At 61.7% G+C, this 54,768-nt stretch carries 57 protein-coding genes and 1 pseudogene (2 of these 58 only partly in view); 32 read left to right on the top strand and 26 right to left on the bottom strand.

Translation table 11 applies throughout. The features are described 5' to 3' along the window. The 3 genes in view from AC1DCM_RS08290 to AC1DCM_RS08280 are tightly spaced (at most 40 nt apart) and all read left to right on the top strand, a layout consistent with a single transcriptional unit that may run on beyond the window. On the top strand, nt 1-66 hold the final stretch of the coding sequence (locus AC1DCM_RS08290) for an aspartate aminotransferase family protein (protein ID WP_477517956.1). 1,188 nt of this gene lie to the left of the window's left edge; only the last 66 of its 1,254 coding nucleotides appear in the window; the start codon falls outside the window, past its left edge; it ends in the stop codon at nt 64-66. A gap of 26 nt (nt 67-92) precedes the next feature. Then, on the top strand, nt 93-1,547 hold the full coding sequence (locus AC1DCM_RS08285; protein WP_477517955.1) for an NAD-dependent succinate-semialdehyde dehydrogenase: 1,455 nt from the start codon (nt 93-95) through the stop codon (nt 1,545-1,547). Between the two features lie 40 nt (nt 1,548-1,587). Continuing rightward, on the top strand, nt 1,588-2,280 hold the full coding sequence (locus AC1DCM_RS08280; RefSeq protein WP_477517954.1) for a GntR family transcriptional regulator: 693 nt from the start codon (nt 1,588-1,590) through the stop codon (nt 2,278-2,280). Between the two features lie 58 nt (nt 2,281-2,338). Here the strand turns inward: AC1DCM_RS08280 and AC1DCM_RS08275 are convergent, their stop codons facing one another. Further along, nucleotides 2,339-2,695: a cupin domain-containing protein gene (locus AC1DCM_RS08275; RefSeq protein WP_442016371.1), complete on the bottom strand. Its 357-nt coding sequence runs from the start codon at nt 2,693-2,695 to the stop codon at nt 2,339-2,341. A gap of 165 nt (nt 2,696-2,860) precedes the next feature. Between AC1DCM_RS08275 and AC1DCM_RS08270 the strand changes: the two genes are divergently transcribed. Next, nucleotides 2,861-3,118, top strand: a complete 258-nt coding sequence (locus AC1DCM_RS08270) for a hypothetical protein (protein WP_477517953.1) — start codon at nt 2,861-2,863, stop codon at nt 3,116-3,118. Between the two features lie 134 nt (nt 3,119-3,252). Then, nucleotides 3,253-5,409 (top strand): amylo-alpha-1,6-glucosidase, encoded by a 2,157-nt coding sequence (locus tag AC1DCM_RS08265; RefSeq protein ID WP_477517952.1) that lies wholly within the window; start codon nt 3,253-3,255, stop codon nt 5,407-5,409. 4 nt (nt 5,410-5,413) lie between these two features. Here AC1DCM_RS08265 and AC1DCM_RS08260 read toward each other — a convergent pair whose 3' ends face one another. Further along, the gene (locus AC1DCM_RS08260; RefSeq protein ID WP_477517951.1) at nt 5,414-5,653 is read right to left on the bottom strand and encodes a hypothetical protein; all 240 of its coding nucleotides are present in this window, start codon (nt 5,651-5,653) and stop codon (nt 5,414-5,416) included. Between the two features lie 116 nt (nt 5,654-5,769). Between AC1DCM_RS08260 and AC1DCM_RS08255 the strand changes: the two genes are divergently transcribed. Further along, nucleotides 5,770-7,569, top strand: coding sequence for a thiamine pyrophosphate-requiring protein (locus tag AC1DCM_RS08255; RefSeq protein ID WP_477517950.1), 1,800 nt, complete (start codon nt 5,770-5,772; stop codon nt 7,567-7,569). 16 nt (nt 7,570-7,585) lie between these two features. Then, complete coding sequence (locus AC1DCM_RS08250) at nt 7,586-7,822, top strand: hypothetical protein (protein WP_477517949.1); 237 nt, start codon at nt 7,586-7,588, stop codon at nt 7,820-7,822. A gap of 6 nt (nt 7,823-7,828) precedes the next feature. Here the strand turns inward: AC1DCM_RS08250 and ilvD are convergent, their stop codons facing one another. Continuing rightward, nucleotides 7,829-9,691, bottom strand: a complete 1,863-nt coding sequence (gene ilvD, locus AC1DCM_RS08245; RefSeq protein ID WP_477517948.1) for a dihydroxy-acid dehydratase — start codon at nt 9,689-9,691, stop codon at nt 7,829-7,831. 86 nt (nt 9,692-9,777) lie between these two features. Between ilvD and AC1DCM_RS08240 the strand changes: the two genes are divergently transcribed. Next, nucleotides 9,778-10,611: a helix-turn-helix transcriptional regulator gene (locus tag AC1DCM_RS08240; protein ID WP_477517947.1), complete on the top strand. Its 834-nt coding sequence runs from the start codon at nt 9,778-9,780 to the stop codon at nt 10,609-10,611. A gap of 34 nt (nt 10,612-10,645) precedes the next feature. Here AC1DCM_RS08240 and AC1DCM_RS08235 read toward each other — a convergent pair. Next, nucleotides 10,646-11,578: pseudogene (locus AC1DCM_RS08235) on the bottom strand (cation diffusion facilitator family transporter). A 137-nt stretch (nt 11,579-11,715) separates the two neighbouring features. Between AC1DCM_RS08235 and AC1DCM_RS08230 the strand changes: the two are divergent. The 3 genes from AC1DCM_RS08230 to AC1DCM_RS08220 all read left to right on the top strand — a co-directional run bounded on the left by AC1DCM_RS08230 (nt 11,716) and on the right by AC1DCM_RS08220 (nt 14,046). After that, a complete protein-coding gene (locus AC1DCM_RS08230) occupies nt 11,716-12,423 on the top strand; it encodes a FadR/GntR family transcriptional regulator (protein ID WP_431120094.1) in 708 nt (235 codons plus the stop codon). A gap of 136 nt (nt 12,424-12,559) precedes the next feature. Then, entirely contained in the window at nt 12,560-13,003 is a 444-nt protein-coding gene (locus AC1DCM_RS08225) for a helix-turn-helix domain-containing protein (RefSeq protein WP_477517946.1), read from the top strand. A 140-nt stretch (nt 13,004-13,143) separates the two neighbouring features. Beyond that, nucleotides 13,144-14,046, top strand: coding sequence for an SGNH/GDSL hydrolase family protein (locus tag AC1DCM_RS08220; protein ID WP_477517945.1), 903 nt, complete (start codon nt 13,144-13,146; stop codon nt 14,044-14,046). On the opposite strand, the gene AC1DCM_RS08215 is transcribed toward AC1DCM_RS08220, so the two are convergent. Next, a complete protein-coding gene (locus AC1DCM_RS08215; protein WP_477517944.1) occupies nt 14,043-15,149 on the bottom strand; it encodes an EAL domain-containing protein in 1,107 nt (368 codons plus the stop codon). The two genes, AC1DCM_RS08220 and AC1DCM_RS08215, sit on opposite strands and share 4 nt — an antisense overlap. A 170-nt stretch (nt 15,150-15,319) precedes the next feature. Between AC1DCM_RS08215 and AC1DCM_RS08210 the strand changes: the two genes are divergently transcribed. The 3 genes from AC1DCM_RS08210 (at nt 15,320) to idi (ending at nt 18,246) form a co-directional block, all read left to right on the top strand. Then, nucleotides 15,320-16,135: a CPBP family intramembrane glutamic endopeptidase gene (locus AC1DCM_RS08210; RefSeq protein ID WP_477517943.1), complete on the top strand. Its 816-nt coding sequence runs from the start codon at nt 15,320-15,322 to the stop codon at nt 16,133-16,135. 133 nt (nt 16,136-16,268) lie between these two features. Beyond that, on the top strand, nt 16,269-17,519 hold the full coding sequence (locus tag AC1DCM_RS08205) for an Nramp family divalent metal transporter (RefSeq protein ID WP_477518014.1): 1,251 nt from the start codon (nt 16,269-16,271) through the stop codon (nt 17,517-17,519). Between the two features lie 127 nt (nt 17,520-17,646). Further along, complete coding sequence (gene idi, locus AC1DCM_RS08200; protein WP_477517942.1) at nt 17,647-18,246, top strand: isopentenyl-diphosphate Delta-isomerase; 600 nt, start codon at nt 17,647-17,649, stop codon at nt 18,244-18,246. 60 nt (nt 18,247-18,306) lie between these two features. Here the strand turns inward: idi and AC1DCM_RS08195 are convergent, their stop codons facing one another. Beyond that, nucleotides 18,307-18,849: a MarR family winged helix-turn-helix transcriptional regulator gene (locus tag AC1DCM_RS08195; protein WP_477517941.1), complete on the bottom strand. Its 543-nt coding sequence runs from the start codon at nt 18,847-18,849 to the stop codon at nt 18,307-18,309. Nucleotides 18,850-19,023: 174 nt separating this feature from the next. Here AC1DCM_RS08195 and AC1DCM_RS08190 point away from each other — a divergent pair, with 174 nt between their 5' ends. Next, a complete protein-coding gene (locus AC1DCM_RS08190; RefSeq protein WP_477517940.1) occupies nt 19,024-20,814 on the top strand; it encodes an HNH endonuclease in 1,791 nt (596 codons plus the stop codon). Nucleotides 20,815-20,855: 41 nt separating this feature from the next. Here the strand turns inward: AC1DCM_RS08190 and AC1DCM_RS08185 are convergent, their stop codons facing one another. Then, nucleotides 20,856-21,191, bottom strand: coding sequence for a hypothetical protein (locus tag AC1DCM_RS08185; protein ID WP_477517939.1), 336 nt, complete (start codon nt 21,189-21,191; stop codon nt 20,856-20,858). 197 nt (nt 21,192-21,388) lie between these two features. Between AC1DCM_RS08185 and AC1DCM_RS08180 the strand changes: the two genes are divergently transcribed. After that, nucleotides 21,389-21,775 carry a hypothetical protein gene (locus AC1DCM_RS08180; protein ID WP_477517938.1) on the top strand — a complete coding sequence of 129 codons (387 nt, stop codon included), beginning with the start codon at nt 21,389-21,391 and terminating at the stop codon, nt 21,773-21,775. Next, nucleotides 21,775-21,975, top strand: coding sequence for a YegP family protein (locus tag AC1DCM_RS08175; RefSeq protein ID WP_442002885.1), 201 nt, complete (start codon nt 21,775-21,777; stop codon nt 21,973-21,975). Before AC1DCM_RS08180 ends, AC1DCM_RS08175 begins: the two co-directional genes overlap by 1 nt. Before the next feature lie 89 nt (nt 21,976-22,064). Here AC1DCM_RS08175 and AC1DCM_RS08170 read toward each other — a convergent pair whose 3' ends face one another. From AC1DCM_RS08170 to AC1DCM_RS08155, 4 genes are all read right to left on the bottom strand, one after another. After that, nucleotides 22,065-24,428 carry a glycoside hydrolase family 65 protein gene (locus tag AC1DCM_RS08170; protein WP_477517937.1) on the bottom strand — a complete coding sequence of 788 codons (2,364 nt, stop codon included), beginning with the start codon at nt 24,426-24,428 and terminating at the stop codon, nt 22,065-22,067. 29 nt (nt 24,429-24,457) lie between these two features. After that, nucleotides 24,458-25,189, bottom strand: coding sequence for an HAD family hydrolase (locus AC1DCM_RS08165; protein ID WP_477517936.1), 732 nt, complete (start codon nt 25,187-25,189; stop codon nt 24,458-24,460). An 8-nt stretch (nt 25,190-25,197) separates the two neighbouring features. Next, a complete protein-coding gene (locus tag AC1DCM_RS08160; RefSeq protein ID WP_477517935.1) occupies nt 25,198-26,199 on the bottom strand; it encodes a LacI family DNA-binding transcriptional regulator in 1,002 nt (333 codons plus the stop codon). Between the two features lie 261 nt (nt 26,200-26,460). After that, on the bottom strand, nt 26,461-27,084 hold the full coding sequence (locus AC1DCM_RS08155) for an alpha/beta hydrolase (protein WP_477517934.1): 624 nt from the start codon (nt 27,082-27,084) through the stop codon (nt 26,461-26,463). Nucleotides 27,085-27,109: 25 nt separating this feature from the next. Between AC1DCM_RS08155 and AC1DCM_RS08150 the strand changes: the two genes are divergently transcribed. Then, the gene (locus tag AC1DCM_RS08150) at nt 27,110-27,559 is read left to right on the top strand and encodes a helix-turn-helix transcriptional regulator (RefSeq protein ID WP_442002890.1); all 450 of its coding nucleotides are present in this window, start codon (nt 27,110-27,112) and stop codon (nt 27,557-27,559) included. 10 nt (nt 27,560-27,569) lie between these two features. Further along, nucleotides 27,570-27,971, top strand: coding sequence for a VOC family protein (locus tag AC1DCM_RS08145; protein WP_216922497.1), 402 nt, complete (start codon nt 27,570-27,572; stop codon nt 27,969-27,971). 81 nt (nt 27,972-28,052) lie between these two features. Here AC1DCM_RS08145 and AC1DCM_RS08140 read toward each other — a convergent pair whose 3' ends face one another. From AC1DCM_RS08140 to AC1DCM_RS08130, 3 genes are all read right to left on the bottom strand, one after another. After that, entirely contained in the window at nt 28,053-29,198 is a 1,146-nt protein-coding gene (locus AC1DCM_RS08140; protein ID WP_477517933.1) for a glutamate--cysteine ligase 2, read from the bottom strand. 38 nt (nt 29,199-29,236) lie between these two features. Further along, on the bottom strand, nt 29,237-29,695 hold the full coding sequence (locus AC1DCM_RS08135; protein ID WP_477517932.1) for a hypothetical protein: 459 nt from the start codon (nt 29,693-29,695) through the stop codon (nt 29,237-29,239). Between the two features lie 289 nt (nt 29,696-29,984). After that, the gene (locus tag AC1DCM_RS08130) at nt 29,985-30,779 is read right to left on the bottom strand and encodes a GAF and ANTAR domain-containing protein (RefSeq protein WP_477517931.1); all 795 of its coding nucleotides are present in this window, start codon (nt 30,777-30,779) and stop codon (nt 29,985-29,987) included. Nucleotides 30,780-31,049: 270 nt separating this feature from the next. On the opposite strand from AC1DCM_RS08130, the gene AC1DCM_RS08125 reads away from it, so the two are divergent. From AC1DCM_RS08125 to AC1DCM_RS08095, 7 genes are all read left to right on the top strand, one after another. Further along, entirely contained in the window at nt 31,050-31,382 is a 333-nt protein-coding gene (locus AC1DCM_RS08125) for a hypothetical protein (protein WP_477517930.1), read from the top strand. Between the two features lie 69 nt (nt 31,383-31,451). Further along, nucleotides 31,452-31,652: a hypothetical protein gene (locus AC1DCM_RS08120; protein WP_477517929.1), complete on the top strand. Its 201-nt coding sequence runs from the start codon at nt 31,452-31,454 to the stop codon at nt 31,650-31,652. A 486-nt stretch (nt 31,653-32,138) separates the two neighbouring features. Beyond that, nucleotides 32,139-32,930, top strand: a complete 792-nt coding sequence (locus AC1DCM_RS08115; protein WP_223935427.1) for a DeoR/GlpR family DNA-binding transcription regulator — start codon at nt 32,139-32,141, stop codon at nt 32,928-32,930. Beyond that, nucleotides 32,927-33,913 (top strand): 1-phosphofructokinase family hexose kinase, encoded by a 987-nt coding sequence (locus AC1DCM_RS08110; protein WP_477517928.1) that lies wholly within the window; start codon nt 32,927-32,929, stop codon nt 33,911-33,913. Before AC1DCM_RS08115 ends, AC1DCM_RS08110 begins: the two co-directional genes overlap by 4 nt. A gap of 2 nt (nt 33,914-33,915) precedes the next feature. Further along, on the top strand, nt 33,916-35,955 hold the full coding sequence (locus tag AC1DCM_RS08105) for a PTS fructose transporter subunit IIABC (protein ID WP_477517927.1): 2,040 nt from the start codon (nt 33,916-33,918) through the stop codon (nt 35,953-35,955). 57 nt (nt 35,956-36,012) lie between these two features. Continuing rightward, nucleotides 36,013-37,725: a phosphoenolpyruvate--protein phosphotransferase gene (gene ptsP / locus AC1DCM_RS08100; protein ID WP_477517926.1), complete on the top strand. Its 1,713-nt coding sequence runs from the start codon at nt 36,013-36,015 to the stop codon at nt 37,723-37,725. Nucleotides 37,726-37,760: 35 nt separating this feature from the next. Beyond that, complete coding sequence (locus tag AC1DCM_RS08095; RefSeq protein ID WP_477517925.1) at nt 37,761-38,039, top strand: HPr family phosphocarrier protein; 279 nt, start codon at nt 37,761-37,763, stop codon at nt 38,037-38,039. A 95-nt stretch (nt 38,040-38,134) separates the two neighbouring features. On the opposite strand, the gene AC1DCM_RS08090 is transcribed toward AC1DCM_RS08095, so the two are convergent. The 8 genes from AC1DCM_RS08090 to AC1DCM_RS08055 form a co-directional block, all read right to left on the bottom strand. Next, on the bottom strand, nt 38,135-39,238 hold the full coding sequence (locus AC1DCM_RS08090; protein ID WP_477517924.1) for a membrane dipeptidase: 1,104 nt from the start codon (nt 39,236-39,238) through the stop codon (nt 38,135-38,137). Next, nucleotides 39,219-40,181 carry an ABC transporter substrate-binding protein gene (locus AC1DCM_RS08085; RefSeq protein WP_442016335.1) on the bottom strand — a complete coding sequence of 321 codons (963 nt, stop codon included), beginning with the start codon at nt 40,179-40,181 and terminating at the stop codon, nt 39,219-39,221. Before AC1DCM_RS08085 ends, AC1DCM_RS08090 begins: the two co-directional genes overlap by 20 nt. Further along, complete coding sequence (locus AC1DCM_RS08080) at nt 40,174-41,616, bottom strand: MFS transporter (protein WP_477517922.1); 1,443 nt, start codon at nt 41,614-41,616, stop codon at nt 40,174-40,176. Before AC1DCM_RS08080 ends, AC1DCM_RS08085 begins: the two co-directional genes overlap by 8 nt. 189 nt (nt 41,617-41,805) lie before the next feature. Next, nucleotides 41,806-42,546 (bottom strand): SDR family NAD(P)-dependent oxidoreductase, encoded by a 741-nt coding sequence (locus tag AC1DCM_RS08075; RefSeq protein WP_477517921.1) that lies wholly within the window; start codon nt 42,544-42,546, stop codon nt 41,806-41,808. Further along, nucleotides 42,543-43,628 (bottom strand): NAD/NADP octopine/nopaline dehydrogenase family protein, encoded by a 1,086-nt coding sequence (locus AC1DCM_RS08070; protein ID WP_477517920.1) that lies wholly within the window; start codon nt 43,626-43,628, stop codon nt 42,543-42,545. Before AC1DCM_RS08070 ends, AC1DCM_RS08075 begins: the two co-directional genes overlap by 4 nt. Continuing rightward, entirely contained in the window at nt 43,625-45,046 is a 1,422-nt protein-coding gene (locus tag AC1DCM_RS08065; RefSeq protein WP_477517919.1) for a dihydroorotase, read from the bottom strand. The genes AC1DCM_RS08070 and AC1DCM_RS08065 overlap by 4 nt, the downstream gene beginning before the upstream one ends. Next, nucleotides 45,046-46,500 (bottom strand): aldehyde dehydrogenase family protein, encoded by a 1,455-nt coding sequence (locus tag AC1DCM_RS08060; protein ID WP_477517918.1) that lies wholly within the window; start codon nt 46,498-46,500, stop codon nt 45,046-45,048. Before AC1DCM_RS08060 ends, AC1DCM_RS08065 begins: the two co-directional genes overlap by 1 nt. Then, nucleotides 46,497-47,459, bottom strand: coding sequence for a polysaccharide deacetylase family protein (locus AC1DCM_RS08055; protein WP_477517917.1), 963 nt, complete (start codon nt 47,457-47,459; stop codon nt 46,497-46,499). The genes AC1DCM_RS08060 and AC1DCM_RS08055 overlap by 4 nt, the downstream gene beginning before the upstream one ends. 182 nt (nt 47,460-47,641) lie before the next feature. Between AC1DCM_RS08055 and AC1DCM_RS08050 the strand changes: the two genes are divergently transcribed. Next, nucleotides 47,642-48,412, top strand: a complete 771-nt coding sequence (locus AC1DCM_RS08050) for a FadR/GntR family transcriptional regulator (protein ID WP_477517916.1) — start codon at nt 47,642-47,644, stop codon at nt 48,410-48,412. Here the strand turns inward: AC1DCM_RS08050 and AC1DCM_RS08045 are convergent. Both AC1DCM_RS08045 and AC1DCM_RS08040 read right to left on the bottom strand, forming a co-directional pair. Beyond that, nucleotides 48,409-49,365, bottom strand: a complete 957-nt coding sequence (locus AC1DCM_RS08045; RefSeq protein WP_477517915.1) for a DNA topoisomerase IB — start codon at nt 49,363-49,365, stop codon at nt 48,409-48,411. The two genes, AC1DCM_RS08050 and AC1DCM_RS08045, sit on opposite strands and share 4 nt — an antisense overlap. 34 nt (nt 49,366-49,399) lie before the next feature. Further along, nucleotides 49,400-49,879, bottom strand: a complete 480-nt coding sequence (locus AC1DCM_RS08040) for a Dps family protein (RefSeq protein ID WP_477517914.1) — start codon at nt 49,877-49,879, stop codon at nt 49,400-49,402. 303 nt (nt 49,880-50,182) lie between these two features. On the opposite strand from AC1DCM_RS08040, the gene AC1DCM_RS08035 reads away from it, so the two are divergent. Beyond that, complete coding sequence (locus tag AC1DCM_RS08035; RefSeq protein ID WP_223935420.1) at nt 50,183-50,353, top strand: hypothetical protein; 171 nt, start codon at nt 50,183-50,185, stop codon at nt 50,351-50,353. A 173-nt stretch (nt 50,354-50,526) separates the two neighbouring features. On the opposite strand, the gene AC1DCM_RS08030 is transcribed toward AC1DCM_RS08035, so the two are convergent. Then, a complete protein-coding gene (locus AC1DCM_RS08030) occupies nt 50,527-50,793 on the bottom strand; it encodes a hypothetical protein (protein ID WP_477517913.1) in 267 nt (88 codons plus the stop codon). Nucleotides 50,794-50,909: 116 nt separating this feature from the next. Here AC1DCM_RS08030 and AC1DCM_RS08025 point away from each other — a divergent pair, with 116 nt between their 5' ends. After that, nucleotides 50,910-51,428 (top strand): DUF6328 family protein, encoded by a 519-nt coding sequence (locus AC1DCM_RS08025; RefSeq protein WP_442002902.1) that lies wholly within the window; start codon nt 50,910-50,912, stop codon nt 51,426-51,428. A gap of 50 nt (nt 51,429-51,478) precedes the next feature. After that, complete coding sequence (locus tag AC1DCM_RS08020; RefSeq protein ID WP_224094779.1) at nt 51,479-51,745, top strand: DUF7218 family protein; 267 nt, start codon at nt 51,479-51,481, stop codon at nt 51,743-51,745. Between the two features lie 11 nt (nt 51,746-51,756). Here the strand turns inward: AC1DCM_RS08020 and AC1DCM_RS08015 are convergent, their stop codons facing one another. Continuing rightward, a complete protein-coding gene (locus AC1DCM_RS08015; RefSeq protein WP_477517912.1) occupies nt 51,757-52,449 on the bottom strand; it encodes a FadR/GntR family transcriptional regulator in 693 nt (230 codons plus the stop codon). Nucleotides 52,450-52,756: 307 nt separating this feature from the next. Between AC1DCM_RS08015 and AC1DCM_RS08010 the strand changes: the two genes are divergently transcribed. Further along, a complete protein-coding gene (locus tag AC1DCM_RS08010; RefSeq protein WP_477517911.1) occupies nt 52,757-53,911 on the top strand; it encodes an aminotransferase class V-fold PLP-dependent enzyme in 1,155 nt (384 codons plus the stop codon). Nucleotides 53,912-53,991: 80 nt separating this feature from the next. After that, nucleotides 53,992-54,768 carry the 5' portion of an ABC transporter substrate-binding protein gene (locus AC1DCM_RS08005; protein ID WP_477517910.1) on the top strand. The gene runs 519 nt beyond the window's last position, so the window shows 777 of its 1,296 coding nt (coding positions 1-777); it begins with the start codon at nt 53,992-53,994; the stop codon falls past the right edge of the window.

Genomic DNA, 54,768 nt, shown 5'->3' with positions numbered 1-54,768 from the left:
AGCAGCGATGAAATTCAGCAAGGCCTGTCCAAGTTCACCCAGGCGCTCAAGACGGCCACCTCCTAGTCCCCCTGATCACTGAAAGAGCGACCATGACTACCTCCTTTGATCCCACCACCATCCCCACGGACCTGTTCATCGACGGAACGTGGCAGAAGGCCGCCAGTGGTGCCACCTTCGCAGTTGAGAACCCTGCCACGAACGAAGTGATTGCCAACGTTGCCGACGGCGGTCCCGAGGACGCCGCGCTGGCCATCGAGGCGGCGGGTCGCGCGCAGGCGGAGTGGAGCAAATCCACTCCGCGTCAGCGTGCCGACATCCTTCGACGCGCTTTTGAACTGGTCATCGCCAACACGGACCGCCTCGCAGCAATCATGACGGCAGAGATGGGCAAGCCACTCGCAGAAGCGCGGGGTGAGGTGGCCTACGGCGCCGAAATGCTTCGCTGGTTCTCGGAAGAGGCCGTCCGCATTGGCGGTGACAACGCCACCTCCGTGGATGGCAACACGCGGATCATGATCACCAAAGAACCCGTGGGGCCCTCCGTCCTGGTGACTCCGTGGAACTTCCCGCTAGCCATGGGTGCCCGCAAGATCGCTCCGGCAGTGGCTGCCGGCTGCACCATGGTGTTCAAACCTGCTGAGCTGACACCGTTGACGTCGCTGGCCTTGGTGGCCCTGTTCAAGGAGGCTGGCCTTCCCGACGGCGTGCTGAATGTTGTGACAACGTCAACCGCCTCCACGGTGGTTCGGACCTGGACCGACAGTGGCATCGCCCGCAAGATCAGCTTCACCGGTTCAACCGAAGTGGGCAAGGTTCTGCTGAAGCAGGCTGCCGACAACGTGATGCGCTCCTCCATGGAACTCGGCGGCAACGCACCGTTCATCGTCCTGGCCGATGCAGACATCGAAAAGGCCGTTGACGGAGCCATGAAGGCCAAGATGCGGAACATGGGAGAGGCCTGCACCGCAGCAAACCGCTTCTTCGTCCACCGTTCGGTGGTAGAGGAATTTGGCGAGAAGTTCTCCAAAAAGATGTCAGAATTGCAGGTAGGCAACGGCGCTGTGGCTGGCACCGACGTCGGGCCCCTCATCGAGCGGAAGGGCCTGGAAAAGGTCGAAAGCCTCGTTGCAGATGCGGTCTCCAAGGGAGCACGTGTGCTGACCGGCGGAAGCCGTCCGGAAGGTCCCGGCTACTTCTACACCCCCACGGTCCTGGTGGACGTGTCCACGGACGCCGCACTGATGAACACGGAAATCTTCGGCCCGGTCGCTGCGATCACCTCGTTCGACAGTGAGGACGAAGTTCTCCGCCTGGCCAACGATACTGAGTGGGGCCTGGTGGGGTACGTGTTCACAGAGAGCATGGACAAGGCCCTGCGGTTCTCCGCGGAACTGGAAGTTGGAATGGTCGGCCTGAACACCGGCCTGGTTTCCAACCCCGCGGCACCGTTCGGCGGCGTCAAACAATCCGGACTCGGACGCGAGGGCGGAAAAATTGGAATCGAAGAGTTCCTGGAGTACAAGTACACCGCTATAGCGGTCTAATAGTTTCAAAATTGCCGAAGCATGGAATGAGGGGATGTCAATGGCGGCACCGGAGGGAATGTTCGTATTGGAAGGCCGGCCCACGGCACAGCTGATCGCTGATCAGCTACGTGAGCTCATTGTCCAAGGGGCCTTCAGTCCTGGGCAGCAGGTCAATGAATCTGCCTTGGCCAGCCAGCTGAGCACCTCGCGGGGTCCGCTCCGCGAGGCTCTCCAGCGACTGTGCCAGGAGGGGATACTGGTGAGCAAGCGCAACCGCGGCGTCTTCGTGCTGGAACTTTCCACGCAGGATGTCAAGGAGATCTACGCTGTCCGCGAAGCCGTTGAGTTGGCTTCAGCCAACACCCTTCTGGACTCGGACGCAGAGCAGGTGGCGGACACCTGCCGGGAGCTCAAGGGCATCATCCGGAACATGGCCAAGCAGGTTGCGGCCTCGGACTGGCAGGCCATTGCGCGCCTCGACATGCAATTCCATACGGCCTTTGTTTCAGGCACTGGAAACACGCGGCTCATACGGATTTATGAGACCCTCGCTGCCGAATCCAGGATGTGTATTTTGAGCCTGGAAGTGGCATACCCCCGCATTGATGCACTTGTGCAGGAGCACCAGCAGCTCCTGGACCTCCTCGAGGCCCGGGACCGCGATGGACTCCAGCAGGCCATCAAACGCCACATGCAGAAGGCCGTGGAGGACCTTACTTCCAGCCCGGAGGCAACGGGAATTACTGCTTAAGAAAGTCTTCATTCAGGAAGGGCCCGGTTCAATTGAACCGGGCCCTTCCTTGTTTGAGTTAGTTTGTGGGAACGTCCGTGACAACCCACATCTTCCGCAGCGTCTCGTGGATGGTCCAGGTGCCCGTCCATCCTGCCGGAGTAACGAACAACGTTCCGGGACCGATGTCGAAGCTGGTTCCGTCTTCTTCAGTGATGGTCGCCTTGCCACTAAGGATCTGGCAGATCTCGTCATAACCCGGACGGGTGCTCTTGAACACGCCCGGCGTGACCTCCCAGATGCCCGTCTTGTGGTTGTCGCGGGCCCACAAACGGAACGAGACCTCAGTCTGGCCCGGTGTGCTGGTGGTTGCTTTGGGGATGTGCTCCCCCGGGTCCTGCGTTGTTGCGTCGCTCATGACAGTGGCCTTGATCATGGATTCTCCTTCTGGGGCTGCGCCCTTTTGAACGTGCCTGCCGTCTTTGGAAAGCACAGTTTCCATCCTAGCAATTGTCAACAATCGACGATAGGCTTGAAGGAGAAAATATTCACCGGACGCCCTGCCACCGATGCCAGCCCCGTCACCAAGGAGAACTTCCCCATGAAACTCATCTGGAAAAACAGCCTGGAAAGTACTCCTGCCGCATGCAGCGCGCAAAGCCGGAGGGTATCGCTCTGGAACTCCCTGGAAGCGGGAGATGTAGTTTCCCTCAGCCTGCGCGGCTTTGAATACCACAGGGGCACTGTGGACGATCGGACGGCGGATGGACAAACGATCTGGGTGATAGACCGTATCGGCGAAAGGCGGCTTTTCCACATCGATGATGACTACGATCTACTGGTCGCGTCCCAAGGCTGACGGTCCGGACCAACAGCTACCAACGCTCTAGCCCCGGCAGGCCAGCAAGAGTACCGTCGAGGTGACGATGTAGCAGGACAGCCGGGAGCCCGGAACAGGGACTGGCCGTCCTTGGTTCTTAGAGGAGCCATGCAGTGGCTGGATGGAATGCAGATACAGCAGCCGGACCCCTCGGCGCCGGGACTGTCACCTTGGTGGAAGGCACGTCCTTCTGCATCTCCCTGCCCAATGGGGACATCCATCCGGACCATCCCCACGGTATGTTTTTCCAGGACACCCGGGTCCTGTCCGATTGGGTCCTCACCATCAACGGCCAGTCGCTGGAGCCACTGACCGCCCAGACAAAAGAGCCCTACAGGGCAGCCTTTGCCGGCCGCGTCACACGGTCCGACGGGTATGCGGATACGCCGCTGATCGTGGAGCGCTTACGGGAAGTAGGCGTGGGAATGGTGGAGCACGTCACGGTCCGCAACCATTCGATGGAACCCGTGGAATGTTTGGTCGAATTCGCAGTCGGCTCGGACTTCGCCGACGTTTTCGAAGTCAAGGAAGCACGGGTCCAGAGGCAGTGGGAGGAGTCCCGCGAGTACCACCACAACACACTGACCATCCGCTCCCGGTGGCAGGATGTCCGGAAGTCCGTCGTCGTAAGTTCCGATGTTGCCGAAGCAACCCGCGAGGGCCTCAGGTACCGGACCACCATTCCTCCACGCGGGCACTGGAGCACCGTGGTCACCATTGCTCCCGGAGCCGAGGGAGGGGCGCCTGCGGCGCCTGTGGTGCGTCCTGCCGTCGGCGAGCTGTCCCGCAGCGATCAGCGCCGCCAGGAATGGGTAGCCAAAATTCCCGTGCTGCACATGGGCAACCACTCCATCGAGAGGACGCTGCGGCGCAGCTATGACGATCTCGGCGCCCTCCGCATTGAAGACCCCACTCACCCGGACAGAGTGGTTGTGGCTGCCGGAGCGCCATGGTTCATGACGCTGTTTGGCCGTGACTCCCTGTGGGCCTCGGAGATGGCCATGCCCGTTGATCCGTCACTCGCCCTGGGCACGCTGCAAACTCTCGCTGACCGGCAAGGCAAGGTGGTGGATCCCATCAGCGAGGAAGAGCCCGGGAAGATCCTGCACGAAGTCAGGCTGGACGTCTCCAGCGGACTGTCGCTCGGCGGCAAATCCGTTTACTACGGCAGCATCGATGCCACTCCGCTGTTCGTGGTGTTGCTGGGTTCGGTCAGCCGGTGGGGGTTCGCCAAGGACACCATAGCGGCCTTGCTCCCCAACGCGGACAGGGCCCTGGACTGGATCCGGGACTATGGCGACAGGGACGGCGATGGATTCGTCGAGTATCAGAGGCTCAATGACCTCGGACTGATCAACCAGGGCTGGAAGGACTCGTGGGACGGCATCAATTTTGCGGACGGGCGCCTCGCGGAGCCGCCTATCGCCCTCTGCGAGGTTCAGGCGTACGTCTATGACGCGTACATGGCACGGGCGTGGATAGCGCACGACGCCGGTGACGCACCTTTGGCGCGGGAACTCGCCGACCGCGCGGCGGAGTTAAAGGTCCGGTTCAACGAGCAGTTCTGGATGCCGGACCGCGGCTATTACGCGATCGCTTTGGACGGCAAGAAACGGCAGGTTGACGCATGCGCCTCGAATATGGGCCACTGCCTGTGGGTGGGGCTGGTGGACGAGGATAAGGCACCACTCGTGGCCGAACGACTGATGTCTCCGGAGATGTTCAGTGGCTGGGGCGTGCGCACCCTCGGAACCGACATGGGCGCCTACAATCCGGCCAGTTACCACAACGGTTCCGTGTGGCCGCACGATAATGCCGTTATCGCGGCAGGGCTGATGCGCTACGGATTCGTGGAGGAGGCCCAACGAATTTCGACGGCCTTGCTCGAAGCGGCCGACTACTCCGAAGGGCGGCTCCCGGAGCTGTTCTGTGGCTTCAGCAGGGAGCAATACAGCGAGCCCGTTCCGTACCCCACGGCGTGCTCGCCGCAAGCGTGGGCGGCCACCTCACCCATCCAACTGATCACCAGCCTGATGAGGTACGACGCCCATGTGTCGCGTGGCGGGTTCTGGATGGATCCCCAACTGCCAGCGTCCTACGGCGACTTGCATATCACCAACGCGCCCATGGGTGGCGGCCGGGTAACGATCGATATCGCCGATTCCGTTCCCACGGTGCAGGGGCTTCCGGAAGGGATGGTCTTCCATAGAGGACACCGGCCCTGGTTGACCGAACTTGTGCAGCAGGCCGGCCTCCGGAAGGAGGGCTGATTGGCTATGAGGTTGCCATCAAGTTGGCGGCAGGGCGGGCCGCTTGGGTCCCAGCTGCCGCTTCGCGCATGATCCAGAGAGCTGGCGTGCCGTGCAGGGCAGGCATCACCTCGCCCTTGGTAATGAGCCGTGCGTCCGTCGGGTCTCCCGCGACAGACCACCATCCGGTCTTGGGGCAATGGTGCCCCGTGCGCGATGTTTCAACGAGCTCTGGAGCCAGGGTAGCGGGGCGTCGCTTCTTCATGGGAGGTCCTTCACGCAAGGGGCTTCAGCGGATGCTTGGCCCGGGTTTCAGGTGATGAACCAAGCGTAGCAATTGTCAACAATTGACGATAGTACCTAGCGAGAGGAATTTCAGACATGGCCGAGCGAACAGTTTCGGATCTCATCGTGGAACGCCTTCAAGCGTGGGGCGTGGACAGGGTCTTCGGCTACAGCGGCGACGGCATCAACGGTTTCATGGGCGCCCTCCGCAGAGCACAGGATGCCGTGGAATTCGTGCAGGCAAGGCACGAAGAAGCGGCCGCCTTCATGGCCGTGGGGCACGGCAAGTACACCGGCGGCGTCGGGGTGGTGACATCGACGCAAGGTCCTGGCGCAATCCACCTGCTCAACGGACTCTACGACGCCAAGATGGACGGCGTTCCAGTGGTGGCGATCATTGGCCAGCAAAGCACCACAGTCCTGGGCTCGGCCTACATGCAGGAAATCGACCTGCTAACCGTCTTTAAGGACGTTGCGGCACAATTTGCACAGCTTGCCAGCTCCCCGGAACAGGTTCCCATGCTCCTGGACCGCGCCTTCCGTACAGCGCTGGAGACCAAGTCCCCGTGCGTCGTGATCATCCCCCACGACATTCAATCCGCCCAGGCTCCCGAACTCGAACATGAGCACGGAATAGTTGTCACCGCCCCGGTATGGCACCCCGCACGGGTGATGCCCCGGGGGGAAGACCTGGACGCCGCCGTCGAGATCCTTTCCAAAGGTGAGCGGGTAGCCTTCCTGGTGGGCCAGGGAGCCCGCGGTGCCCGGACCGAGGTCCAAGCGCTGGCCGAAAAGCTGCAGGCCGGCATCACCACCAGCCTGCTGGGGAAGCCGTACGTCGACGAATCGCTCCCCTTCGCTGCCGGCACCATGGGCCACCTCGGCACTACTGCGAGTTCCTATCTCCTGAACAACTGCGACACGCTGCTGATTATCGGCTCGAACGATCCCTGGACGGAGTTCTACCCGAAACCTGGAACTGCCAAAGCTGTCCAGATCGACATTGATGGGCGGAAGATCGGCAACCGCTACCCGGTGGAGGTCGGGTTGGTGGGCGACGCCGCAGAGACACTGGACCAGCTCACCCAGCGGCTCGGTCAGCAGCCCAACCAGGCGGAAAGCGCACGCGCCCAGTGGCGGTCCGACGTCGAAACCCAGGTCCGCGCCTGGCGTCACCTTTCTGAGGAACGCGCCAACATACTTGCAGATCCCGTGAACCCGGAACTCGTGGTCCGCGAACTCAATGGCAGGCTTCCGGACAACGCACAGTTGAGTATCGACGTCGGCAGTTGCGTTTACTGGTACGCCCGCCAGCTGACCCTTCCGCCGGGAGTCCCGGCCCACCTGAGCGGCACGCTCGCCAGCATGGGCTGTGCAATTCCCTACGGTCTGGCTGCCAAACTTGCCTACCCGGACCGGCCTCTGGTGGCACTTGCCGGCGATGGCGGGATGCAGATGCTGGGTATCGCCGAGCTGATCACCGTGGCGCACCGTTGGCGCAGCTGGGCGGATCCCCGGTTCGTGGTGTGCGTTTTCAACAACCGCGACCTTGCTGAGGTCTCCTGGGAGCAACGCGAAAATGAGGCCGAACCGCGGTTCAATGCCAGCCAGGAGATCCCGGACTTTCCTTATGCCGCCTATGCGGAACTGCTGGGTCTGGCCGGAATCCGCGTGGAGGACCCGGCCAAGCTCGGCGACGCGTGGCATTACGCTTTCTCGCTGGACCGTCCTGCAGTCCTGGAGGTCCTGACAGATCCGGACATCCCGTTGCTTCCGCCCTTCCCTGCCGGGGAAAAGAAGTTGGAAGGGATGAGGTCCGCGCTCGCAGAAGAAGGCGCCGATGGCGAGCGGGCTCGGAAGCTATTGGACAGTTATGCGGAGATGGAGTCCCAATGAACATGGAGCAGTTTCAATGAGCATGCAGCAGTGGTGGACGCACTTGAATCCCACAACCCGTGAATGGTTGATAGACAACAACGGCGCCGCCGTGCCCCCGGAAATCGTTGCCGAGATCGCAGGGGCCGGCGGACCACAACCAGCTGATTCGTGGTGGGTCGCGGACGAGGAAAGTCCGGGACTGCAGATGCCTGACTTTGCCGTCGATTGGATCGAAGCAATCGCCAACGAAGAAGCGCCCGAACAGTCCTGACTGACCCTAGAGGTTCTCCACCAACGACACGTCGCGCACGGCGCCCTTGTCCGCCGACAGCGCCATGGCGGCGTAGGCACGAAGCGCGGGAGACACGTGGCGTTCGCGATCCTTCGGCTTGTAACCGCCATTGACTTCAAGCTTTTCGCGGCGTTCGGCGAGAATCTCGTCCGGCACCTGCAACTGGAGGGAGCGCTGCGTGATGTCGATGCTGATAAGGTCACCGTCCTCCACCAGGGCGATGGCGCCGCCGGAGGCAGCCTCCGGGGAGATGTGCCCGATCGACAGTCCGGACGTGCCGCCGGAGAAGCGACCGTCCGTGATCAGGGCGCACTTCTTGCCCAGGCCGCGGCCCTTGAGGAACGAGGTGGGGTAGAGCATTTCCTGCATTCCCGGTCCGCCTCGGGGGCCTTCGTAGCGGATGACCACCACGTCGCCTTCCTTGATGGTCTTGTTCAGGATCTTTTCCACAGCTTCGTCCTGTGACTCGCACACAACTGCCGGGCCTTCGAAGGTCCAGATGGACTCGTCCACGCCTGCGGTCTTCACCACGGCGCCGTCCACTGCTACGTTGCCGCGCAGTACAGCCAGACCGCCGTCCTTGGAGAAAGCGTGCTCCACCGAACGGATACAGCCACCCTCTGCGTCGGTATCCAGGGAGGTCCACTGGTTCGACTGCGAGAACGCGGTGGAGGAACGCACGCCACCGGGAGCTGCATGCCACAACGCCTGCGCCTCTTCCGTGGCCTTGCCCCCGCGGATGTCCCAGTCGTCCAGCCAGCCATCCAGGTCGTTGGAGTGCACGGAGTGGACGTTCTTGTGCAGGAGGCCACCGCGGTTCAGCTCACCCAGCAGCGCGGGGATGCCGCCGGCGCGGTGCACATCTTCCATGTAATAGGTCTTGTCTCCGGCGACGTTCGGGGCCACCTTGGCCAGGCAGGGCACCTGGCGGGACTTGGCGTCCATCTCTTCCAGGCCGTAGTCCACGCCCGCCTCCTGGGCCGCGGCCAGCAAGTGCAGGATCGTGTTGGTGGAGCCACCCATGGAGATGTCCAGGGCCATGGCGTTGTCAAAAGCCTCGGCAGTGGCGATGGAGCGCGGCAACACGGAGTCGTCGTCGCCGTCGTAATAGCGCTTGACGAGCTCGACGACGGTGGCACCGGCCTTCTCGTACAGCGCCTTGCGGGCGGTGTGGGTCGCGAGCACGGAGCCGTTGCCCGGCAGTGCCAGGCCGATGGCCTCGGCAAGGCAGTTCATGGAGTTGGCCGTAAACATGCCAGAGCACGAACCACAGGTGGGGCAAGCGTTCTCTTCGATGAGGTTGATGTCTTCATCTGAGATGGATTCGTCCACGGCGTCGGCAATCGCGTTCACCAGGTCCAGGGACCGCACGGAGCCGTCGGTCAGGGTCACGCGGCCGGCCTCCATGGGACCGCCGGAGACGAACACTACCGGGATGTTCAAGCGCAGCGCGGCCATGAGCATGCCCGGGGTGATCTTGTCGCAGTTGGAGATGCAGACCAGGGCGTCGGCACAGTGGGCGTTGACCATGTACTCAACGGAGTCGGCGATCAGGTCGCGGGAAGGCAGGGAGTAGAGCATGCCGGAGTGGCCCATGGCGATGCCGTCGTCCACGGCGATGGTGTTGAATTCGCGCGGCACCGCACCGGCGGCGAGGATCGCGTCGGAGACGATCCGGCCCACGGGAGCAAGGTGGGTGTGGCCGGGAACGAACTCGGTGAAACTGTTGGCGACGGCGATGATCGGCTTACCGATGTCCGTGTTGGCGACGCCGGAGGCGCGGAGCAGTGCGCGGGCGCCCGCCATGTTGCGGCCGTGGGTAACTGTTCTGGAGCGAAGTGCAGGCATAAGTACCATCCTGCTGTTGTTCTACAGCGGGTGGAAGACGGTGCTGCTACTAGTAGTGAAAGTACCAGAGTAATAGTGTTGAGTTCGTGAAAGATGAGAGGCGCAAGGAACTGGGACTCTTCCTCAGGACCCGCCGCACCCAAGCCCTGCGTTCTGACTATGGACTCCCTCCCGTGGGGCGGAGCCGCGAGCGCGGCCTCCGTCGTGAAGAGATCGCATTCCTGTCGGGCGTCAGCGTCACTTGGTACACCTGGCTTGAGCAAGGCCGGGATATCAGCCCTTCCCGGCAGGTGCTCGAGGCCGTAGCCCGCACGCTGCATCTGTCCGACACCGGACTCAGCTACGTTCTGTCATTGGGCGGCTATTCGTCCGCCCCTCCTGCCGGTCCAGTCGCGGCCGATGCACCCGCCCATGTGCAGCGGCTTTTGGATGCCCTGGATCCCAACCCTTCCTACGCGCTTTCCCCGGACTGGGGCATCGCCGGCTGGAACCGCGCTTACGAGGCCCTGTATCCCAACATCGGAACCTTCGACGCCGGCGACAGGAACCTTTTGTGGTTGGTCTTCACTGACCCCTATATCCGCGACCTGCTCCCCGATTGGGACGTCACCAGCAAGCGGTTCCTTGCCGAGTTCCGGGCAGAGACGGGGCAACGCTTGGGCGATCCCGATGTTGAGTTCCAAGTTGAACGGCTCAAGCAAGCCAGCCGGGAGTTCCAGGAAAGCTGGGACCGCTACGACATCCTGGGCTTCGAGTCCCGGGAACGGCTCTTCCATCACCCTGCGGTGGGCGTGCTGCAGCTGGAGCACCACCAGGTCTCGCCGTCGGACAGGCCCGACCTCCACATCGTGGTCTACACACCGGCGCCCGGGAGCGACGCAGGCGAACAGATGCAGCGGCTGATGGGGAGCGGCGAGTAGCTAGCGCCCTGGCCCGCTTAAGTCACCGGCCAGCTTAAGTCACTACCCAGGCAGTTTCATCCGGAGTAGCCAGCGTCAGCACGGCTTCCTCCACCGTTTCATGGTCCTCCAGCTCACGCTCGATTCGACGCAAAGCAACTGCCACCTGGTGCTCCGGGTGGTCACCCTGAAGGTCGACGGCGGCCACGACGTACAGTTTGCGGGGGCCGACGAACTCCACATGGAGGTAGGTGAGGCGGGCAATATCCCTGTGTTCGAGCACGCGGCGGGCGATGGAACGTTCAATGTCCGGCGTTACACCTTGGCCCACCAGGAAGCGTCGGTTGCGATCGATCAGCACAACGGCAACAACGGCAAGCAGAACACCCACGATGATCGAGCCTGCGGCGTCCAGCACGGCCGAACCAGTGACCTGGTGCAGGAACACACCGGCAAACGCAACCACCAGGCCGATCAGTGCAGCAGCATCCTCTGCGAACACGGCCCGCAAAGTGGGATCAGAGCTGATAAGGACCTGCTTCAGGGTGTTCCGCTCCAGTTGTTGGGCCATCTTCCTGGTCTGGCGGAAGGCCTGGACAAAGGCCACGGCCAGCACCACTTATGCCACCAGGAAGTCCGAAGCGGGCTCCGGCGTGATGATCTGCTGGATGCCGTGCATTATGGACACCACTGCACCAGCGGTGAACAGCCCGAAAGCGGCAAACATGGACCAGACATATGCTTCCCGGCCATAACCCATCGGATGGCTGTCGTCCCGAGGGCGCCGGGAGCGCCGTTCCGCCACGAAGAGGAATACCTGGTTGCCGGTGTCCGCCCAGGAATGTGCGGCTTCGGCAGTCATGGAAGCAGATCCGGTGATGACGGCAGCCACCGATTTGGCCGCCGCAACGAGGGCGTTCGCCGCAAAGGCAATGGCAACGGTCAGCAGTGTGGAACCGGGCTTATCGCGCTTCTCGGATGCCGCCATGGAGATACCGTACCCAACTCGAGGTCCGTCAGGCAGCAATTCAGGCCCGTCGGGCAGCACCTCGGGCCCGCCGGGCAGCGCAACTCCCCACGTAACAACTTGCCCCACTCTGTGAGCCATGCCATATTCATTGCATGATCAGCCTGTTGGACAGCTGGACTGCTGGACAAACCAAAGTCGTAAGGGTCGGTGCCGCCGAGGCAGTGCTTGCCACCCTGAGGGCTGCCATTGAAGACGGCAGCCTCCCAGTAGGTTCGCGCCTGGATTCGGAAGCCACGTTGGCGCAGCAGTTCGGCGTCAGCAGGACCATGGTGCGCGAGGCCCTGAAGTCTTCAAATGCCTTGGGCCTGACCGTAACCCGGACGGGCAAGGGCACTTTCGTCATCGCCGACAAAGTTGGCCAGGACCTGAAACTGGGCAAGTACTCGGCACGCGAACTCCTGCAGGCCCGGCCTCACATTGAAGTGCCGGCCGCCAGTTTGGCAGCGGAACACCGCAGCCAGCAGGATGTCGAATCCCTCCGGGAAATCCTGCTGGCAATGGATAAAGAAGACGATCTGGAACAGTGGGTCATCCTCAATTCCGAGTTCCACGCAATCATCGCCCGCAGCAGTGGCAATGGCGTCTTCGCATCGATGCTTTCCGACATCGACGAGGCCATGGCCAACCAGTCCAGCACCTTGAACCAGGTAGTGGACCGAAGGAAGGAATCCGGACTTGAGCACGCGGCCATTTTTGAAGCCATCGAAAATGGCTCGGCCGAGGATGCCGGGATCGCCATGATGCGGCACCTTCATGGCGTAGAAGGATCGCTAGGGGCTGTCCTACCGGTTTCGGCGCCCTGAAGCCCTGGATCGAACGAGACAACCCACCACACCATTCGGACGGATTCAACGAGGAATCCGCACCGCCTCATTGCGCCCAACTGGGTGCCTGACCATAGGAAATGATGACTAAAAAGTCGACCGCTTGGACACGGCCATGACAACGACTTCCATCAAAGCTCCCACCCGAACCCAACTCACCAGAAGCCAAATCCTCAACTACCTTGCTCGCAATGGCGCAAGCAAAGTATCAGACATCACCCACGGCGTCACGGCCTGCAAAGATACCGTCAAGGCCCGCCTCTCCGAACTGGAGGAAGAGGGGTCCATCCGGGCCAACGTTCCTGCCGATATCCGCGGGAGAACCACGCCTTACTACTCACTCACCACGGCCGGCCTTCCGGCGGAGACGCCAAAAACAGTCATCACGGTGCACATCAAACACGCTGCTGACGGTCGCTTGACGCTGGCATTCGACGACTACCCGGGGCTCACCGCCACAGCCCGGAGCTTCATCGATATACCGGCCGCTGCCCGCAACTCGGCCTCGCGTTACACCGGCCACCCCGAGGACAGCTTCGCAGTCCACATCCGCTTCTGAACAACGACGGCGGTACGCACCCTCCGCGAGGTACGCGCGTTGGGTGCGTACCGCCGTCGTACGTCACTTCCAGTGCCGTTCCGCCCTACTTGACACGTCAACCCATGGCAATGCGCCGTGGGAGAGCGCAATATGGGGGAATGAACGCCTCCAGCGCCGATGGTCCGGCGCAGGGTGGCCCTGTCACCTTCGGGACCCGCCTGCACCCGTGGAGCCGCTACGTGGCGCTGGGTGATTCCTTCACCGAAGGGGTTGGCGATCCGGAGCCCGGCAGCCCCGGTGGACTAAGGGGCTGGGCTGACAGGGTTGCGGAGGAACTAAGCGTCGGACATGAGGACTTCGCCTATGCCAACCTCGCAGTGCGGGGACTGCTGCTCCACCAGATCCTGGAAGAGCAAGTGGCCCCGGCCCTTGAACTGCAACCGGATCTCATAACGCTCAACGCCGGTGGAAACGACCTACTGTTCCATAGGAGCGATCCCGACAAACTCGCCCTCGAACTTGATTCCGGCGTGAAGGTCCTGGCGGCCACCGGCGCAACAATCCTGCTGTTCGCGGGTCCCGACTGGGGTGCAACCCCGGTGCTCGGGCATGCCCGTGGCAAAGTAGCCATCTTCAACGAAAACATGCGCATCATCGCCGCCCGCCACGACGCGGTGATCGCCGATCTCTGGGCGCTGCGCCAGCTCACCAACCCGCAAATGTGGGATCCGGACCGGCTGCATTTCTCCCCGCTGGGCCAGCACACCATCGCCATGATGGTGCTCGAGACGCTCAATGTCCCGCACACCTTGGAGCCGATGATTCCTAAGGCCCTGCCTCCACGCACGTGGCGGGAGGCGAGGGCGGATGACATCGTCTGGGCTCGGGAACACCTGGTTCCCTGGGTTCTTCAACGTCTCACGCAACGGCTGGCCGACGACAATCGGCACCCCAAGCGGCCGGATCCCGGTCCTGTTTTTGGCGCCGGGATGCCGCCGGGGACGTACGTGGGAACGGATCCGGACAATGTGCCCAGTGAAGGCGAATCCCTGAGCAACTAGCCCGTCGGCTGGGCCTCGGCTTGCGCGCGAATGCTCCAAGCGGACCAGTCCAAGGGGTGAACCGAGGGGCGTCCGAGCAGATATCCCTGGGCGGCAGTCACTTTTAACGCCGTAACTTCCTTGAGTTCCGCGGGAGTTTCGATGCCCTCCGCAACCACCGCAGCTCCAACTTCCCGGGCGAGCTCGACCACTGCCCTGGCCCGGATCCGTTGCCCCTCGCTGCCTTCGATGCCTTCAATGAGATGGCGATCGAGTTTGATGATGTCGGGGCTCAGCTCGCTCAGCAGGTCCATGGAAACGAAACCTGCTCCGGAGGCGCTGACAGCAACGCGCAAGCCGAGCGAGCGCAACTGGCCGAGTCCGTCGTCGCGCGCTTGGCCTTCCAAGGCTTCCAAGCTGCCGGTTAGTTCAACGATGATCCGGTCCGGGGCCAGCGACGCTGCAGCAAGCAGGTTCCGGACTCTCGGGTCACGGGACGTCGCCGGAGTAAGGTTCAAGGCGACATACATGTCGTTGGGGACGTCTTTTGCAGCAGTCAGCGCGCAATGAAGGGCTGCGATCTCCAATTCAGTCCCCAAGCCGGCTTCCGCGGCCTCGCGGAACCAGACATCCGCTCCGGCGCCGTCCTCACCGACAAACCGGGTCAACGCTTCGACGCCCACCACGTTTCCGTCAGGCAGCGCGTGGACCGGCTGGAATGCCGTCAACAAAAGCTTGTCCGCGAGTATTGCCTGGATGTCTTCCCGGACCTCCTGGCTTACGGGAACAGTCACCGTGCGCGCTGCGTCAGAGGACTCAAGGTGGACACTGGAGACTTCCTGCCGAACCGGAACCGCCGGCTCTGCGGCCGAAGCCTTCCGGGTTTCCAGCAGATGCTCCAGCAAAGCGCCCTCGGGATCATCCGGACGAGCCTCGATGAGCTGGCGAAGTTTGTTCCTGGCGCCTTCGCTCTCGAGATCAGAATCAGCGAGGATGGCATCGATGATGTCCGTCACCTGTTCACGCATGGTCATGCCCTGGGCAAAGCTGGACGCCTTGACGTCCTCCGCTGATGGGTGGTCAGCACTGCCGCCCGGTGGAAAAGAGCCCGCTTCTTGAGCCATTGAATATTCCTTTATGAGTATCCCCCGCTGGCTAAGCCAGACATGACCTGACCCGGAAAAGCATGGGCCCTGCCACGAATCTTACAGAGAATTTCCGCGTTCCAGTTAGGGGCCTGAGGCAGTATAGGAAAACCGTGTCCTGCGGCAGCCAGCACTGGGATGCTTGAGGTGTGATGTCGACTTCCACGGAATCCCGGACCGCGCTCACTTGGAAGCTTTTGCCGGCAGCGATGCTCTCCGTGTCCGGCGTGCCGCTTTTCGCCTTGGAAAACGATTTTCTTGGTTACGCACTCCTTGCGGCCAGCATTGTCACCGCTGCGTTTATCGACCACGGCTTGATGCGGCACCTCGCGTTGGTAGCTGCCGGAATGGTCACGATCAGCCTGGTACCCCTGAATGCGGATCTGAGCATCGAACACATGGCACTCATGGGTGGCGCCTTGGCTTTGGCCGTGTTGGCTCCGTGGCTTGTATCCCGGTACCTGTACAACGAAAAGACGATCAAATTTCCAGTCAACACGGGCCGTGCATGGCCGCTCGCCGCGAAGCTATACCTGGTGGGCGTTGCAGGGCTTGGATACTTCATCCTGCCGGCCTACCTGATTCGGACAGGCGTCTACCACAATTGGCCGGCCGCCTCCGATCCCACCATCTTCTGGCGCCTCTTCCTCGGAGTGAACTCGGTGGGCATTTGGGACGAACTGTTCTTCATCTGCACCACGTTCACGCTGTTGCGCCAGTACTTCCCCGACTGGCTGGCCAACCTCCTGCAAGCCGTGGTTTTCTCGTCCTTTCTTTGGGAGATCGGCTACCAGGCCTGGGGTCCCCTGCTCACCTTCCCCTTCGCACTGCTACAGGGCTACACATTCAAGCTGACGAAGTCCTTCACATATGTGGTGTCAGTTCATCTGCTCTTCGATTTCGTCCTGTTCCTGGCTTTGGTCCATGCGCACAACCGTGATTGGTTGCCCATCTTCCTGTATTGAGCGATGTGCCTGAGGCCGCTCCTTGGGCCATGACGTGGAGCGGCTGGAACGGACTACCTAAAAACTACTTTTCGGTATGCCTAACTTTCGGTTATCCTCGTAACAGGATTCCGCAATGAAGAGGATGAAGACGATGGCCACCCCCACCCTGCAAAGACGACCCACACCCGCAAAGGTATGGTCGCGGCTACTCCTGCTTGGCCCTGCATTCGTGGCGGCGATCGCGTACGTGGACCCCGGCAACGTGGCCGCAAACCTGACAGCGGGAGCAAATTACGGGTATTTGCTGGTGTGGGTGCTGGTTGCAGCCAACGCCATGGCAGTCCTCGTGCAGTACCAATCAGCGAAGCTCGGTCTGGCAACCGGCCTGAGCCTTCCCGAGATCCTCGGCAAGCGGCTTGGAACCAAGGGCCGGCGCCTTTACTGGGCGCAGGCCGAGATCGTTGCCGGCGCCACGGACATGGCCGAGGTGATTGGGGGTGCGGTTGCGCTCAATCTCTTGTTCGGGCTGCCACTCCTGGCCGGCGGCCTGATCGTTGGCGTCGCGTCAATGATGCTGTTGGCACTGCAGTCCCGCCGCGGCCAGCGCTCCTTCGAGTACGCGATCCTGGTATTGCTGGGCATCATTGCCGTCGGGTTTGTCTCCGGCTTGTTCGTCAATCCTCCGGATGCCGGAAGCGCATTGGGCGGTTTGCTTCCCCGCTTTGAGGGTACGGATACAGTCCTGTTGGCAGCAAGCATGCTCGGCGCCACCGTGATGCCGCACGCGATTTATCTGCACTCGGCTTTGGCCAGAGACCGGCACGGATTCTCCGAAAACCCGGCTGTGCGGACGCGGCTGATTCGCGCAACCCGCTTTGACGTTGTGGGCGCCCTCTTGCTTGCCGGTGTGGTGAACATTTCGATGCTCCTGCTGGCTGCCTCCAGCCTCAGGGGCATTGAGGGAACGGATACGATTGCCGGTGCCCACACGGCCGTGACATCGGCACTTGGCCCCGCAATCGGCATCATCTTCGCGATTGGCTTGCTCGCCTCCGGCCTCGCGTCAACATCGGTAGGCTGCTATGCCGGCGCAACCATCATGGGCGGCCTGCTCAAGGTGCGCATCCCGTTGCTGACCCGCCGCGTGATTACCCTTATTCCGGCATTGATCGTCCTGGGAGCAGGTGTTGAGCCCACACTGGCGCTGGTGCTAAGCCAGGTCCTGCTGAGCTTTGGAATTCCCTTCGCGCTGATCCCACTCATAAGACTCACTGGTAAGCGCGAGGTTATGGGCATCCACGCGGACTCCAAGCCGTTGAAGATAGCAGGCTGGACGAGTGCAAGTTTGATTGTTGGGCTCAACATAGTGCTGATTACGCTTACTATCAGCGGGCATTCCTAAGGCGCTAACCCGCCCCGCCCATTCTGCATATGTTACATCTAACTGCATACATGTTAGCCTTCTAGCTAGCTTATCTAGCAACACTCGAGTGGATCTTAACGTTCGAGGGGTCTGAGGAAGGCGGAGAATGAACGCGACAGAAATGGTCGTCCTTCTCGACGACTCCGGCAGGCCCATCGGCGAAACCCCAAAGGAAGCACTCCACACCCAAGAAACGCCACTGCATCTTGCATTTTCCTGCTACTTGCTCAATGACCTCGGCGAGCTCCTCCTCACACGCCGCTCCCCCGAAAAGCAGACATGGCCAGGTGTGTGGACCAACAGCTTCTGCGGGCATCCGGCTCCCGGCGAGGACCCCAAGGATGCTGTTCTCCGTCGCGCGCACTACGAGCTCGGAGTAGACGTGGGGCGGCTCGAACTAGTCCTCCCCAGCTTCCGTTATCGCGCCGTGGACCCTTCGGGCATCGTCGAGAACGAGCTTTGCCCCGTCTATACGGCCCGGGCCCTGGGACCGCTCAGGCCAAATCCACTCGAAGTGGCTGACTACGCATGGATGTCTGCGGGACTTCTCGCAGAAGCCTTGGAGAGGACTCCTGCTGTCTTCAGCCCATGGCTGGCACTGCAATTTCCGCAGCTCGTCGAAGGTCAAGCGCTGAAGCTTGGGCCACAAGCATTCACGGATACGACGGCGGCACGCACCAACACTGAATGGCGCCGTTTTATCTAACTCAACTACGGATCTGGATTCCTGGTCACGCTGATACTGATCCTGCAGTGGAGCCCCACGTCATGAGGGGGTAGGTCCCGGGTTCCTCGAGTGTTCGTCAGTTGGATCTTCGTCAATCGTGTCCAAGGCTTCGCGCATGTTCAGGAGGAAGTCCATCACCACTCGCGCTTCTACTGGGCTGAGAGCGCTGGCTACGTTCAAAATGCGGCGATGCATTCCACCAAGCGTGTGCCGGACTTCCTGATCGGAACCGGCAGTCGGCCGCAGAATCAAGGCCCGACGATCCGTAGGATGCGGTTCGCGCCGGATGTGGCCGGAGTCCACCAAACGATCGATCAGCGTGGTCATGGACGCTGACGTTATGCCCAAGCGATCGCCCAGATCCTTGGGTTTCATCACCTTGCCCGCCGCTTCGGCTTCGAAAAGGTACCGCAAGGCCAAGAGGTCCTTTTCGCCCATACCCATGGCAGAGCGGGTCCTTCGACGCATGGCCTGTTCCGAGACACGATAATCCCGGAGGGCATTCAGGACATCAACGGCAAGGGCTATCTCCCCGGGGTCCTTGCCGTACCAGTAGCCCTTGGCGTGGCCGTTTGTGTCCATTCCGTGATCCTTCGATAAGCGTGAAGCTTGTTTCCCTAGCATCTGATCCTAATTCACGGTAGTTGGTGAACGCAGGGAAGCCTGCTTTGCACGCCCTCGCCCGACATTCAAGGGTTTTCCACATAGGCACATTGACCCGCCGATAATGTCTGCGGCTGCTGGAAGAGTAGGGGTATGGAGCGGAACCGAGAGAGCCAAGCAGCTATGTCGGTTTCCGCCGTGCCGGGCTCCGTTGCTGTGACCCCTGGCTCCAGGGACTCGGGCTCCGGTGGCTTTGACGTTGAGGATTTGCTTGTCCGGGTGGGCGCTTTCCGCGTTGCCGCGGCCAGCAATGAGTTGATTGATCAGATTCGTGGCCTGGAGGACGTGAAGTCCGCGATCGCGGCTTTGCAGGCGCGGGCCGCGGTGGCGTTTGACCTGGCGCAGCGCCGCGAACAAGCCTCTGCCGGTGTCTCCTCCTCGGAGCGTGGTCAGGGTGTGAGTGCGCAGATCGCACTGGCCCGGTGCGAATCACCGAACAAAGGGTCCCGGCTCCTCGGACTGGCCAAGGCACTGGTCTCGGAAATGCCGCGCACCATGGCCGCCCTGGAAACCGGACACCTGAACGAATGGCGAGCCACTCTGTTGGTGAAGGAAACAGCCTGCCTGTCGGTCGAAGACCGGGCAGCGGTCGATGAGGAACTCGCCCCCGACACCGGAACCTTCGACGGCGTCGGAGACAAAACCATCATCGCCGCCGCGAAAGCCGCAGCCTACCGGCGGGACCCCCGTTCCGTGACCCAACGAGCCGCACACGCAGCGTCCGAACGGCACGTCAGCCTCCGCCCTGCCCCGGACACCATGACCATCCTCACCGCACTGCTCCCCGTCGCCCAAGGCGTCGCCGCCTACGCCGCCCTCAGCCGTCATGCTGACTCGGCCCGCTCCGGCGGGGACACCCGTAACCGGGGCCAGGTCATGGCCGACACCCTGACCGAACGCCTCACCGGCACCCCAGACGGGATCAGCGGTGTTGATGTGCAACTCGTCATGACCGACCGCACCCTCTTCCAAGGCGACAGCGAACCAGCACGGCTCCAGGGCTACGGAATCGTCCCCGCCGAATGGGCCAGAACCCTCGTCGGCGGAGGCAGCAACCAGATCAACAACGATCCAGGGAATGGCGAGGCGGACGGAGAGTCGCGAATCAATGGTCAGACCGGCACCAGCGGCGAGGCCGGGGTTGTGGGAAAGGCCGGGACCGACAACCAAGCGAAATCCGGGCAGGCCAACTCGGGTACGAAACGCACGGACCGCGAGGACCTTAGGGTCTTGCTTCGCCGTCTATACACAGCACCAGCCAGTGGTGAATTGCTGGCCATGGACTCCAAAGCCCGACTCTTCCCACCCGGGATGCGGCGCTTCATCAAAACCAGGGACGACACCTGCCGTACGCCTTACTGCGACGCGCCCATCCGCCACATCGACCACGTGCTTCCGTGGCACCAAGGCGGCAAAACGAGCCTCGCCAACGGCGCGGGGCTCTGCGAAGCCTGCAACCACACCAAAGAAAACCCCCACTGGAACGTGAAAACAATCCCTGGCGGGCGACATGAACTGGAAGTCAGCACTCCCACCGGACACATATACCAATCCAAAGCCCCACGCCTACCGGGCCACGATCGCTCTCCAGCAACTGCACCGTCACCTTCTTCACTGGCACCGTCTTCGCCGTCACCTTCTTCACTGGCAGCGTCTTCGCCGTCACCTTCTTCACTGGCAGCGTCTTCACCGTCACCTTCTTCACTGGCAGCGTCTTCACCGTCACCTTCTTCACTGGCAGCGTCTTCACCGGAGCCGTCATCACCGTTGCATCCAGAGGCGCCAGCAACAGCGTCATGGTCACCAGATTCGACTGTTACGCACTTTTCCATGGCTGGGATGCTGCTGGAGAACGTCTTGCTGCACCGCACCAGCTGGAACTGACACCAGCCTGATCCCGGCAGGGGGACTGCGCAGAACAAGGACTACGCCGAACAAGCTGCCTTCAATGCCTGGACCGACTCAGCCGGGACGTCGTCGCCGGCCTCAGCGATCTGGTTCAGCGGAGTCGTGATTTCGGCGGGAACACCGGCGGTACGGGCAGCAGTGACCAGCCCACTGAGTACCTGCTTGTCCTCAACGCTCACCAATCCGTCCTGGACTACGGCGCAAATCTGTTTGTTGACTTCCTCGGCAGCAGCAGTGGCCACCTTCGAGGCCGCTTCGCTGGCAGCATTCCCGGCGGCTTCCTCCACAGAGGCGCAGCCAGCCAGAAGGAGAAAGAGGGGGACGACGGACAACGTTGCGAGGCTGCGATTCATGAGTCCCAGCTTAACAATCCCCACTGAGAGGCTTGGAGTTCCGCGATCCGGTACACCCAACTTCCAGAGCTGCTGCTGGTTGATCAGCCTGGCACTAATGCAGATGACGTAATGATTGACATGACATAACTCACATTCTGTAAGCTTGATTGAAAGTCACGCAGCCGGCTTCCCTCGTACTATTTCGGGAGGTCCGCATGGCCCCCAATTCCCTCAAATCCGAGATCCTCCTCGCACATGGAGCCGCGTCTTCCGCGGCTGCTGTCGCTCGAAGAAGAGCAGCAGGTCACCATGTCGCGCCAAACAAACCCGACGCCCTACTCGGGGCGATAGCCGTACGGCAGCTGTTCCATCGCTGGCCTTTGGTTCCTTCCCGCGAACTCGAACGCATCCGCCACGTCCTCATCCATTGCGATCAGTTGGGCTCGGCTGATACCCATCATTTGTCCGAGCCTGCCCAAGCGCTTCTGGAGCTCATCAACAGCGAGTTGGATCGGCGTCGTTCATCTGGTCATCAGAATGTGACCGACACGCAGGCGGCCGGTGCAGGTACGGCACAGGCAATGCAGCGGGGCGCCGCTTAATGGCGGGGCATTTCGAAGTCTTTGATGCCACTGGCGGCGACTGCAGGGTACGCCTCGTCGATGATGACGGGATCGAACTCGCGCTCACCGTCACTTACCGGGATAAAGGCGCAGCAGCAAAGGCTATTTACACGCTGAGGGAAATCGCAGCGAGCGGCCTCATTGAGGACCACACATCAACTTTTCCCTCGCCTAACTGAGACGCAGCCCATCTGAAAAGCATGGGCGGTTGTTCCCACGGCCGGGAACAACCGCCAATGCTGCAAGCAGCCCAAAGAGTTGTGCCGGTTTAGGCCCGAACGATCGGCAATCCTGCCGTCGGGAAGACGCTGGGAAAGATCGACGGCGGCGGCACGGGTACCGTATCCAACGGCACCGTGATGGTGTCCGCGCTGACGGTGACGTCGTGATCCCGAACCCGAATCAGCAGAGGCTCATCGCTGTAACCCGAACCTGTAACGAGCGCCAGCGCGATGGATCCCTGAACGAGTTCCACAGACAGCAAACGACCACGAACCTTGAGCCGGAAGGAGAGGCCTTCCCACTCCACGGGCAGCCGCGGATCGAAGCGCAGGACCTCGCCCTGATCACGCATTCCGGCAAAACCGCAGACCAACGAGCTCCAAATTCCGCCGGTGGAGGCGATGTGGACGCCGTCGATCGTGTTGCCGTGTGAGTTGTCCAGGTCAATGAACAACGCTTCGGTGAAATGCTTCAGCGCGACGTCGCCATACCCAACTTCCGCAGCCATGATGCCCTGCACGCAGGCGGACAGGGTGGAGTCGCCGGTGGTGATGGGATCGTAGAAGTCGAAGGCACGCTGTTTTTCCTCGGCAGAGAAATCCTGCCACTGGAGGAACATGGCCAGCACGGTGTCGGCCTGCTTAAGGACCTGGTGCCGATAGATCACCAAGGGGTGGAAGTTCAGCAACAGCGGGTACTTGGACTTGGGCGTGTTCCAATCCCAGGGCTCCAAAGTCATGAAGTCGTTGTCCTGGCTGAAGACTTCCAGGTGGGGATCGTAGGGCAGGGACATGCGCTCGGCAGCTTGGCGCCACACCAAGCGTTCGGTGTCAGCGATGCCTTCGTGTTCCAACGCAGCCGCGGCACGGAGGTTAAACCGGGCCATGACGTTGGTGTAGAGGTTGTCGTTGACCACGGCGGTGTATTCATCCGGCCCGGTGACGCCGTGGATGTGGAAGAGTCCGTCCTTGCCGAAGAAGCCCAGGGAGACCCACATCCGCGCCGTCTCAATGAGCAGGTCGGCACCAATGTCGGGACGGAAGCTGGCGTCGCCGCTGGCCCACTCGTAGCGGTTGGCAGCAAACGCGATGGCAGCTGCGATGTGGAACTGGGCTGTTCCGGCCGCGTAGTAGGCACTCGCTTCCAGCCCATTGATGGTCCGCCACGGGAAAAGAGCTCCGTCCACACTGAGTTCCTTGGCGCGGACACGCGCATCCGGAAGCATGGCGTGCCGTGATTCGAGCACTTTCCGGGCACCGTCAGGATTGGTGTACGTCAGATACGGGAGGAGGTAGACCTCTTGGTCCCAGAAGTAGTGGCCCTCATACCCGGAACCACTGACCCCCTTGGCCGGAATGCCGGCGACACCGGCGCGGGCTGTTGCCTGCGCGAGCTGGAAGAGGGCCCACCGCACGGCTTGCTGGAGTTCGGGCTGGCCGCCGATGGCAACATCCGCGGTGGTCCAGTACTGGCTGTAGTGGGCCTGGCTCTGCGCGAGGATTTCGGAGAACGGCACCAGATTGGCCTCGGCGTCCGCTGCCAGGCTCTCGCCGCCGTCTTCATCATCCGTCAGTGCGCGCCCGGCCACGACGTAGCTGACCGTCTTCTCCAGACGGAATGCTTCGCCGCTGTTGATGGCCAGGACATAGCGCACGGATGACTCGTCCTCCGCCACCACGGTCTCGAAGGGTTGGCCTTCGGCGGAGATCCAGTGATCCACCGCCATCGCAATGCGCTGGCGGGATTCCGAGGTCTCCCACGCCAGGCGCAGGGAGCCATCGGCGCCCTGGAGGTGCAGCGGCAGCAGCACACGGCCGGCGTGCCGACCGGATCGCCTGGGGTCATGGACCGAGTGGTCCTCCACAGGCTGGTCCTGGCGGTTTACGACGCCGGAAACAATGTCAGCGGACACGTCGCGGTCAGCGCTCACGGACAGTTCCAGGCCAAGACATCCGCGCGAATCGAACCCGACGGCTCGCCGCTCAACAGTGGTGACCGTAGCACCGGAGCGGCAAGCCCATGTGGTGGTTTCCTCGTAGACGCCTGTGGAGAAGTCCACACTCCGGTGGTAGTCCAGCACCGTGGATTCGGCCAGGCTCAGGGCCTCGCCATCGATAGATACCGTGAAATTATTGGCGTCCGGGACGTACACAATCCGCTGGCCGGTGCGCGCAAAGCCGTACGCATTCTCGGCGTGCTTGATGTCCCAGATCTCGTGGAAGCCGTTGATGAATGTGCCGGGAAGTTCGCCGTCGCCACGCGTGGAATGGGCGCCGCGGACGCCAAGGTGGCCGTTGCCGAGGGCGAACAGCGTTTCCAGCGTTCCCTCGTCACCGGGGACGTGGATACTTTCCACGAGCTTCCAAGGCTCGCAGGGAAAGCGCAGCCGATCAGAGCTGATGAGTGCCATGGGCTAAAGAGGTCCTTCGAAAAGTAGGGTCAGAGAAGATCGTTGAGGTCGTCGACCACCAGCGTGGCGCCGGCGTCGAGCAGTGTTTGGCGGCCAGCGCCGCGGTCCACGCCGATGACGGCCTGGAAGTTGCCGGCACTGCCGGCCTGCACGCCGGAGACGGCGTCTTCCACCACGATGCATTCCTGGGTGGGGACGTCCAGCAGGGACGCCGCGTAAGTGAACGTGGCCGGATCCGGCTTGCCGGGAAGTCCGGCGGCGGCGGCTACCTGACCGTCGACGACCACCGTGAAGTGGTGGTCAAGTCCGGCTGCCTTCAGTACCGCGGGGGCGTTGCGTGAGGAGGACACGACGGCGACCTTGAGTCCCAGCTCAAGCGCGGCGTTGATGAACTTGACCGAGCCGGGGAAAGGCTCGACGCCGCGGGTGTCCACGATCTCGTTGAAGATTGCGTTCTTGCGGTTTCCCAGGCCCTGGACGGTTTCATTCGCGGGGGCGTCATCCAGGGGTCCTTCCGGCAGCGTGATGCCGCGCGAGGTCAGGAAGTCCCGGACGCCGTCGAAGCGTGGCTTGCCGTCGATGTGATCGAAGTAGTCGCTTTCCTGGTAGCCCTGCGGGTTGCCGGCATCGGCGAGGTAGGAGTCGAACAGCTCCTGCCAGGCCTGCTCGTGCACCACGGCAGTGGGCGTCAGCACGCCGTCGAGGTCGAACAAGAGCGCCGAAGCGCCAGTCCAGGCATTACGAAGATCAGTCATGTGCATGGTTCCGTTCAGCGCTTGTGGCGCGTGGTTTTGCGTTCGATGAGCTTGGTATCGAGCAGATGAGTGGAGGGTGGGTTGGGGGGATCTGTATTCAAAAGTCGTTCGCACAGCAGGTTCGCCGCGAAAGCACCTTGGTCGGCAACGGGTTGCGCCACAGTGCTCAGTCCAAGGAACCAGCTCATGGGATGGTCATCGATTCCGATCACGGACATGTTTTTGGGCACGGACAGCCCATACTCCCGCAACGCCATCAGGGCACCGAACGCTGCTTCATCACAATGGGCGAATACTGCAGTGGGCCGTGCGCCGCGGGTGATGAGTTCGGTCATTGCCCGGCGGCCGTCGTCGATGCTTGGCCCAGCAGCCACCACAAGGTCCGGGTGGACGGTGAGGTGGTGTTCATCCAGTGCACGCCTGAAGCCGTGGAACCGCGGGGTCTCAGTAGCAACGGAGTGTTCATTGCTCGAGAGAACGGCCAAGTCCCAATGGCCCAGCCCCAGCAGGTGTTGGGTGGCCTGCCAAGCTGCGTGCTCGTCATCGATACCAACATTGTCCCACGGAACATTCCGCATGCCCACGCTGGCGACTGGCAGCCCGGAAGCTTGCAACGCTTCCACTTCGGCGGGGTCAAGGTCAACATTGAGCAGCAGCAGCCCGTCCACCCTTTGCGCCAACCGTTCAAGATCGCCGAAGACCTGCTTGCGGACGCTGGTCTTGTTGCGAAGGCTGATCAGGACGGTGTCGTAACCGCTGTCGCCGAAGACTTCTTCTGCTGCTTCCACGGCCTGCGCGAAGAACCAGGCTGTGGCGGTGGGGGCGATGATGGCCACGGAACCCGTGCTGCCACCGGCCAGTCTTGATGCTGCTGCCGAGGCTTTGTAGCCCAGCTTGTTTGCGGCTTCCGCCACTTGCCGCTGGGCCTTTTCGGAAACGTTGGGGAGATTCCTCAGAGCCCTGGACACCGTACAAATGGACAATCCGGAGAGGACTGCAACGTCCTGGATTGTCACCCTGTGAGTCCTAACCATGCAACACGGCCTCAACCCTTTCCATACTCGATGACACGTTGGGGGAACGGCACCGCGCGCGGGAGAACTCCCACATTTACGGCGGCCGCAAGCCAAAAGTGTAAGCGCTTACAATTTTGTCATTCAATAGTGTGTGGCCGAATGCGAATTTGTGACGGGAATCTCACGGAAAGATTGATTCTGACGGGCGGATGCCGTCTAATCCGGCAGCTGTTCCAGTGCCTCAGCGCCCGTTCAAGACCGTCAGCGCCCGTTCAACACGTAGTACCGAAGGAACGCGCTGACATCCACAAGCTCCGGCGGCTCGATCCTGTGCCCCATTCCCGGGTAGGTACGCGTCGTCAGGGCTACGTTCGCTTCCAGCCACTCTTCCGTGTGGGCAATGGCGTCTTCGTTGATCACCGGATCCGCCTTGTCCCTGCCCCAAAAGAAGGGTGGAGGCGAATCAAAGGATTCGCTGAGCGCCAGGAGGTCGTTGTCCAGGACAAAACCGGACAAACCAACCGTTGCTTTGAACGCGTGGGGCCGTAGCCGCAGGAGCGTGCTGGCCATGGCCATTCCCTGCGAGTAACCGAGCAGGCTGACGCTGCTGTGGTTCTCTTTCACGGTGTTGATCCAGTTGAAAACGGAGTTGGTGGAGGTGATGACATCGGCGAAGTCGTTCGTCAGGAAGTAGTCCAGGAGGAACCAGCCGTAGTGGTCGCCGATTTCCTTGGGGCCGCGAAGCGCCGCACAGGTGAATTCCGCAGGGAGATACGGAAACAGGTCAACCATGCGCTGCTCGCTGGTGCCGTAGCCGTGCATCATCACCAGCAACGGGGTGCCCGCGCGCTGGTTTTCGGGCTTCGACCAGACCACTGAATCCATGGGACGAGCCTAGTAGACTGGCCCCATGACTCCGCAGGAACTGGCCAACCTGGCCCATCTGCGGCGCGCCCGCGATTTCATCGATCGCGAGTACGCGCGGCCCTTGGATGTGCCCACCATGGCAGCCGGCGCCCTTATGTCCCCTGCGCATTTCTCCCGCCAGTTCAAGGCCGCATACGGTGAATCGCCCTACAACTACCTCATGACCCGGCGCATCGAACGGGCCATGGCCTTGCTGCGGGCGGGTACCAGCGTTACTGATGCTTGCATGGAGGTGGGCTGTACATCCCTGGGTTCTTTCAGTTCACGTTTCACGGAGATCGTCGGCGTGACGCCCAGCGAATACCGCTCACGCGAGCACCATGCGGTGAAGGCGATGCCCACCTGCATCGCGAAGCAGCAAACACGGCCGGAAAGAAACGGCAATAAGAACCTGAGCAGGATTGAAGAAGCGCCCGCCTCACAGCTGCAATAGCGTGTGAGACATGAACATTTCATTGAAGTACGCACACGTCACTGTTAACGATGTCGATGAGTCGCTCGCCTTCTACCGCGACGCCCTCGGCCTGGAAGTCCGGAACGACGTCGGCTCGGACGGCCAGCGTTGGGTTACCCTCGGCAGCGATGCCCAGCCGGACCTCGAACTCGTCCTGTCCCCTCCACACGCCGGCCGCTCGCAGGCTGATGGCGACGCCATCCAGGAACTGCTCACCAAGGGCGTCATGCCCATGCTCGTTTTCAACACGGACGATCTCGATGCCACGTTTGAAAAGCTGCGCGCCTCAGGTGCCGAAGTCCTCCAGGAGCCGATTGTTCAGCCCTGGGGTCCCCGCGACTGCGCCTTCCGCGATCCGTCCGGCAACATGATCCGCATCAACCAAGGCTAACGCCCAAGCACGACGACGGTAGGTCACGGGCGCACTTACCGGCCTGCCGCCGTCGTGCTTTCCGCAATACGCAGTCCAGAGTTAGTGGCTCAACAGTCCAGCGCTTGAGCGTTCGCCGTACTCGTGCGTGGATGCGATAGCAGCAGAAACCACATCGGAGAGCCGAAGCCGCCGGTTGTAAGCCTGGCGCTGAAGACGTTCGCCCGTGCCACGGCGCAGGATCTTCGCAACACCGGCCCGTGCGAGTGCCAGGTCCCCGGACTTAGTCAGCGCCCCGCGGACGTGCCGCAACAAGGCCCCTGCCACATCAGCAGCAGGATAGGGCCTGTGATCCATCGGGTGAATCAGTTGATCATTGATGCCAAAGCGGCTGGACCGCCAGTTGGCCATCCGCAACAGGCTGGTCAAAGCGTCCGACGGCGGCTCCCCCTTCCGCCATTGTGTCGCCGCAGTCTCCACCAAAGCCCGCGCAATCACCGCGATGGTGAGGGCGTCTTCGGCGTACAGGCAGACGTCGGAGATGCGGAGTTCAACGGTGGGATGCCCTCTGGATAGACGCGCATCGAAGTAGATCATGCCCTCGTCCAAGGGGACCCCTGTGCCCAGCAGGTTCGCGAGAACCGCCCGGTAGCCTTCTGACGAGCCGAAGACATCCATGGGCCCGGCAGTGGGCCATCTGTTCCAAATTTGGGTCCGGTAACTGGCAAAGCCTGTGTCGGAGCCCATCCAAAACGGGGAGTTCGCACTCAAAGCAAGGAGGACCGGGAGCCATTGGCGCATCCTGTCCAGGACGCCCACGCCTTCATCCGGCGATTCAATGGCCACGTGGACGTGGAATCCGCAAGTGAGCTGCTCGCGCGAAATAAGGCCGAATTCTGTTCCCATGGTCGCATAGCGTTGATTACCCAAGGTGGGCGTCGCGTGGAATTCCGGGGGCGTGGCCAAGGCGGCCACCCTGGCCCCCAACGTCCGTGCAGCCGAATCGGCCAAAGCCCGCCCAAGGCGGATCTCGTCGCGAAGCTCCGCTGCCGTCCGGCAAGGCCGGGAATTCACCTCAATCTGTTCCTGTTTGAACTCCGATTTGAGGGAATCACCGGCTTCCGGATAGCTTGCCGTGTTCATGTGGGGTTGGGCGGCTATGTCAAGGATGCCCGCGGCAAGCGGAAGCGGCATCCCGTCAACGGGATCTGCGATCAGCAACTCTTCCTCGACGCCAAACGTACGCATAGCTACCCTCCCCGCAGTAATGAAATTAGAGGCCGCGGTTATCCGACGTGGCGCGGAACCTCCATCTGGAAGCCGCAGCGGCAATGGAGCACCTGCGTTTGCAGGTAGACCTCGAACAGGCTCGGGCCGTCCAGGTCGTCAGTGCTCCGGGGTGGCTCGATGATGCTCTCTGAGGGGCGTCCCAGCGTCATGGGCTCGCCACAATGCGTGCAGCTGAACCACAGGCCGGATGCGGACGTGGACAGGAATTCGGTTTGGATCTCCGGTACTAGTTCGGCCAAGGGCACGGGGTGGGCGTAAAACGTATCGCACTCACTGCAGGTATAGCTGACTTCAACGATTTCGGACTGGTTCGGTTCTGCTTCTACGACGGTTTCAACAAAAATGTACGAATCAGTATCGCAAACTGTGCACCATGGCCGTGTGGCGGTGTCAAAAGTTGCGGGTTTCGCCCCAACCATGGGTTTAGGGGCGGGAATAGGGGATCCAAGCGTCATTGCCATTCTCCTTTATGCACGTATCCACCGCGAGGTGGGTTCCGACAACATATTGAATCGCGTCGGGAGAAGCTGATTGCTCCTCGAGGAGGCCTGCATGGATGCACGCGGCGAGCCGGCCGATTGTGGCCACGGCTTAAGGTGCAGTTCTTGTACCATCTTGGATGGCTTCAGGTCATGAGTCTCCAAGGGCTATCTGCTTAACCCACCTATGAATGTAGTTCATTAGTGGCGGGCGTCACAAGTGCGCAAGGTCTGTCATACGTGCGAAGGGCCCGGCGCCAGTCTCCTAGGGCTCAAAGTGGGCCACGGGAGCTTCGTCTGCCACAGCCTTGACGAGCTGCTCAGCCACATCCCTGAGTTTTTGGTTGCGACCGTTGGAAGCCTTGGTGAGGATCCTGAAGGCCTCATCCTGGCTACAGCGGTTTTGGCCCATGATGATGCCGCAGGCCAGATCAATCACTGTTCTGGACTGCATTGCTGCCTGAAGGTCATCAGCATGCTGCTGCTTGATGCCAATCCTCACGGCCAACCTCAGTGAGCGCTCCGCCTGGCTGGCATACAACTCACAATTCCGGATTGTCTCGTCGTCGTAGACATGGGCTTTCGGGGCGAAGAAGTTCAGGGCTGCCGTTGCACCCTCATCCAATTCCAGCGGGACGCAAAGGGCCGAAAGGTGCCCACGTTCTGCGATGACGGTGCAGTACTCAGACCATCTTTCCTCGGAGGAAGTATCGGGGACATGCACTGTGGCGTGGCTGCGCATGGCTTCCAGGCACGGGCCATCCCCGTAAGCTTGCTGAACTTCATCGATCAGCCTCGCTTCGTGGGTACTTCCGGCCACTGTGGCCGTGCGGCGTCGCCGGCTCAAAGTGATGCCGCACAGGACATCCAGGCCTACGGCTTCAGATACGGAGGCCGCGGAGAAGACCGCAAGATCATGCAGGAAGCCTGCTACATCATCGCTGTCGATTACCAAGTCCTGAAGTTGTTCAGGCACCGAAACATCGTCAAGCGATGGGACAGTATCCGACGGCGCTGGGACATCGTCCGGCACCGCAAAATCAACGTGCATTTCGTCCATGATTCAGTTTACGATCGTCCGGACCCAACTCGTCACTCCTTGAAGAACAAGCACCAGAATCCTTGCATCTGCCGTGCACCTATGTGCACAATCTAGCTAGAGTCCGCATTGCCGGACAGGCTTTACAGCTCATGCAGACGGGCACCCCGCATTAACAATGCAGAGGTAAATCCCATGTCGGCCCAGCCCGCGTCCAGAGTTCCCGACGAAGCCCACCAACCAGACGACCCCCTATGGTGTACACGCTGCAATACTGACCAACATTTGGTGGTGGATTCGATTCAGTCGCATTACCCTCCCACCCCCAACACGGTGGATGTGGCCTACGAATGCAGGGTCTGCAACTACTCCTATGATCAGACCGCCACGGTACAAAGGGTGGCCGTCGTACTGAACCGCCCCGGCGTTTCCCAGGGCATACTGCAGTTCGGTGGCCAGTATTTGCACTGCGGGGAGCCCATGAGAACCAGCAGTTGCCAGCTGCGGCGGATCCAGGCCCCGCTTGTCCTGAAGCCCGGCGGCCAACTGCGCATGTACGAGGTCATCATCAATACCCGCACCCTCGGCTGCCCCTGCGGCTTCCACATGGAAATCCCGGACTAGATGCGGTGATCACGCGCCTTGAGCAAGGAAACCAGTTTTAACAGAGGTAGAGGAACAGGAAGGGAAAACATGCAGACCGAATCAAAGAGGGACGAGTCTCCAGTTACCGGGACTGATCACAAGCCGGTTAGAAAGCACAAGCTTCCGGATCCACCAGACCCGGACAACCTTCCCATCGACTACCTCGCCTCCGGGTGGGACATCAGCAGGTACTCCTCAAGCGTCAGGCGTGAGCTTCATCGGCGCGCCACCCACCTACGCGGCGCTTGACCTTGAGTGACTTCCCGCCGGACCCTTCGCATCCCGATCCCACCAGGGAGCCCGGGCCCACACCGGAGCCGGTTCCCCTGCCGGAGCCAGGGCCTCCCCCGGTACCGGACCCGACGCCGGGGCCAACAGTGCCGTCACCACCGGCACGGCCAGATACTGGACAACCGCCAGGGCAGCCACCTGGACAAACCCCTCTTTAGAGGGTTTCCAACCCCATAGACCGGATCCCGCCAAATCCCCCAGTCAGGATCCGATGGAAGGGCATGTCGCACTACAGGGAGTGCGACATGCCCTTTGGCGTGCCCTGAAGCGTGCCCTGGAGCCAGGCACCTGCTGAACAGCCCCAACACTGCAATCTTTGTTTATGTTGGTTTCTATTGACTTACCAACACAAACAAAGATAGAGTCAAGCAATTCCACATCGTTGTGACAGCAGTCACCTGATGCGGCTGCACCGATAAATGGCTTTACCGCAATGGAGGGTAAGTGTTCGCTGAAGAGCGCCAACAACTGATCTCCGCACTCGTCGCCGAGCGCGGACGGGTGAGTGTCACTGACCTCGCCGACCGTTTCAGCATCACCACTGAGACCATCCGCCGTGATCTCGCAGCTCTTGAAGTTTCGGGGAGCCTGCGCCGCGTTCATGGCGGGGCCGTCCCTTCGGACCGCTTGAGCACCCGCGAGGAAAGCATCCTGGAGCGCGCCATCCAGCGCCAATCCGAGAAACACCGCATCGCAGCTGCCGCACTTGCCCTGATTCCGGAACTCACCACTGGCAGCATCCTGCTGGACGCCGGCTCCACAACTGAGACCCTGGCAGACCTGCTGGCCCAGCGCACACCTGCAGCCAACGGCAACGAAGAGCTCGTGGTCATCACCCACGCCATTCCCATCGCGGGCAAGCTCTCCTCCACAGCCGGTATTGCCCTCCAAATCCTGGGTGGCCGCGTCCGCGGTCTGACCCAGGCCGCCGTGGGACAATCCACCGTGGAGGCCGCCTACAAGCTTCGTCCGGACATCGCCTTCGTCGGCGCCAACGGCATTCACTCCACCTTCGGGCTGAGCACGCCCGATCCTGAAGAGGCCGCGGTAAAGGCCGCCTTCGTCAAGTCAGCCCGCCGCGTTGTGGCACTGGCCGATTCTTCCAAGCTGGACGCCGAGACATTGGTCCAGTTCGCCACCCTGAAGGATGTTGACACTTTGATTACAGACAGTGAACCCTCCGCTGAACTCGCGGCTGCCCTGGCCGAAGCCGGCGTTGACGTGGTGATCGCATGATCGTCACATTCACGGCCAACCCAAGCCTGGACCGCACAGTGGAGCTTCCGGCACCACTGGCCCGTGGCGAGGTACAGCGCGCTGTCGCCGTCCATCAGGAGTCGGGCGGAAAGGGCGTCAACGTTTCCCGCGCCCTCGTGGCTTCCGGCCTCGAAACACTGGCCGTCCTGCCGGGTGCTGACTCCGATCCGGTACTTTCCGGACTGCACGACGCCGGCGTGCCGTTCGCTGCGCTGCCCATCGGTCAGGCGCTACGCAGCAACGTCACCCTCACCGAACCGGACGGCGTCACCACCAAGATCAACGAACCCGGCCCGGAGCTGAGCGACGAACAGCAGGAAGCCCTGATCGGGCTGCTGCTGGAGCGCTCCCGTGGCGCCAGCTGGGTGGTTCTCGCAGGCTCGCTCCCACCAGGAGTGCCCGCGGATTTCTACGCCACAATCGCACGTCGACTCCGGTCGAACGCTGATGGAACGGCCGTCCCCGGCATCGCCATCGACTCCTCCGGGGCTCCCCTTGCGGCAGCTTTGAAAGGCGATGCCGCAGGAAAACCCGATCTCCTCAAGCCCAACGCGGAAGAGCTCGCAGAACTCGCTGCCGCTGCCGGTTTCACCATCGTCTCAACCGCTGACGAACTGGAAGCAGACCCGGCAAAAGCCGCCCAAGCTGCTGCCGCCGTCGTCGAAAGCGGTGTGGGCGCCGTTCTGGCAACACTCGGATCCAAGGGCGCAATCCTGGTGACGGCTGATGGGGCGTGGCTTGCCACGCATCCCCCCATCCAGGCCGTCAGCACGGTGGGCGCCGGGGATTCTGCACTGGCCGGCTACTTGCTGGCTGCTATCCAAGGCGGTTCCGCCCAGGACTGCCTTCGTCAGGCGGTGGCACATGGTGCCGCTGCTGCTTCGCTGCCGGGCTCCACTGTCCCTGCAGTCCACCAGACAACCCCCAACGCCGTAACCATCACGGCCCTCCAGAAGGACTAACAGTGACCCAGCTGATCACACCCCAATTGGTCATCCTCGACCAGAACCTGGGCGACTCCCCTGCCGACGTCATCCGCGTCCTGGCCGGCAAAGTCGCCGCCGCTGGCCGTGCTTCCGAGGTTGAAGGGCTCTTCACGGATGCCTTCGCCCGCGAGCAGAAGACCGCTACCGGCGTTCCCGGCGGAATCGCCATTCCGCACTGCCGCTCGGCCGCAGTCACCGAGCCCGCCCTCGCCATGGCTCGCCTGTCCCACAAAGTGGACTTCGGCGCCAAGGACGGCCCGGCTGACCTCATTTTCTTCATTGCGGCCCCGGACGGAGCTGACCAGGAGCACCTGAAGCTGCTCTCCAAGCTGGCCCGCTCCCTCATCAAGAAGGACTTCACGGCAGCGCTGCGCGCCGCAGCCACTGAGCAGGACATCGTGGACCTCGTGGATGGAGCCTTGGCGGACAAGCCGGCTGCAGCCCACGCCGCGGCTCCCGCTGGAGCAGCTGCTGCCGCAAGCACGACGACGACTACCGCACCCAAGCGCATCGTCGCCGTGACCGCGTGCCCAACCGGCATTGCACACACTTACATGGCGGCCGATTCGCTGGTTGCCGCTGCCCAGGAAATGGGCGTGGACCTCCAGGTTGAGACGCAGGGTTCCTCCGGCGCCAAGCCGCTGGATCCGGCCATCATTGCCGCTGCTGACGCAGTGATTTTCGCTGTCGACGTGGACGTCCGTGGCAAGGAGCGCTTCGCCGGGAAACCGGTCATCAATGCTCCGGTCAAGCGCGGCATCGATGAGCCCACCAAGATGGTCCAGGAAGCGTTGGCTGCTGCCGATGACCCGCATGCCCGCCGCGTCCCGCACTTCGGTGCAGAAGAGCAGGCAGAGCGTGCTGCTGAGGAAAAGGGCGAGCACATCGGCCAGAAGCTAAAGCGCGCACTCCTCACGGGTGTTTCGTACATGATCCCGTTCGTGGCCGGCGGCGGCCTGCTGATTGCCATCGGGTTCCTGCTTGGCGGTTACGAAATCACGGGCTTCGCTGACAAGATGCTGGTTGAGAACAACATTTTCAACCTGCCCACCGAGTTCCCGAACAATGCGTGGGGTCCGCTGGGCGCCTATATCGGTGCTGTGCTGTTCAAGATCGGCGCACTGTCCCTCGGATTCCTGGTTCCCGCGCTGGCCGGCTACATCGCTTACGCTATCGCTGACCGTCCCGGCATTGCCCCCGGTTTTGTTGCCGGTGCTGTTTCAGGATTCATGGGCGCAGGCTTCCTCGGCGCCATCGTCGGCGGTTTGCTGGCTGGCTACATCGCCTTCCAGATCGGCAAGCTCGATGTTCCCCGCTGGCTGCGCGGCCTGATGCCTGTGGTCATTATTCCGTTGCTGGCCTCCCTGGTTGCTTCCGGCCTCATGTTCCTGATCCTCGGTGCTCCGATCGTGGCACTGACCAAGGCACTTAACACCGGCCTCTCGGGCCTCACCGGCGCCGGCGCAATCGTCCTCGGCATCATTCTCGGCCTCATGATGTGCTTTGACCTCGGCGGTCCTGTCAACAAGGTCGCCTACTCCTTCGCTGTTGCCGGCCTCGGCACGGCAAGCGTGGCAAACCAGGCACCGTGGCAGATCATGGCCGCAGTGATGGCAGCCGGCATGGTTCCGCCGCTCGCCATGGCGCTGGCTACTGTTCTGGATAAGAAGCTGTTCTCCTTGGCTGAGCGCGAAAACGGAAAGGCCGCCTGGCTTCTGGGTGCATCCTTCATCTCCGAGGGCGCTATCCCGTTCGCAGCCGCAGACCCGCTCCGCGTCATCCCTGCCAGCATGGTGGGCGGTGCCGTAACCGGCGCCCTGTCCATGGCATTCGCGGTCACGTCCAAGGCTCCGCATGGTGGCATCTTCGTGTTCTTTGCAATCGACAACTTCCTGTTGTTCTTCCTGTCGATCGCTGTGGGTGTGGTCATCACCGCCCTCCTGGTGATTGCCCTCAAGCGCTGGGCTGTCCGCAAGCCCGTTGAGGCCGAGGCAGTTCCCGTCCCGGCAGGCGTGTAAGCGCCGGCAGCTACCCCGTCAGCACAACAGCACCCAAGCAACCAGAGGACCAGATACATGCAGACCTTCTCAGGCGTAGGCGTAGCTCCCGGGCGCGTCCTGGCAGCGGTAAAGCAAATGCCCAAGCCGGTCCAGGAACCGCACGCGAACGTCAACATTCCTGCCGACGTCACGGTTGAATCGCAGGGGCAGCGCATCAAGGACGCTGCCAAAGCGGTTCAGGCGGAACTGAGGGCCCGTGCGGCTACTGCCAACGGAGAAGGCAAGGAAGTCCTGGAAGCAACGGCTTTGATGGCCGCCGATCCCATGCTGGTGAAATCGGCCATCAAGCTGTTGTCTCCCGAGGCTCCAGGTGGTGCACGGACTGCTGAACGGGCAATCTGGGAGGCTGGTGGCACAGTGGCTGAGACCCTCAAGGGCCTGGGCGGGTACATGGCCGAGCGCGTGGCGGACGTCCTCGATGTTCGGGCACGCATTGTGTCGGAGCTTCGGGGTTTGCCGGCACCGGGAATCCCGGCCTCCGACGTCCCCTTCATCCTGGCGGCCGAGGACCTGGCGCCTGCTGACACCGCCACGCTGGACCCAGCCAAGGTAGTCGCGCTGATTACCTCCAGCGGCGGACCGCAGTCGCACACAGCCATCCTCGCCCGTGCGCTCGGCCTGCCCGCCGTCGTCGCCGCCCTGGGCGTGGACGAGATCGCGGACGGCACCGAGGTTTACGTTGACGGCGCCGCAGGGACCATCACCGCTGAGCCTGGGGAAGACCTGCGGTTGGCTGCCAAGGCGTGGGCCACCCAGGCTTCCACGCTGGCGGCCTTCAGTGGCAACAACACGATGGCGGACGGTTTCCGGGTGCCGTTATTGGCAAATGTTGGCACGGGTGCCGATGCGGTCAAAGCGGCCGACGCCGGCGCCGAGGGTGTTGGACTTCTGCGCACAGAATTCTGCTTCCTGGACCGCGACGACGAACCCACTGTGGAGGAACAGATCGCCGCCTACGGGGCTGTCTTCGCAGCCTTCCCAGGTAAGAAGGTTGTGGTCCGGACCCTGGACGCCGGCGCGGACAAGCCGCTGCCGTTCCTCACCAACGCCGACGAACCGAACCCTGCGCTGGGTGTCCGCGGATACCGGACGGACCTCACGTCCCCCGGCGTCCTCGAACGGCAGCTCGAGGCCATCGCCGCCGCCGAAGCCGCCAACGACGCCGAGGTCTGGGTCATGGCACCCATGATCTCGACGGCGGACGAGGCCGCGCGATTCGCCACCCTTTGCGCCGCCGCCGGGCTCAAGACCCCGGGTGTCATGGTCGAAGTCCCGTCGGCAGCACTGACCGCCGCCACAGTTTTGCGCGAAGTCAGCTTCGCGTCGCTGGGCACCAATGACCTCACCCAGTACGCCATGGCAGCGGACCGTCAGCTTGGGCCGCTCGCCACCCTGAACGATCCTTGGCAGCCTGCAGTACTGCAGCTGGTCAAGCTAACGGCCGACGGCGCCGCGCAGGTCAGCGGCGAAAGCGGCACGGCTAAGCCTGTTGGCGTGTGCGGTGAGGCAGCAGCGGACCCGGCCCTCGCCGTCGTACTCGTTGGACTTGGCGTTGCGACGCTGTCAATGAGTGCCCGGGCGCTTGCCGCCGTCGCAGCCGTGCTTGCCACCGTGACGGTTGCCCAGGCGCAACAGCTCGCAGCAACCGCTCTGGCGGCGCCCAATGCAGCCGCGGCACGCAGCGCGGTCCGGGCCCAGCTTCCCATCCTGAACGAGCTCGGCCTCTAGACTTCCCACAAACCACCCACAACAAAGGAGCACCAATGCCTGAACGTACCGCCACCATCGCAAGCCGCGTCGGCCTCCACGCCCGCCCGGCAGCCATCTTCGCTGAAGCCGCAGGCGACCTTGACCTCGAGGTCACGATCGCCCGTGAAGGCGAGCCGGCCGATGACGCCATGGATGCAGCGAGCATACTGTCCCTCATGAGCCTGGGTGCCGCCCACGGCGACGTTGTAGTACTGCGCGCCGAAGGCGAAGGCGCAGAAGCAGCCCTGGACACACTGGTGAAGATCCTCGAAACGGACCACGACGCCGAGTAGGACCGCGAAACCGCTCAGCGACACGGAAAAGGCCTGACGTCACCCGGATTTGGGCGGCCTCAGGCCTTTTCTGTGTCTTGGACCGGAATGCTCGTCTAGCCGACGACCCGGCTCATCAGGTCAATGAAGTTGCCGCCGAGCGCGGCTAGGACGGTGTTGTCATCAACGCCCCGAATGACCAGTTCCCGGGTGAGGTTGGGAAGGCCCTCGTAAGTTTTGATGCCCTCGGCGTAGGGGTACCACGGCGGTCTGTGCAGACAGCCCGGGCCTTCCCATTTCATCCGCTTGACGTATAGCGTGCCGTCGTACTGGATATTGAGATATCCGTGTTCATCGATGTATGCGGAGTCATAGACACTCCGTCTGCCCTTGGGAAAGTCCGTGCAGACGCCTACGCCTCCAGAGCCGAAGATTGCAAGAGTATGCATGAGATGGTCAACCATGTTGGCCACCGTGGGCTGGTATTCATCGTTGATTTCCAGGGGCATGGTGCTCATCATGCCGCCCTTGCTGGCAACCACTTGCATAGTCTCGTCCGTGGCATTTCTGCGGTTTCCGAACACGGAGTAGCAGTTGTTGTGGGAGAAGTATGGCGGTGCGGTTGAAGCCTGTGCAGCAGTCAGTTGGGTCTGCTTTCCGCCATGGGAGAGATCGACCAACATGCCCACCCGGTTCATCTCAGAAATCGTGTCGCGACCGATGCTGCTGATCCCGGAGTTTTCCGGCTCAGCGCAGCCGTCGCCCAGGAAGTTGCGCTTGTTGTATGTGATCGCCGATGAGACTACCCCCATGTCTTTGAAGAGTTCTACATTGCCGGGATCATCCCCAAATGGCTTGGCGTTCTGGAAAAGGTAGTAAACGCCGATTCGGCCATCCTCCTTGGCTTGCCGGATGTCGTCGGCGCACCTGACCTTCACGAGGTCCCTCGAGTGCTTACGGATATTGCGGTTCCAGAAAGTGATCTGGTCCATGGCCGCCCGCTGATCGTGTTCCTCCGCTGAGAGGGTCATGCCAACGCAGTCCACCCCCCCACGGCGCAGGAGGGCGATGGAATCATCCAAGGATCCATCTCCACCCGGAGGAATCGCGCCGCAGGTATCCACCACCGTTGCCTGGGAGTGGAGTTCCAGGGCGTGCTGATCTTCGTCCCTGCTCACCTCCCGGGAGAGGTAAGGGTGATCAAGCTGCGTCTGTGTCATTCTCGTCTCCTTGGAATTCTGTGCCGGAGGGTTCTTCGATCATTTCCAGGAGTTCCGTGTCGCTTGCGAGCAGCCCAGCCCGCACGAGCGCGGCCCGCCAAGCCCTGAACTCCCCCGGAACTGCTTGTGGCTTCTTTGCCCAAAAACCGATGCGCTGGAACTGTTCAACCGTGCCCTTCAGCTCCCCGAGCGGGATGGCAGAAAACCATTCGCGTGCTGCTGCAGCCACATCGGCTGAGCTTTGCACTGCCAGCCATGCTTGGGCTTTCTCCAAAGCGGCGCGGAAGGCATCGAGTTCAGCGCCGTGATCCTGTGCCCACACCCGGGTGCAGCAGTAGACAGACCAAGGGACGGGACCTAGCCCATTGGCCAGGGGGACCGCTTCACGTAATCGGGGGTCCTGGGCTTCCTGCCCGCCGGCCAGGAAAAAATCTCCCGATCCGCTAAGGAACTCCTCCACCACAGCTTCAGGCTGGTAGCCAACCAGGAGCCTGACATCCCCCAAGGGGATGCCGCGCTGGTGCAGGATCTCCAGGAAGGCGACCCATGATGTAGGGACAAAGCTTGGGGCCACGAGCACAACCCTGCCACGCAGTTCCTGCCAGTCGAAGGAATCCGGGCTTCCACCAATCACAGCGTCAGCGGCCCGTTGAAAGAGGAAATGCCGGGTCTGGGTGTTGCTCACTGCAGCAATGACGCTGGGTGTCGTCCTGTTGAGCCGGTCTGCAAAAACGACGCTTCCCAGGACAAGCTCGGCTTCGCCGCGGACCACTGAATCGGTGATAGTTCCATGTCCGGGCTGCTTCTCGATCACCTCAACGTTGATCCCCTGGCCGGCAAAGTAGCCGCGGGAGATTCCCACGTAATGGGGTAGGTAGGCAAGGTTCCGGGCCGCAACGATGCGTATGGTGCCGCCCGGAACGGGCGTCAGCGTTTCAGCCATGGAAGACGGGCCTCGCCTCGTTTGCCTCTTCGAGCGTCTGGTCCTTGGTTTCAACACCAGCCCATGCCAGGACTGCCGTTATGGCGAACATGATTGCCATGGTGGTGAAAATCCCGGGAAGGCCGGCGTTATCGAAGATCAGAGCAATCAACGGCGGCATGACGATGATGCCCAGGCCACCGGTGCCCTTGACGAAGGAGACTCCGAACCCGCGCACCCTGGTGGGGAACAGTTCCGGGGCCCAGGACCACAACGTCGTGGTTAGCAGGAGTGTGAAGAACTGGAACAGGGAGCCGAACACCAGAATCAGCGGGTCCGTGTTCGCCAGCAGACCGAATCCCAGGCCGACCAGGCAGCCAAGCACGGCACCAGTGACCATTACCGTGCGTCGCTTGAACCGATATGTGATGGTTGCCGCACATAAGGCACCGAGGAGGCTGCCAATTTGCATGATCAGCGTGTACAGCAGGCTTTGGCCAAGAGTTGAACCGCGGGCGACAAGGAAGGTTGGCATCAGGGTCAGAAGTGACATCTGGGCGGCCACAACCATGAAGTACGCGCCACTGGCCGTTGCAGTCCGGCGGCGCAGGCCGCTGGTGAAGATCTCGCCCAAACGAATCTTCTCGGGGCGGCCAATGCGGTTACCGTCTGTGGCTTGGAGGTCTTCTTCACGGATATGGATTTCATCGTCAGGGACCTTGCCCGCTGCCAACGCGGTCAGGCTTCGATTTGCGCCGGCAATGTCGCCGCGCGTGAGGAGAAAGCGCGGTGATTCCGGCATGTTGCGCCGAATCACCAAAACAAGAAGGACCGGCAGGATCAGAAGGCCGAACAGCCAACGCCATGCAACCTGCGGTCCACCAAAGAAGTTTCCCAGGGCTACAAGGACCAGGGCGGCGTAAGCGGGGGCAACGACGTTGCCAAGCCCACCGGAACCAACATTGAGGGCGGCTACCGCTTGGGCGCGGTATTTGGTGGGCATGATTTCGCAGATCAGCGCAATTCCCACTGCCAGCTCGCCGCCAAGGCCAATGCCCACTATCAATCGCGACCCCATGAGAACCTCGTAGTTCGGGGCCAGCGCGCAGAGTACGCCGCCCACTGAGTAAACGACGAGATTCGCTACAAGGGCGAACTTCCGGCCCTTGATATCCGAGAGCATCCCGCCCAGGTATGCCCCGATCGTAAGTCCGATGAAGGTCATGGAGCTGATCAAGGCAAATTCGGCTTTGGAGATGCCGAAGGTCGCAATGATCTGCGGGCCAGCCAAGCCAAGGGAGTTGGACTCGAGGATGTCGAAGAACATACCGGCGACAACCAGCAGGATTGTTGTCCAGTGGGTCCGTGTCAGCGGAATCTTGTCGACCGATTCGGAGAGCTTCAACAGCATGGAATTAAGTCTGGGGCTCCCGCCCTTTATGTCTAGTGAACTCATTTTTGCCTCCTGAGAATGGGCTGAGTGCTTCAAGAAACAGCGGCTGCACCGTTGCCTGCCACCTTGTTTTTTTCGAAGCCGGAGCCTGAGCCCGTCCGGGCTTCAGTGTGATCCGTACCATCAAATGTACTTCATCATCAATGATGATGCAATAATTTTCTTTCGTGTTATGCCTACCGCTCCGGACGACTATCGGGACATGGCAGACAGGGATAAACCGCCGTCCAGGACGACCATCTCCCCGACGGCGTAGCTTGCTTCAGGGCCGGCAAGCCAAAGGTAGACGCCAGTTATTTCTTCTATGCGGGCAGGTCGCCCCAGAGCCCCGCTGTAGATGCCGGAGTCGGCTGTCTCGCTGAGGAACCTCGTCTGGACATCCCCAGGGCACACACCGTTGACAAGGATCCCCGAGGGTGCGAGCTCCATGGCCATTGACTTCACCAATCCCATAAGTCCCCACTTGGCGGCTGCATAGACGGCATAGCCGGGCTCAGCCGTCAGGCCTGCCACTGAGGATGTGGCGATGACTCTTCCAGGAACCCCATCCGTGAGCATGCGGGCCGCCCCGCAACGCATCGTATTGAAGGCCCCTTTGAGGTTGTTGTCCATCAGCCAGTCCCAGGTTTTATCCGAGGTGTCCAGGGCGGAGTGTTTGGGCAGAGACACGCCGGCGTTGGCTATGACGACGTCGAACGCGTGCTCTGCGTCAGCAAAGAAGCCCTCCGTAGCCTTGGTGTCGGTCACGTCGAGTTCAGTGGCCGTGGCATTGGGGATGCCCATTGCCGTCCGCTCAGCTTCCGGTCCGTCCTTGTCGAGCAGCGTGACATGGGCACCCGCGTCCGCGAAGCGCTCGGCAATCCCGCGGCCGATCCCCCGGGCTGCGCCCGTGATCGCAATCCGCTTGCCGTTGTGCGGCGATTCTCCGTTCATTTTTGGGCTCCTACCCGGTGCAGTCGTCCTGCCATGCCGTTTGGTCCCAGACCAGTCACTCGACCGGGCACAGCGGGGTGTTCTCTGAAGTCCTGACCTTCCAGCATGCAGATCAGGGAGATCACGGCAGTCATCGCTGGCGTGGGAGTACCTGCCCGTTGGCCCAGTACTTCCAGGGGAACGAGGCCGCACGGAACGTCCTCTGTGATGAAGCGCCGTTGGAAGGTTGGACCAACCCGGGGCGGCAGCCTTTCCCGTGCGTTGGGTCCGTAGGCCCGCGACGAGAAGTCGTTCCTGCTTACGCCGTGCCGGCCCATGCCAAGGGCTCTCATGACAGCGAGTCGTTCGGCGTCGAGCACGTTACGCAATGCTTCCAGCGCCGGCGCACCGAAGTCGCCCAAGTGGAACGCCCCCTGGGGTGGGATCAATCCGTGCGCCTCTTGAGAGGCTATGACCGCGTTCAGAACAGCTGCGGGTACATGGGCGACGGGGTTCGGGTTGTTCAGCGACGAGGCCACCTGGTGCCTGGCCAGCGTTGCCGCAGGAAGCCATGGCGTCAGCAAGGACATGCCTTTGATGGCGGCAAGCTCAGTCGCCCCAGAGACTTCGAACCAGCTCTTCACTGCGGAAATATGTACCGAACCGTCACCAAGGGCGTACGACAGGTGGGGCGTCGTGTTCATCGCAACGACGCACTCTTTGCCACCTGAGAACCCTGCTTCGGTAAGCGCCTTCGCAAATGCGGATGCCCCGTTTGCGTAACCCGTGACGAGTACACAAAGTTGGCCTTCGTGCAGGACGCTGGCAAGACGTTGAGCCACAGGCAGATGTCGGTCCGCGGTGGTCGCAATGAAGATCAGTCCGCATTCCGCGAGGCTGTCGTAGCCTTCAGACAACTCTGGAAGAGCAAATACGGCGTCTCCCAGATGACCGCTCATCGTGAGCGTTCCTGAGCGGCGAAGGCTGTCCAGCAAGTGGTGATTCTGATCCACCATAGTCCGTACGGCCCCTCCCCGCTGCGTCACGTGCGCGGCAAGGGCAAGGCCGGTGCTTCCGCAGCCAATGATCCCTACCTTTGTCATGGGCGGCCGCCGGGTCGGACCAGCAGACCGAACCCGGGCTGGCAGAGCACCTTGCCGTCTTTGGCGACAATCCGTCCGCGGACATACGTGGCAACCACAGCGCCGCGCATCGGGCGACCCGCCCACAGTTTCGCCGCTTCACGGCTCACTGAATGCTGACTGCCCGGGTCGATCACGCCGCTTCGGTCCATGTCCACCAGGATGAAGTCCGCATCAGCGCCCTCACGTAATTCGCCTTTGGACGCGAGTCCAAAAACTTGGGATGCACGCAGGGAGATTGCCCGCGTAAGCTGGGGCAACGTCAGTTTGCCTTGGTTGACCGCGGTCAACAGTGCGGGCACGACGGACTCCAGCCCATGGACTCCGGACGGTGCGCTCCAGATGTCATCCCAGCCTTTGTCCTTGTCCGCGGTGGTGTACGGGGCGTGGTCCGTACCGATGTAGTCGATCGTGCCGTCGGCAATGCCTGCCCACAAAGCCACAACATCAGCCTCCTCCCGTAACGGCGGATTGACCTTGGCATAGGGGCCCAGATGTTCGCTGGTAGACAGTGTGTGGAACAGGTGATGGGGGCACGCCTCGGCCGTTACCATCTGCCCTTCGGCCTTTGCCCGACGGACGCGCTCCACTGCGGCTCCGGTGCTGATGTGGGCAATTGAAAGCCGGGCGCCGGCGTCGCCCGCTAACAGGATGGCCCGGGCCACGGCTTCCTCCTCGGCCAGGGGCGGCCTTGACTCTGCGTGTGCGCGCAGGTCTTTGCGTCCGCTTGTTTTCATTTGCGCCGCAAGGCATCCGCAGATGGAGTCGCTTTCAGCGTGAACGACGGCGACACGCCCTGTTGACGCGATGGCCTTCATGGCTGCAAGAAACGATGCGTCATCTGGCAGGGCCCGTGAATCGAAACCGGGATCCGCTCCCGGCGCCGGAGCGTTCATGAACGACTTGAATGCCACCGCGCCAGCCGCGGCCTGTTCCACGATCCGCCCTGTGTTGCTGTAACCGGCGCCACCATATAGTCCATAATCGACGAAGGCCTTGGGCGCAACGACGTCGTTCTTGTGGTGCCAGCTCGCAGCATCCGCAACCGCAGGAATCCCCGATGGCATCTCGAGTACGGTGGTAACGCCACCCACGGCGGCGGCTGCTGTCCCGGTGCTGAATGTTTCCCGGTGGGGATGACCAGGGTCCCGGAGGTGGACATGAGTATCAATCATCCCAGCCATGACCATCAGGCCGCTCGCGTCCACAGTCTCAGCTCCGGAGAGTTCGGCCGCAGCTTCGGCGGCAGTGTCGCGGCCCAATCGTTCACGGAGGGCCGCGATCTTTCCGTCCCGAACCAGAAGGTCGGCGTCGATAATTCGCTCGGGAAGGACCACCCGCCCACCAGCAACGACCAGCCCGTTTCGTGACGCGCCCATTAGTGTTCGGCCATCATGATCACGGCACCCTTGGATTGTGTGTAGCCAAGTAGGGCCTCGTAGCTCTTCGACGTCCCGTATCCGGACTGTTTCCGCCCACTGAACGGCAGTTCCACCCCGTTGGAGAAGGTGTTGACCATCACTTGGCCGCAATGCAGGTCCCGGATCATCCTGTGGGCGCGGCCAACGTCAGCGGTCCATACACCTGCCACCAGTCCATAGTCGGTTCCATTGGCAAGTTCCACTGCTTCGTCAGTGCTATCGAAGCTGGTCACCGTAAGTACCGGTCCGAAGATTTCCTGTTGGGCAATCGAGGCGGTCGGGCTCACGCCGTCAAAGATTGTGGGAAGGATGAAGTTCCCTCCGGCCAAGACCTCATCATCCGGCACGCCGCCGCCGACCAGGAGTTCGCCTTCTCCTCGGCCCAAGGCAATGTAATCGAGTACCCTCGCTTGCTGTTTGCGCGAAATCACCGGGCCTAAGCCGGGATTCGCCAGTCCCGGGCCGAGGGTGGTTCCCTGGAAGATACGCACGAGACGGTCGACGAATTCATCATGGACGCTGTCATGGACCAGGAGGCGGGAACCGGCCGAGCACGTCTGGCCGGCGTTCTGCAGGATCGAAGCGGCCACGGTCGAAGCAGCAGCGTCCATGTCTGCGTCCGCGAAGACGATGTTGGGCGATTTTCCGCCCAGCTCCAGGTCGGTCGGGACGAGGTTGGCCGCTGTGGCCTGCCCGATCTTCACGCCCACCGGCACGGAGCCGGTAAAGGAGAGCTTGCCCAAGCCGGGATGCGCTGCCAACGCGGCTCCCGCTTCTGCCCCGATACCGGGGACTACATTGAGGACGCCATCCGGCAGGCCAGCTTCAGACATGATTTCGGCTAGGCGCAGCGTGGACAGCGGCGCTTCCTCTGCCGGTTTAAGCACGCAGCAGTTTCCCGCCGCCAGGGAAGGCGCAAGCGTTCGGGTTGCCAAGCCCAATGGGTAGTTCCAGGGAGTGATGTGCCCGGTGACACCGTAAGGTTCCCGGACCGAGAAGGTCATGCGGTCCGTCGCGGCGGGAATGATGCTGCCGAAGACAGCCTCCACCATATTGGAGTAGTACTCGAAGAAGCGCGCGGCAAAGTTGACGTCCACCACGGCCTGTCGCAGTGGTTTGCCCGTATCCTCGCTCTCTATTCGGGCCAATTCGTCCCCATTCGCCACGATGGCCGACGAAATACTGCGCAGGATCCGGGCGCGTTCAGCCGCCGTTGTCCGCTTCCACCCGCCGTCGAAAGCCCTACGTGCTGCGCTTACCGCCTGGTCCACTTCATCCGGGCCACAGGCCGCCACGTGGGCCAGTTCCAGACCTGTCGCCGGATCCAGAACAGCGAAGGAATCCTTGGCGTCAACAGGTTTTCCATTGATGTGCGCAGTACGGCGCTGAGTTCCGAGTATCTGATGCGTCATTGTTCTCCTCCTGCGTTTGCTGATGCTTGAAGTCGTTCCCCCGCTGCCGGCCGTTCCCGGATCCAATGCCTGGCGATCGCCTCGCGGGTGCTGAACAGCACATCCCCGGCGCCCAGCGCATATTCGACAAAGTCGCGCATTCCCGCCATGCGGCCAGCCTGTCCTGTGTGGCGGGGGTGGATGCCGATCGACATCATCTTTGGGAAACCCCGTTGTCCTTCGCGCCTAAGCTCGTCCAGGCCGCGGCGGCATGTTTCCCAGAAATCGAATGGACTTGTGAACCCCATGGGCTGGACGAGCCGGCCTTCCGTATAGGTCAAGGTGTACGGGACCACCAAGTGCTCGCGGGCTCCGACCTCTGTAAAATACGGAAGGTCATCGTTATAGGCGTCCGAGTCATAGATGAACCCACCTTCTTCGACAAGCAGGCGACGCGTGTACAGGCTTGGCCCCGTCCGCGAACGCCAACCAACCGGCCGGCGTCCGCAGGTCTGCTCTATTGATTCAACTGCCAGCTTGATCCGCTCCCGCTCCTGGTCCTGCGTCAGTTCCGCGGGGTCAGTCCAGCGCCAGCCATGTGCACAGATGTCGTGTCCCCGTTCGGCCACCCATTGGCAGACCTCCGGGTTCTTTTCCAGGGCAACGGCTGGGGCAAAGAGCGTAGCCGGAAGGCTGTACTCATCAAGCAGATCGGCAATCCGCCAGATCCCGGCCCGACTGCCATATTCGTAAATGGACTCGACGGCGAGGTCCCGGTGTCCTGGCCTGGGGTCACGCCCCGGCCCGAGGCTCTCGCCCCGGGCATCTCCATCGAGGATGTTCCGCTCAGCGCCTTCCTCGTAGGCGATGCAGAAATTCACCACGGCGGCCGCGTTTTGCGGCCAGGATACCTGGGGCTTATGTCTGCCGTAGCCGATGAAGTCCCGCACTGGCCCCAGATCACTCTGAGAACTTTTCATTGAATCCACCCACACTTCTAACCGAGGTTCCTCGACAGCATTAGTACTTCATCACCAATGATGAAGTACTAATGCTGCGCAGTCAACAGCTGCTTCGTGAACAATGCCTGTTCCGCGAGCTGTGGGAAGATTGCTTCCATGCAGACGCGCGAACCCTTACACCACGGGAAAGGAGGCCGTCGGTGACATCACCCAACCTTGAGATGGAAATCCTGGCACTCACCCTGATCCGGGAGTCAGAACGACCGGTAGGTTCGTCTCGTTTGGCAGAAGCTTTCAATGAGTCGGGCATCCATGTAGCGGAGGCAACGGCCGGGCGCTTCCTGCGCTCACTTGATCAACAGGGCCTCACCCTCATCCCACGCCCGAAGCAAGGGCGGGTGGTTACGGAACTAGGCCAGCAGCGACTTGAAGAACTCAGGGCAGCCCTACGCGTCCAGGAAAACGGAGCAAATCTGGTCCGGGCCGCCAGCACTACCGACCTAAGTGAACTCCTGGACATCCTGGTGGTCCGCCGCGCGGTCGAATCCGAAGGGGCGCGGCTGGCAGCGCAAAACGCCTCAGATGAGGAGCTCGACGAGATCTCCCGGCAGGCCACCAGCCATGGCGATGCAGTAGCGGTGGGGGCAACCCCCAACAGGGATTCCTCCACCCTGTTTCATCGCACAGTTGCCGCCGCAACGCACAATAGAATCCTCGAGTCCATGGCGCATCTGCTTATCGAACCGGCCAACCCGAACCTGACCAGCGTTCTGGAAGAAGTGTCCCTAAACTCCCAGGTTGTCTCAGAACAGGCCCATGACCACGCGGAGCTGGCCGCAGCCTTGGCCCGGCGCGATGTGGAGACTGCGGGGCAACTGATGCACCGGCACGTCGGCCACTTGATCGATGCCGTAAGGGTCTACCTCGAAAATAGCGCCAAACAACCCGGGCGGGGCACCCACCCCAGCTAGCTCTGCTTCCCGATAAGCAAAGTGGCTATCGACGCCTCGGTCGGATTCACGTCCTGCAGTTTTCCGGACAGATAGGCCTCCACGATCCGAGGGTCCACGTAGGATGTACGCGCCACGGTGGGGGTGTTGCCCAGCAATTGGGCAGCATCCTTCATGGCCTTCACTAAGGCCTGGGGTCGCGTCATGGTGCCTTCGGACTTCAACAGAGATAGGGCTGCCGCCGCTGTCCCCTTCCAAGTACGGAAATCCTTGGAGGTGTACGCAGCTCCGGCAATGCCGCGCAGGTACTCATTGATCATGGAAGCATCAATGGAAATCCATGAACCGTCGGATTCGTAGGCCAGCAACCGTTCCTTGCCGGGCCGGCGCGCCAATGGCTCAAGGAAGGTTGCCAGCGCGGGATCCTGGATGGAGATGTCCCACCACTGCCCGCTCTTGCCGGGAAACTTCAGGCCGACGGCGTCGTCCTTGACCCGGGCATGCCGGCACCTGAGCGTGGTGAGTCCATAGGAGCCGTTCTGACGCATGTAGCTTTCAGAGCCCACGCGGAGAGCGCCTAGATCCATGAGACGCACGGCCGCGGCCAAGGTCTGCTGCCGGGGAGACGAGGTGTCTTTCAGGTGCAGCGTGACAGTCCTTCGCACGGCAGGGAGCACCGAGCCCAATTCGGCGGCCCGCTGGAACTTCTCGGTGTCTTTGCGTTCGCGCCACCGGGGGTGGTAGATGTATTGGCTTCGACCCGCCGCGTCCACCCCCGTGGCCTGGATGTGCCCATTGCCATCCGGACAGATCCACACCTCGGTCCATGCAGGCGGGATCGCCAGCGCATTAATGCGCTGGCGATCCTCTTGGCTTACCAGGCTCCCGTCGGGATACCTGTAACTGAACCCTTTTCCGGCCCTGCGACGTTCAATACCGGGCTTGGAAAGGTCACTTCGCCGAAGCCTTGGCATTTTCAATCCGAGGATCGCGTCTTCTGTGATCCTACTAAGCTTCGTCAGGATCCGTGACCGCGGCTCCCGCGCTCATGATTTCGGCGTTGATCATCCATGCGAGCTGCTCCAGGCGGGCGATGAATTCGTGGAGAAGGTCCGCTGTTGTGGGGTCTTCTTCATCCACCTCGTCATGGACGTCCCGCATGGTCTGGACGGTCCGCTCCACGCGCTCGGTGACCAGCTTGACTGCGTTCTTGGTGTTGACCAGGCCGCCAGGGAATTCTTCAAGGCGGGTACCCGCCGAGATGGTCCCGCTCCGACCGTCGGGCAGGGCGTGAAGGGCCCTCATCCGCTCTGCGGTGTCATCGGCGAATTTGCGGGTGACGGCCACGAGTTCGTCCAACTGGAGGTGGAGGTCCCTGAAGTTCGGACCGACGATGTTCCAGTGTGCCTGCTTGCCCTGGAGCTGTAGTTCGATCAGGTCTGTCAGGACGATTTGAAGGTTGTCTGCAAGCTGCTGTGACGCTTTCATGTGTTCCTCTCCTTGGACGGCCGGTGCAAGCGAAAAACCCTGGTGTCGAATTCCTTCGACGTAGGTCAATCATCAAGTGGCGACTTCAATAACTCTTTCATAAGGTTGCTTAGTAGTACAATGAAGAGTGTTGCTGTTCACATCTGGCGAACTTCACCCCTCGGTGAGGACCGGAAGTGGTAGCGATAAAAGGGCACTCGGAGGCGGTGGAACGCTCCCAAGTACCCGTAGAAGTAAATAGGAATGCATAGTCAGGAATCCAAAGATTCTTTGCGGATTCCCCCAGAAAGGAATGTGCTGACCATGAACACGCTTCTGATCATTGCTGGTGTAGTTGCAATTGTCCTTCTCCTGGTGGGCGGCTTCTCGTCGGCCCTGAACTGGCTGCTATGGGTAGGCGTCGTCCTCCTCGTCATCGCAGCTATCGGCTGGCTGCTCAGCTTCATGTCGGGCCGCAGGGGACACACGGTATAGAGCGCGCACCGCGACAATGACCCGAACCGGCCGAGCAAGATGGTCGGACCGCCGATGAATACCGCGGAACGTGAGGACTGTCCCACTGCAGTGGAACCGCAGGCAGGGGCAGTCCTCCCGCGCATCCGGCACCCGGACAGGTGCTCGGGAACAGGAGCTTTAGTCGTCCGTACTTAGTCGCCCGTACTGGGAGGGGGCGCCGCATCGGGGTCCCGCGGAGTGGGGAATTCGTCCGGTGATTCCGGAACGGGAGAGGTATCCGGGTCTTCCGGGGTGGGGCTGCCCTCAGGTGGCTCCCCCGGCCCGGGAGGAGTTCCCGGCGATGGACGTTCGGGTGTTTCACGCTCCGATCCCTGTCCTGGCAATTCCTGCTCAGGCGTTGGCGTGCCATAGCCGCCGGCAGCGTCCTCCGGGTCAACGCGGTGTTCGTCCTGACTCATTTCTTCCTCCTTGGAAATCCTTTGAGGCCTTCGAAAATTGTTCGAGGAATGCTGACAGTTCGACCGTAGTCCGGTGTAGTGTCAGCGTCCACCAATAGCTATCTGGAGGTGTACGAATGGTAGAGCCGGAGCAGGTTCCCAGGACCGGCAGGAACGAAACCGTTGAAGAACGGATGGACCGTAACTGGATGGAGCTGATCCAGGAATTGCGGGTGCTCCAGACCGGAGTCCAGATACTGGGCGGCTTCCTGCTGACCCTGCCTTTCCAGGCGCGTTTTGAGCACCTGGACGACTGGCAACGCGGTCTCTACCTCTTCAATGTCATGGCAGCCGCCCTGACAACTGCCTTGATCCTGCTTCCGGTCAGCGTGCATCGCCGCCTTTTCCGCCGGGGACTCAAAGCCACTCTCGTCTCCAGCGCCGACGCGATCACCAAATGGGCATTGGCGGGCGTGGCCATCCTGATTGTAGGTTCGGCCACCCTGGTCTTCGATGTCACGGCCGGGCGAACAGCAGCGCTGATTGCCGGTAGCTTCATCATCCTGGTCCTGCTGCTACTCGTTGTGGGCATGCCTATCTGGCTGCACCGAAGGGCCCTGCAAAACGGGAACGGCAAGAGCGGAAATGCACCGTGAGCCACATTATGAGACAGCCGCAGAATCAATAGCCGAAAGGAAAACGAATCATGCCTGGAAAGAAGAATTCGAGTCTGAAGGACCCGAAGCTATATGAAGAACTCCGCGACGAAGGCGCCTCCAAGGAAAAAGCGGCCCGTGTTTCGAATGCCGCCGCCAAACAGGGACGCAAGGAAGTAGGCCGCAAGGGAGGCAAGTCCGGCGACTACGACGATTGGACTGTGGACAAACTGAAGTCCCGCGCCAAGGAACTCGGAATCAAGGGCTACTCCGGCAAGAAGAAGTCCGAGATCATATCAATGCTGCGGAACCACTAAGGCACGCGAGCCTAATCCTCCAGCCTCGGGGCAGGCCGCAACTTCTTCAGCCAGGACTCAGTCTGGGCAATATGCGCAGCGGTCGCGGTGGCGGCCAAGGTAGGATCCCTACGGGCTATCGCGTCCACGATTGCGCTGTGCCCCGCCGTGCTGCCTTCCCGGACTTGGGCCCCCACTTTGCCGTCGAAGATATGGAAGTGTCCACCGCGGGAACGGAACAGGCTGACGAGTGCCGCGAGAGTCGAATTGCCGCTCGCGCGGCAGATTTCTTCATGAAAGCGTGAATCGAGTTCGGAATACTCGGCAGGGCTGTCCGTAGCCTCCATGGTTTCCACGAGCGCCGTCAGCTTGGCCAGGACCTCCGGAGTGGCATTCGCGGCGGCGGCAGCTGCAGCGTGCGACTCCATCAACCTGCGGATCTCGAAGAGTTCGAGCAGGCCGTCCAGCGGAAGCAGATCCACCAGAAGGGCAAAATTCTGGAGGATAACCGTCGGTTCCAAGGAAGAAACATAAGTTCCCGAGCCATGCCGGGACTCCATCACCCCCAGGGCAGACATCGCCCGCACAGCCTCCCGAAGGGAGCTCCGCGAAACACCAAGCTGGGAGGCCAATTCAGCTTCTGGCGGGCATTTCTGCCCAGCCGCGAGTTCGCCAGAGGCAATCTTGTTTCTTAGGCCCTGCATGGCCGTTTCGACAGCACCCAATACGTGCCTCCTTCAGATACTCGTAACACGCTACCGCACGCTCGTGTCGCCGGAGTCGATAGATCCCATTGTCATACCTCAAGCGACAAGACATCATACCTATCTGCGGAGAATGGCGCCCAAACAGGGTCATTTGTAGGGGTATTCCTAAAGTCATCTTATGACTATTTGCGATTGTCCGTTGTCTTGGTCGGATCTGTGATGTAACTTACAGAGCGTTCACTCTTCCCCGACCACGAAGGACACCGTGTTCCCAGCAGCGCTCACGGCCCCGCATCCCATATTGACCCCCGAGGGCGAACCCTCAATGGTCGACTGGAGCCTCACACCATCCAAAGTCCACCTGAACCACGGCTCATACGGCTCCGTACCACGGATAGCCCAGGCCAAGCAGCTCAGTCTCAAAGCGGCCATGGACCAGAATCCCTGCCCGTGGTTCATGGGTCAGTTCCAACTGGTGGCCACAGCGAGGTCCGAGATCGCGGACTTCCTCCGCGTCAGCTCCCGAGACGTGGCACTTGTGCATAACGCCAGCGCGGGCATCAGCACCGTATACAACTCGCTGAGCTTCGAGCCCGGCGCCGAAATCGTGACGACCAACCATGCATATGGGGCGGTGTTGCAGGGCGCAGAGCGCGTTGCCCGCAGGAACGGTGGCCTCGTGAGGATCGCCGATATCCCCCTCGATGCGGATGCCGAGACCGCCTGCGCCCTTGTCATGGGCGAAGTCACCAGCAAGACAGCACTCATTGTGGTGGACCAGATAACGTCTGCCACGGCCCGGGCTTTCCCGGTCGAGGCGATCGCCCAGGCAGCCTCCCGGCTGGGGGTGCCGGTTCTGGTGGACGCAGCACACGCCCCGGGTGTCCTGGAATTTCCCGTGCCGGACTTCGAGGGGTTCTGGGTAGGAAATCTCCACAAGTTCGCTTGCGCGCCGCGGGGAACAGCGGCGCTGGTGGCACGCGGACCACGCGCGGCCACGCTGGAACCACTGATCGATTCGTGGGGCTTCCCCTACGGCTTTCCGGAGAATTTCGACCACGTCGGAACACAGGACGTGACCGCGTGGATGGCAGCCCGCACCGCATTCGACACCATCGAGGAACGCTACGGTTGGGCAACGTTTCGCAGCTACGCCGCTGAGCTGTGCGATTACGGCCAGAGCCTGATCGCTGACGCCTTTGCCGACGCCACAGGCGAGGATCCAGCGATCAAGGTCGGTATGCCAGTGGGCCCACTGCGTCTGGTCCGGCTGCCAAAGGGACTCGCAACCACGCACGAGGATTCGCACGCCGTCCGTGCCCACATATCGGATCGGCTGGATATCGAAACGGCCATCACCACCTTCAACGGCGCGGGCTTCCTGCGGCTCTCGGCACACCTGTACAACTCGCCGAAGGACTACGAAACCTTTGCGGAAAGAGCGGTTCCGGAGCTCGTCCGGCTCGCTGGCTCCCGATAGCGCCAATTTAGCCACCACCGACAATGCCACGCCGCCGGGGCGGCGATTACCCACGCTCACCAAGTCATTGGAGGATCCACATGAAATCCAGATTCATCATGTCTGCCGCAGCCGGTCTCGCGGCCGTCCTTGCACTTGCCGGATGTGGCGGCGCCGAGCCCGCCAAAGACGGCAAAGTCACGCTGAAGATGGTGGAGAGCCTCACCAATCCGACACGTACGGACACTTTGAAGAAGCTCATATCCGGTTTCGAGCAAGCGAACCCGAACATCAAGGTTGACCTCATCTCTCCGCCAACTGATCAGGCGGACCAGAAAATCCAGCAGATGCTTCAGTCCGGCAAGGGAATCGACGTCGTCGAGGCTCGTGACATCACCGTGGGATCTTTCGGTGCCAACGCGTGGCTGTATGACATGTCGGCCGACCTCAAAGGATGGGAGGGCTGGGACAACCTAACGGACAACGCCGTCACGTACTCGAAGCAGAACGGCAAGACATACTACATTCCATACGGCTTCTACGGTCTTTCGCTGTTCTACCGCTCCGACGTCGTCAAGGAGGCAGGATTCTCCGGTCCACCTGCCAGCTGGTCCGAGATGCTGGAGCAGGCGTCGGCCATCAACAAGCCGGCAGAGAACAAGTTCGGCTACGCGTTCCGCGGGGGCACCAACGCCAACTCCAACGCCGTCGCCATCATCGAGGCCTACGTCGCTGACGAGATCGACAAGGAAAACGCCTTCAAGCTGACCAGCGGCAAGACGATTTTCTCCTCGCCCAAAGCGCAGGAGGCAATGGATCTCTACATTGATCTCTTCAAGAAGGGTTCGCCCCCGTCCTCAGTGGCTTGGGGTTACCCG

The sequence above is a fragment of the Paenarthrobacter sp. 10N417 genome, assembly GCF_056394745.1.
The sequence above is the reverse complement of the archived record's forward strand: the minus strand, read 5'-3'. Positions and strand labels throughout refer to the sequence as shown.

Excerpts from the sequence above, each read along its gene's own strand:
- AC1DCM_RS08285 (WP_477517955.1), top strand. The coding sequence starts at position 93 with ATGACTACCTCCTTTGATCCCACCACCATCCCCACGGACCTGTTCATC.
- AC1DCM_RS08280 (WP_477517954.1), top strand. The coding sequence starts at position 1,588 with ATGGCGGCACCGGAGGGAATGTTCGTATTGGAAGGCCGGCCCACGGCA.
- AC1DCM_RS08275 (WP_442016371.1), bottom strand. The coding sequence starts at position 2,695 with ATGATCAAGGCCACTGTCATGAGCGACGCAACAACGCAGGACCCGGGG.
- AC1DCM_RS08270 (WP_477517953.1), top strand. The coding sequence starts at position 2,861 with ATGAAACTCATCTGGAAAAACAGCCTGGAAAGTACTCCTGCCGCATGC.
- AC1DCM_RS08260 (WP_477517951.1), bottom strand. The coding sequence starts at position 5,653 with ATGAAGAAGCGACGCCCCGCTACCCTGGCTCCAGAGCTCGTTGAAACA.
- AC1DCM_RS08255 (WP_477517950.1), top strand. The coding sequence starts at position 5,770 with ATGGCCGAGCGAACAGTTTCGGATCTCATCGTGGAACGCCTTCAAGCG.
- AC1DCM_RS08250 (WP_477517949.1), top strand. The coding sequence starts at position 7,586 with ATGAGCATGCAGCAGTGGTGGACGCACTTGAATCCCACAACCCGTGAA.
- ilvD (WP_477517948.1), bottom strand. The coding sequence starts at position 9,691 with ATGCCTGCACTTCGCTCCAGAACAGTTACCCACGGCCGCAACATGGCG.
- AC1DCM_RS08225 (WP_477517946.1), top strand. The coding sequence starts at position 12,560 with ATGACAACGACTTCCATCAAAGCTCCCACCCGAACCCAACTCACCAGA.
- AC1DCM_RS08220 (WP_477517945.1), top strand. The coding sequence starts at position 13,144 with ATGAACGCCTCCAGCGCCGATGGTCCGGCGCAGGGTGGCCCTGTCACC.
- AC1DCM_RS08215 (WP_477517944.1), bottom strand. The coding sequence starts at position 15,149 with ATGGCTCAAGAAGCGGGCTCTTTTCCACCGGGCGGCAGTGCTGACCAC.
- AC1DCM_RS08205 (WP_477518014.1), top strand. The coding sequence starts at position 16,269 with ATGGCCACCCCCACCCTGCAAAGACGACCCACACCCGCAAAGGTATGG.
- idi (WP_477517942.1), top strand. The coding sequence starts at position 17,647 with ATGAACGCGACAGAAATGGTCGTCCTTCTCGACGACTCCGGCAGGCCC.
- AC1DCM_RS08195 (WP_477517941.1), bottom strand. The coding sequence starts at position 18,849 with ATGGACACAAACGGCCACGCCAAGGGCTACTGGTACGGCAAGGACCCC.
- AC1DCM_RS08190 (WP_477517940.1), top strand. The coding sequence starts at position 19,024 with ATGGAGCGGAACCGAGAGAGCCAAGCAGCTATGTCGGTTTCCGCCGTG.
- AC1DCM_RS08185 (WP_477517939.1), bottom strand. The coding sequence starts at position 21,191 with ATGAATCGCAGCCTCGCAACGTTGTCCGTCGTCCCCCTCTTTCTCCTT.
- AC1DCM_RS08180 (WP_477517938.1), top strand. The coding sequence starts at position 21,389 with ATGGCCCCCAATTCCCTCAAATCCGAGATCCTCCTCGCACATGGAGCC.
- AC1DCM_RS08175 (WP_442002885.1), top strand. The coding sequence starts at position 21,775 with ATGGCGGGGCATTTCGAAGTCTTTGATGCCACTGGCGGCGACTGCAGG.
- AC1DCM_RS08170 (WP_477517937.1), bottom strand. The coding sequence starts at position 24,428 with ATGGCACTCATCAGCTCTGATCGGCTGCGCTTTCCCTGCGAGCCTTGG.
- AC1DCM_RS08165 (WP_477517936.1), bottom strand. The coding sequence starts at position 25,189 with ATGCACATGACTGATCTTCGTAATGCCTGGACTGGCGCTTCGGCGCTC.
- AC1DCM_RS08155 (WP_477517934.1), bottom strand. The coding sequence starts at position 27,084 with ATGGATTCAGTGGTCTGGTCGAAGCCCGAAAACCAGCGCGCGGGCACC.
- AC1DCM_RS08150 (WP_442002890.1), top strand. The coding sequence starts at position 27,110 with ATGACTCCGCAGGAACTGGCCAACCTGGCCCATCTGCGGCGCGCCCGC.
- AC1DCM_RS08145 (WP_216922497.1), top strand. The coding sequence starts at position 27,570 with ATGAACATTTCATTGAAGTACGCACACGTCACTGTTAACGATGTCGAT.
- AC1DCM_RS08140 (WP_477517933.1), bottom strand. The coding sequence starts at position 29,198 with ATGCGTACGTTTGGCGTCGAGGAAGAGTTGCTGATCGCAGATCCCGTT.
- AC1DCM_RS08135 (WP_477517932.1), bottom strand. The coding sequence starts at position 29,695 with ATGACGCTTGGATCCCCTATTCCCGCCCCTAAACCCATGGTTGGGGCG.
- AC1DCM_RS08130 (WP_477517931.1), bottom strand. The coding sequence starts at position 30,779 with ATGGACGAAATGCACGTTGATTTTGCGGTGCCGGACGATGTCCCAGCG.
- AC1DCM_RS08120 (WP_477517929.1), top strand. The coding sequence starts at position 31,452 with ATGCAGACCGAATCAAAGAGGGACGAGTCTCCAGTTACCGGGACTGAT.
- AC1DCM_RS08110 (WP_477517928.1), top strand. The coding sequence starts at position 32,927 with ATGATCGTCACATTCACGGCCAACCCAAGCCTGGACCGCACAGTGGAG.
- ptsP (WP_477517926.1), top strand. The coding sequence starts at position 36,013 with ATGCAGACCTTCTCAGGCGTAGGCGTAGCTCCCGGGCGCGTCCTGGCA.
- AC1DCM_RS08095 (WP_477517925.1), top strand. The coding sequence starts at position 37,761 with ATGCCTGAACGTACCGCCACCATCGCAAGCCGCGTCGGCCTCCACGCC.
- AC1DCM_RS08090 (WP_477517924.1), bottom strand. The coding sequence starts at position 39,238 with ATGACACAGACGCAGCTTGATCACCCTTACCTCTCCCGGGAGGTGAGC.
- AC1DCM_RS08085 (WP_442016335.1), bottom strand. The coding sequence starts at position 40,181 with ATGGCTGAAACGCTGACGCCCGTTCCGGGCGGCACCATACGCATCGTT.
- AC1DCM_RS08080 (WP_477517922.1), bottom strand. The coding sequence starts at position 41,616 with ATGAGTTCACTAGACATAAAGGGCGGGAGCCCCAGACTTAATTCCATG.
- AC1DCM_RS08075 (WP_477517921.1), bottom strand. The coding sequence starts at position 42,546 with ATGAACGGAGAATCGCCGCACAACGGCAAGCGGATTGCGATCACGGGC.
- AC1DCM_RS08070 (WP_477517920.1), bottom strand. The coding sequence starts at position 43,628 with ATGACAAAGGTAGGGATCATTGGCTGCGGAAGCACCGGCCTTGCCCTT.
- AC1DCM_RS08065 (WP_477517919.1), bottom strand. The coding sequence starts at position 45,046 with ATGGGCGCGTCACGAAACGGGCTGGTCGTTGCTGGTGGGCGGGTGGTC.
- AC1DCM_RS08060 (WP_477517918.1), bottom strand. The coding sequence starts at position 46,500 with ATGACGCATCAGATACTCGGAACTCAGCGCCGTACTGCGCACATCAAT.
- AC1DCM_RS08055 (WP_477517917.1), bottom strand. The coding sequence starts at position 47,459 with ATGAAAAGTTCTCAGAGTGATCTGGGGCCAGTGCGGGACTTCATCGGC.
- AC1DCM_RS08045 (WP_477517915.1), bottom strand. The coding sequence starts at position 49,365 with ATGCCAAGGCTTCGGCGAAGTGACCTTTCCAAGCCCGGTATTGAACGT.
- AC1DCM_RS08040 (WP_477517914.1), bottom strand. The coding sequence starts at position 49,879 with ATGAAAGCGTCACAGCAGCTTGCAGACAACCTTCAAATCGTCCTGACA.
- AC1DCM_RS08035 (WP_223935420.1), top strand. The coding sequence starts at position 50,183 with ATGAACACGCTTCTGATCATTGCTGGTGTAGTTGCAATTGTCCTTCTC.
- AC1DCM_RS08030 (WP_477517913.1), bottom strand. The coding sequence starts at position 50,793 with ATGAGTCAGGACGAACACCGCGTTGACCCGGAGGACGCTGCCGGCGGC.
- AC1DCM_RS08025 (WP_442002902.1), top strand. The coding sequence starts at position 50,910 with ATGGTAGAGCCGGAGCAGGTTCCCAGGACCGGCAGGAACGAAACCGTT.
- AC1DCM_RS08020 (WP_224094779.1), top strand. The coding sequence starts at position 51,479 with ATGCCTGGAAAGAAGAATTCGAGTCTGAAGGACCCGAAGCTATATGAA.
- AC1DCM_RS08010 (WP_477517911.1), top strand. The coding sequence starts at position 52,757 with ATGGTCGACTGGAGCCTCACACCATCCAAAGTCCACCTGAACCACGGC.